The organism is Mycobacterium sp. NGS15 (genome assembly GCF_059813245.1).
The window spans coordinates 227,604-284,526 of record NZ_JCALEF010000003.1 but is presented as its reverse complement, the minus strand read 5'-3'; the positions used below and the strand labels follow the sequence as shown (position 1 = coordinate 284,526).

General features: G+C 64.6%; 52 protein-coding genes and 1 pseudogene (2 of these 53 only partly in view). 18 read left to right on the top strand and 35 right to left on the bottom strand.

What is annotated here, in order from left to right:
- The 4 genes in view from hisH to hisD are tightly spaced (each overlapping or abutting the next) and all read right to left on the bottom strand, a layout consistent with a single transcriptional unit that may run on beyond the window.
- Positions 1 to 396, bottom strand: partial view of an imidazole glycerol phosphate synthase subunit HisH gene (gene hisH, locus AC5Y5C_RS09045; RefSeq protein WP_499971091.1) — the 5' portion only. Its footprint begins 255 nt before the window's first position; the window shows 396 of its 651 coding nt (coding positions 1–396); its start codon is at positions 394 to 396; its stop codon lies beyond the left edge, outside the window.
- Positions 393 to 1,016, bottom strand: coding sequence for an imidazoleglycerol-phosphate dehydratase HisB (gene hisB, locus AC5Y5C_RS09040; RefSeq protein ID WP_499971089.1), 624 nt, complete (start codon positions 1,014 to 1,016; stop codon positions 393 to 395). Before hisB ends, hisH begins: the two co-directional genes overlap by 4 nt.
- Positions 1,013 to 2,146 carry a histidinol-phosphate transaminase gene (locus AC5Y5C_RS09035; protein WP_499971087.1) on the bottom strand — a complete coding sequence of 378 codons (1,134 nt, stop codon included), beginning with the start codon at positions 2,144 to 2,146 and terminating at the stop codon, positions 1,013 to 1,015. The genes hisB and AC5Y5C_RS09035 overlap by 4 nt, the downstream gene beginning before the upstream one ends.
- On the bottom strand, positions 2,143 to 3,462 hold the full coding sequence (gene hisD, locus AC5Y5C_RS09030; protein WP_499971825.1) for a histidinol dehydrogenase: 1,320 nt from the start codon (positions 3,460 to 3,462) through the stop codon (positions 2,143 to 2,145). The genes AC5Y5C_RS09035 and hisD overlap by 4 nt, the downstream gene beginning before the upstream one ends.
- Before the next feature lie 204 nt (positions 3,463 to 3,666).
- Between hisD and AC5Y5C_RS09025 the strand changes: the two genes are divergently transcribed.
- Positions 3,667 to 4,041, top strand: coding sequence for a nitroreductase family deazaflavin-dependent oxidoreductase (locus tag AC5Y5C_RS09025; protein WP_499971823.1), 375 nt, complete (start codon positions 3,667 to 3,669; stop codon positions 4,039 to 4,041).
- Positions 4,042 to 4,109: 68 nt separating this feature from the next.
- On the opposite strand, the gene nadC is transcribed toward AC5Y5C_RS09025, so the two are convergent.
- From nadC to nadA, 3 genes are read right to left on the bottom strand one after another with little or no spacing between them, the layout of a single operon-like run.
- The gene (gene nadC / locus AC5Y5C_RS09020) at positions 4,110 to 4,976 is read right to left on the bottom strand and encodes a carboxylating nicotinate-nucleotide diphosphorylase (protein WP_499971085.1); all 867 of its coding nucleotides are present in this window, start codon (positions 4,974 to 4,976) and stop codon (positions 4,110 to 4,112) included.
- Positions 4,970 to 6,529: an L-aspartate oxidase gene (locus AC5Y5C_RS09015; RefSeq protein WP_499971083.1), complete on the bottom strand. Its 1,560-nt coding sequence runs from the start codon at positions 6,527 to 6,529 to the stop codon at positions 4,970 to 4,972. Before AC5Y5C_RS09015 ends, nadC begins: the two co-directional genes overlap by 7 nt.
- A complete protein-coding gene (gene nadA, locus AC5Y5C_RS09010) occupies positions 6,526 to 7,554 on the bottom strand; it encodes a quinolinate synthase NadA (RefSeq protein ID WP_499971081.1) in 1,029 nt (342 codons plus the stop codon). Before nadA ends, AC5Y5C_RS09015 begins: the two co-directional genes overlap by 4 nt.
- An 83-nt stretch (positions 7,555 to 7,637) precedes the next feature.
- Between nadA and AC5Y5C_RS09005 the strand changes: the two genes are divergently transcribed.
- Together AC5Y5C_RS09005 and AC5Y5C_RS09000 are read left to right on the top strand one after the other, a co-directional pair.
- Positions 7,638 to 8,357 (top strand): NUDIX hydrolase, encoded by a 720-nt coding sequence (locus tag AC5Y5C_RS09005; RefSeq protein ID WP_499971080.1) that lies wholly within the window; start codon positions 7,638 to 7,640, stop codon positions 8,355 to 8,357.
- Positions 8,358 to 8,421: 64 nt separating this feature from the next.
- Positions 8,422 to 9,744 carry a lipase family protein gene (locus tag AC5Y5C_RS09000; RefSeq protein WP_499971079.1) on the top strand — a complete coding sequence of 441 codons (1,323 nt, stop codon included), beginning with the start codon at positions 8,422 to 8,424 and terminating at the stop codon, positions 9,742 to 9,744.
- A 6-nt stretch (positions 9,745 to 9,750) separates the two neighbouring features.
- On the opposite strand, the gene AC5Y5C_RS08995 is transcribed toward AC5Y5C_RS09000, so the two are convergent.
- Positions 9,751 to 10,287: a TetR/AcrR family transcriptional regulator gene (locus tag AC5Y5C_RS08995; protein WP_499971077.1), complete on the bottom strand. Its 537-nt coding sequence runs from the start codon at positions 10,285 to 10,287 to the stop codon at positions 9,751 to 9,753.
- Positions 10,288 to 10,367: 80 nt separating this feature from the next.
- Here AC5Y5C_RS08995 and AC5Y5C_RS08990 point away from each other — a divergent pair, with 80 nt between their 5' ends.
- Entirely contained in the window at positions 10,368 to 11,591 is a 1,224-nt protein-coding gene (locus AC5Y5C_RS08990) for an FAD-dependent monooxygenase (protein ID WP_499971075.1), read from the top strand.
- Between the two features lie 157 nt (positions 11,592 to 11,748).
- Entirely contained in the window at positions 11,749 to 13,416 is a 1,668-nt protein-coding gene (locus tag AC5Y5C_RS08985) for a hypothetical protein (RefSeq protein ID WP_499971074.1), read from the top strand.
- Here AC5Y5C_RS08985 and AC5Y5C_RS08980 read toward each other — a convergent pair.
- Positions 13,413 to 14,333, bottom strand: coding sequence for a LysR family transcriptional regulator (locus AC5Y5C_RS08980; protein WP_499971072.1), 921 nt, complete (start codon positions 14,331 to 14,333; stop codon positions 13,413 to 13,415). The genes AC5Y5C_RS08985 and AC5Y5C_RS08980 overlap by 4 nt on opposite strands.
- A gap of 66 nt (positions 14,334 to 14,399) precedes the next feature.
- Here AC5Y5C_RS08980 and AC5Y5C_RS08975 point away from each other — a divergent pair, with 66 nt between their 5' ends.
- A complete protein-coding gene (locus AC5Y5C_RS08975) occupies positions 14,400 to 15,899 on the top strand; it encodes a malate:quinone oxidoreductase (RefSeq protein WP_499971070.1) in 1,500 nt (499 codons plus the stop codon).
- Here the strand turns inward: AC5Y5C_RS08975 and AC5Y5C_RS08970 are convergent.
- Genes AC5Y5C_RS08970 through bioB form a run of 3 tightly spaced genes read right to left on the bottom strand, consistent with a single transcriptional unit; the run spans position 15,883 to position 17,968 of the window.
- On the bottom strand, positions 15,883 to 16,662 hold the full coding sequence (locus AC5Y5C_RS08970; protein WP_499971821.1) for a DUF2567 domain-containing protein: 780 nt from the start codon (positions 16,660 to 16,662) through the stop codon (positions 15,883 to 15,885). The two genes, AC5Y5C_RS08975 and AC5Y5C_RS08970, sit on opposite strands and share 17 nt — an antisense overlap.
- A gap of 26 nt (positions 16,663 to 16,688) precedes the next feature.
- Positions 16,689 to 16,916 carry a biotin synthase auxiliary protein BsaP gene (gene bsaP, locus AC5Y5C_RS08965; RefSeq protein WP_499971068.1) on the bottom strand — a complete coding sequence of 76 codons (228 nt, stop codon included), beginning with the start codon at positions 16,914 to 16,916 and terminating at the stop codon, positions 16,689 to 16,691.
- Positions 16,917 to 16,933: 17 nt separating this feature from the next.
- Positions 16,934 to 17,968, bottom strand: a complete 1,035-nt coding sequence (gene bioB / locus AC5Y5C_RS08960) for a biotin synthase BioB (RefSeq protein ID WP_078288089.1) — start codon at positions 17,966 to 17,968, stop codon at positions 16,934 to 16,936.
- 79 nt (positions 17,969 to 18,047) lie between these two features.
- Between bioB and AC5Y5C_RS08955 the strand changes: the two genes are divergently transcribed.
- On the top strand, positions 18,048 to 18,689 hold the full coding sequence (locus AC5Y5C_RS08955) for a TetR family transcriptional regulator (RefSeq protein WP_499971819.1): 642 nt from the start codon (positions 18,048 to 18,050) through the stop codon (positions 18,687 to 18,689).
- On the opposite strand, the gene bioD is transcribed toward AC5Y5C_RS08955, so the two are convergent.
- The 3 genes from bioD to AC5Y5C_RS08940 form a co-directional block, all read right to left on the bottom strand.
- Positions 18,682 to 19,365 carry a dethiobiotin synthase gene (bioD, locus tag AC5Y5C_RS08950; protein WP_499971066.1) on the bottom strand — a complete coding sequence of 228 codons (684 nt, stop codon included), beginning with the start codon at positions 19,363 to 19,365 and terminating at the stop codon, positions 18,682 to 18,684. The two genes, AC5Y5C_RS08955 and bioD, sit on opposite strands and share 8 nt — an antisense overlap.
- Complete coding sequence (locus tag AC5Y5C_RS08945) at positions 19,362 to 20,507, bottom strand: 8-amino-7-oxononanoate synthase (protein WP_499971817.1); 1,146 nt, start codon at positions 20,505 to 20,507, stop codon at positions 19,362 to 19,364. The genes bioD and AC5Y5C_RS08945 overlap by 4 nt, the downstream gene beginning before the upstream one ends.
- A gap of 63 nt (positions 20,508 to 20,570) precedes the next feature.
- Positions 20,571 to 21,887 carry an adenosylmethionine--8-amino-7-oxononanoate transaminase gene (locus AC5Y5C_RS08940; RefSeq protein ID WP_499971065.1) on the bottom strand — a complete coding sequence of 439 codons (1,317 nt, stop codon included), beginning with the start codon at positions 21,885 to 21,887 and terminating at the stop codon, positions 20,571 to 20,573.
- Positions 21,888 to 22,010: 123 nt separating this feature from the next.
- Here AC5Y5C_RS08940 and AC5Y5C_RS08935 point away from each other — a divergent pair, with 123 nt between their 5' ends.
- Entirely contained in the window at positions 22,011 to 24,191 is a 2,181-nt protein-coding gene (locus AC5Y5C_RS08935) for an acyltransferase family protein (RefSeq protein WP_499971063.1), read from the top strand.
- Between the two features lie 40 nt (positions 24,192 to 24,231).
- A complete protein-coding gene (gene glgX, locus AC5Y5C_RS08930) occupies positions 24,232 to 26,385 on the top strand; it encodes a glycogen debranching protein GlgX (protein WP_499971062.1) in 2,154 nt (717 codons plus the stop codon).
- 6 nt (positions 26,386 to 26,391) lie between these two features.
- Here the strand turns inward: glgX and ilvA are convergent, their stop codons facing one another.
- Positions 26,392 to 27,651, bottom strand: a complete 1,260-nt coding sequence (gene ilvA, locus AC5Y5C_RS08925) for a threonine ammonia-lyase IlvA (protein WP_499971060.1) — start codon at positions 27,649 to 27,651, stop codon at positions 26,392 to 26,394.
- Positions 27,648 to 28,085 carry a nitroreductase family deazaflavin-dependent oxidoreductase gene (locus AC5Y5C_RS08920; RefSeq protein WP_499971059.1) on the bottom strand — a complete coding sequence of 146 codons (438 nt, stop codon included), beginning with the start codon at positions 28,083 to 28,085 and terminating at the stop codon, positions 27,648 to 27,650. The genes ilvA and AC5Y5C_RS08920 overlap by 4 nt, the downstream gene beginning before the upstream one ends.
- 158 nt (positions 28,086 to 28,243) lie before the next feature.
- Here AC5Y5C_RS08920 and AC5Y5C_RS08915 point away from each other — a divergent pair, with 158 nt between their 5' ends.
- The 3 genes from AC5Y5C_RS08915 to AC5Y5C_RS08905 are packed head-to-tail and all read left to right on the top strand — an operon-like array spanning position 28,244 to position 30,054.
- Positions 28,244 to 28,441, top strand: coding sequence for a hypothetical protein (locus AC5Y5C_RS08915; protein ID WP_499971058.1), 198 nt, complete (start codon positions 28,244 to 28,246; stop codon positions 28,439 to 28,441).
- A 33-nt stretch (positions 28,442 to 28,474) separates the two neighbouring features.
- Positions 28,475 to 29,233 carry a hypothetical protein gene (locus tag AC5Y5C_RS08910; protein WP_499971056.1) on the top strand — a complete coding sequence of 253 codons (759 nt, stop codon included), beginning with the start codon at positions 28,475 to 28,477 and terminating at the stop codon, positions 29,231 to 29,233.
- 2 nt (positions 29,234 to 29,235) lie between these two features.
- Entirely contained in the window at positions 29,236 to 30,054 is an 819-nt protein-coding gene (locus AC5Y5C_RS08905) for a DUF6498-containing protein (protein WP_499971055.1), read from the top strand.
- Between the two features lie 7 nt (positions 30,055 to 30,061).
- Here the strand turns inward: AC5Y5C_RS08905 and AC5Y5C_RS08900 are convergent, their stop codons facing one another.
- The gene (locus AC5Y5C_RS08900) at positions 30,062 to 30,478 is read right to left on the bottom strand and encodes a DUF5313 domain-containing protein (protein WP_499971053.1); all 417 of its coding nucleotides are present in this window, start codon (positions 30,476 to 30,478) and stop codon (positions 30,062 to 30,064) included.
- A 171-nt stretch (positions 30,479 to 30,649) separates the two neighbouring features.
- Here AC5Y5C_RS08900 and AC5Y5C_RS08895 point away from each other — a divergent pair, with 171 nt between their 5' ends.
- Positions 30,650 to 31,009, top strand: coding sequence for an ArsR/SmtB family transcription factor (locus tag AC5Y5C_RS08895; protein ID WP_499971052.1), 360 nt, complete (start codon positions 30,650 to 30,652; stop codon positions 31,007 to 31,009).
- A 3-nt stretch (positions 31,010 to 31,012) separates the two neighbouring features.
- Here AC5Y5C_RS08895 and dnaE read toward each other — a convergent pair whose 3' ends face one another.
- The 6 genes and pseudogenes from dnaE to lspA all read right to left on the bottom strand — a co-directional run.
- Complete coding sequence (gene dnaE, locus AC5Y5C_RS08890; protein ID WP_499971050.1) at positions 31,013 to 34,570, bottom strand: DNA polymerase III subunit alpha; 3,558 nt, start codon at positions 34,568 to 34,570, stop codon at positions 31,013 to 31,015.
- Between the two features lie 227 nt (positions 34,571 to 34,797).
- Complete coding sequence (locus AC5Y5C_RS08885; RefSeq protein WP_499971049.1) at positions 34,798 to 35,154, bottom strand: FAD-dependent monooxygenase; 357 nt, start codon at positions 35,152 to 35,154, stop codon at positions 34,798 to 34,800.
- A complete protein-coding gene (locus tag AC5Y5C_RS08880) occupies positions 35,130 to 35,453 on the bottom strand; it encodes an FAD-dependent monooxygenase (protein WP_499971048.1) in 324 nt (107 codons plus the stop codon). The genes AC5Y5C_RS08885 and AC5Y5C_RS08880 overlap by 25 nt, the downstream gene beginning before the upstream one ends.
- A gap of 55 nt (positions 35,454 to 35,508) precedes the next feature.
- Entirely contained in the window at positions 35,509 to 36,423 is a 915-nt protein-coding gene (gene rarD / locus AC5Y5C_RS08875) for an EamA family transporter RarD (protein ID WP_499971047.1), read from the bottom strand.
- The gene (locus AC5Y5C_RS08870; protein WP_499971045.1) at positions 36,420 to 37,337 is read right to left on the bottom strand and encodes an RluA family pseudouridine synthase; all 918 of its coding nucleotides are present in this window, start codon (positions 37,335 to 37,337) and stop codon (positions 36,420 to 36,422) included. The genes rarD and AC5Y5C_RS08870 overlap by 4 nt, the downstream gene beginning before the upstream one ends.
- Before the next feature lie 173 nt (positions 37,338 to 37,510).
- A pseudogene (lspA, locus tag AC5Y5C_RS08865) lies at positions 37,511 to 38,083 on the bottom strand (signal peptidase II); the annotation flags it as partial.
- Positions 38,084 to 38,181: 98 nt separating this feature from the next.
- Here lspA and AC5Y5C_RS08860 point away from each other — a divergent pair.
- The gene (locus tag AC5Y5C_RS08860) at positions 38,182 to 39,099 is read left to right on the top strand and encodes an asparaginase (RefSeq protein WP_499971815.1); all 918 of its coding nucleotides are present in this window, start codon (positions 38,182 to 38,184) and stop codon (positions 39,097 to 39,099) included.
- On the opposite strand, the gene AC5Y5C_RS08855 is transcribed toward AC5Y5C_RS08860, so the two are convergent.
- Positions 39,064 to 40,431 (bottom strand): DNA polymerase IV, encoded by a 1,368-nt coding sequence (locus AC5Y5C_RS08855; RefSeq protein WP_499971813.1) that lies wholly within the window; start codon positions 40,429 to 40,431, stop codon positions 39,064 to 39,066. The two genes, AC5Y5C_RS08860 and AC5Y5C_RS08855, sit on opposite strands and share 36 nt — an antisense overlap.
- Positions 40,432 to 40,592: 161 nt before the next feature.
- On the opposite strand from AC5Y5C_RS08855, the gene AC5Y5C_RS08850 reads away from it, so the two are divergent.
- Positions 40,593 to 41,162, top strand: coding sequence for a class I SAM-dependent methyltransferase (locus AC5Y5C_RS08850; RefSeq protein WP_499971044.1), 570 nt, complete (start codon positions 40,593 to 40,595; stop codon positions 41,160 to 41,162).
- Between the two features lie 8 nt (positions 41,163 to 41,170).
- On the opposite strand, the gene ileS is transcribed toward AC5Y5C_RS08850, so the two are convergent.
- A complete protein-coding gene (gene ileS, locus AC5Y5C_RS08845; protein ID WP_499971042.1) occupies positions 41,171 to 44,383 on the bottom strand; it encodes an isoleucine--tRNA ligase in 3,213 nt (1,070 codons plus the stop codon).
- A gap of 239 nt (positions 44,384 to 44,622) precedes the next feature.
- A complete protein-coding gene (locus tag AC5Y5C_RS08840; protein ID WP_499971040.1) occupies positions 44,623 to 45,879 on the bottom strand; it encodes an MFS transporter in 1,257 nt (418 codons plus the stop codon).
- Positions 45,880 to 45,969: 90 nt separating this feature from the next.
- Here AC5Y5C_RS08840 and AC5Y5C_RS08835 point away from each other — a divergent pair, with 90 nt between their 5' ends.
- Complete coding sequence (locus AC5Y5C_RS08835) at positions 45,970 to 46,842, top strand: LysR family transcriptional regulator (RefSeq protein ID WP_499971039.1); 873 nt, start codon at positions 45,970 to 45,972, stop codon at positions 46,840 to 46,842.
- 15 nt (positions 46,843 to 46,857) lie between these two features.
- Positions 46,858 to 47,916, top strand: a complete 1,059-nt coding sequence (locus AC5Y5C_RS08830) for a putative nucleotidyltransferase substrate binding domain-containing protein (protein ID WP_499971037.1) — start codon at positions 46,858 to 46,860, stop codon at positions 47,914 to 47,916.
- On the opposite strand, the gene AC5Y5C_RS08825 is transcribed toward AC5Y5C_RS08830, so the two are convergent.
- From AC5Y5C_RS08825 to mutA, 4 genes are read right to left on the bottom strand one after another with little or no spacing between them, the layout of a single operon-like run.
- The gene (locus AC5Y5C_RS08825; protein WP_499971035.1) at positions 47,905 to 48,489 is read right to left on the bottom strand and encodes a hypothetical protein; all 585 of its coding nucleotides are present in this window, start codon (positions 48,487 to 48,489) and stop codon (positions 47,905 to 47,907) included. The genes AC5Y5C_RS08830 and AC5Y5C_RS08825 overlap by 12 nt on opposite strands.
- Before the next feature lie 10 nt (positions 48,490 to 48,499).
- Entirely contained in the window at positions 48,500 to 49,480 is a 981-nt protein-coding gene (gene meaB / locus AC5Y5C_RS08820) for a methylmalonyl Co-A mutase-associated GTPase MeaB (protein WP_499971033.1), read from the bottom strand.
- Complete coding sequence (gene scpA, locus AC5Y5C_RS08815; RefSeq protein ID WP_499971031.1) at positions 49,480 to 51,759, bottom strand: methylmalonyl-CoA mutase; 2,280 nt, start codon at positions 51,757 to 51,759, stop codon at positions 49,480 to 49,482. The genes meaB and scpA overlap by 1 nt, the downstream gene beginning before the upstream one ends.
- Before the next feature lies 1 nt (position 51,760).
- Positions 51,761 to 53,590 (bottom strand): methylmalonyl-CoA mutase small subunit, encoded by a 1,830-nt coding sequence (gene mutA, locus AC5Y5C_RS08810; RefSeq protein ID WP_499971029.1) that lies wholly within the window; start codon positions 53,588 to 53,590, stop codon positions 51,761 to 51,763.
- Positions 53,591 to 53,770: 180 nt separating this feature from the next.
- On the opposite strand from mutA, the gene AC5Y5C_RS08805 reads away from it, so the two are divergent.
- Positions 53,771 to 54,502 carry a TVP38/TMEM64 family protein gene (locus AC5Y5C_RS08805; protein ID WP_499971027.1) on the top strand — a complete coding sequence of 244 codons (732 nt, stop codon included), beginning with the start codon at positions 53,771 to 53,773 and terminating at the stop codon, positions 54,500 to 54,502.
- Here AC5Y5C_RS08805 and AC5Y5C_RS08800 read toward each other — a convergent pair.
- From AC5Y5C_RS08800 to AC5Y5C_RS08785, 4 genes are all read right to left on the bottom strand, one after another.
- Entirely contained in the window at positions 54,499 to 54,873 is a 375-nt protein-coding gene (locus AC5Y5C_RS08800; RefSeq protein WP_499971025.1) for a DoxX family protein, read from the bottom strand. The two genes, AC5Y5C_RS08805 and AC5Y5C_RS08800, sit on opposite strands and share 4 nt — an antisense overlap.
- The gene (locus AC5Y5C_RS08795; protein WP_499971023.1) at positions 54,870 to 55,238 is read right to left on the bottom strand and encodes a DoxX family protein; all 369 of its coding nucleotides are present in this window, start codon (positions 55,236 to 55,238) and stop codon (positions 54,870 to 54,872) included. The genes AC5Y5C_RS08800 and AC5Y5C_RS08795 overlap by 4 nt, the downstream gene beginning before the upstream one ends.
- Before the next feature lie 53 nt (positions 55,239 to 55,291).
- On the bottom strand, positions 55,292 to 55,423 hold the full coding sequence (locus AC5Y5C_RS08790; RefSeq protein WP_499971022.1) for a hypothetical protein: 132 nt from the start codon (positions 55,421 to 55,423) through the stop codon (positions 55,292 to 55,294).
- Between the two features lie 86 nt (positions 55,424 to 55,509).
- A protein-coding gene (locus AC5Y5C_RS08785) for an Nramp family divalent metal transporter (protein ID WP_499971811.1) crosses the window boundary here: on the bottom strand, positions 55,510 to 56,923 show its 3' portion. It continues 254 nt past the right edge of the window; only the last 1,414 of its 1,668 coding nucleotides appear in the window; the start codon falls outside the window, past its right edge — the gene reads right to left on this strand; its stop codon occupies positions 55,510 to 55,512.

The following is a 56,923-nucleotide window of genomic DNA, read 5'->3' as shown; positions in this document are numbered from 1 at the left end:
CGTCGCCGCATCAACGGTGTTCCAGCCCATATGCGGGATCACCGGTGCGTCCAGACGGCTGACCACTCCAGGCCACTGGCCGCATCCCTCGGTATCGACACCGAATTCAATGCCGTGACCGAACAGGATCTGCATGCCGACACAGATGCCCAGTACCGGGCGGCCGCCGGACAGCCGAACGTCGATAATGCGTTCGCCGTCGATGCCGCGCAGCCCCTCCATACACGCCGCGAAGGCGCCAACGCCGGGGACGACCAGACCGTCGGCATTGAGTGCCGTGTTGGCGTCGGCGGTCACCGTGACGTCGGCACCGACTCTTTCCAGTGCGCGCTGTGCGGATCTGAGATTGCCCGAACCGTAGTCGAGGACAACGACTTTGGGCCCAGCACCGGTCACAGGCTGCCCTTGGTCGACGGCACGCCGGTGACCCGCGGATCGGGCTCGACCGCCTGGCGCAGCGCTCTGGCCACGGCCTTGTACTGGGCCTCGGTAACGTGGTGCGGGTCGCGACCGTACAGGGTGCGCACATGCAGCGCGATCCGCGCGTTGAGCGCCAGCGACTCGAACACGTGCGCATTGATGACGGTGTGGTACGGAACCGACGAGCCCGCGATCGTGGTGTGCAGCAGGTGGTCCGGCTCGCCGGTGTGCACGCAGTACGGTCGGCCCGAGACGTCCACCGCGGCGTGGGCCAGGGTCTCGTCCATCGGGATGAAGGCATCCCCGAACCTGCGGATTCCCTTCTTGTCCCCCAGCGCCTCCGCAAGCGCCTGCCCGAGAGTGATGGCGGTGTCCTCCACGGTGTGGTGCGCCTCGATCTCGGTGTCCCCCTTGGCGGTGATCGTCAGATCGAAACTGGCGTGCGTCCCTAAGGCGGTGAGCATGTGGTCGAAGAACGGCACCCCGGTATCGATGTGCGCCTGACCGGTGCCATCCAGATTCAGTTCCACCACAATGTCCGACTCACGAGTCGCCCGTGCCACTCGTGCCAGCCGGTTCCACGCGGATGCTGTCATGAGCCCGCACCTTTCTCTAGGTCCGTCCCAGCCAGTGTGTCGCTGACCTTCAAGAACACGTCATTCTCGCTCGCCAACCCGACGGTGACGCGCAAATAGCCCGGAATGCCCACATCCCGGATGAGAACACCCGCATCGAGATAGCGCTGCCAGCTCGCCGCCGAATCGACAAACCTGCCGAACAGCACGAAGTTCGCGTCGCTGGGGATCACACGGAATCCACTGGCCGACAATGCCTCCGACACCCGGATGCGCTCGGCGACCAACGCCGCGACGCTGCCGAGGGTCTCGGCGCGGTGTTTCACCGCCGCGCGAGCGGCAGCCTGAGTGAGCACCGACAGGTGATACGGCAGTCGCACCAAGAGCAATGCGTCGATAACCGCCGGTGCCGCCACCAGGTATCCCAGCCGCCCGCCCGCAAAGGCGAACGCCTTGCTCATGGTGCGGCTCACTATCAGCTTGGTCGGGTACTCGTCCACGAGAGTGATTCCACTGGCAGCCGGCGAGAATTCGCCATATGCCTCATCCAGGATCACTACTCCCGGAGCCTCGTCAAGGATCTGACGCAGGTCCTCCAGCGAAACAGACTGCCCCGTCGGATTGTTGGGACTCGTCACGAAGACCACATCGGGCTGACGCTCCCGGATCGCCGCGACCGCCCTGCGGATATCCAGCGAGAAATCCTGCGAACGCTGGGCCTGCAACCATTCGGTCTGCGTTCCGTCGGAAATGATCGGGTGCATCGAGTAGGACGGCGTGAACCCTAACGCGGTGCGGCCCGGCCCACCGAAAGCCTGCAGCAGTTGCTGCAGTATCTCGTTGGAACCGTTTGCCGCCCATACATTCTCGGCGCCCACGGGCACTCCGGTCTGCTCCGTCAGATATGCCGCCAGATCGGTACGCAAAGCCACCGCATCCCGGTCCGGATAGCGGTGCAGTTCCGCGGCCACCCGTCGGACAGAGGCCGACACATCGTCGATGAGACCGGCAGACGGCTCATGCGGGTTCTCGTTGGTGTTCAGCCGCACCGGCACGGTCAATTGCGGTGCGCCATAAGGACTCTTGCCGCGCAGGCTATCCCGCAGCGGCAGGTCCTCCAGTCGGGCCGCGCCACCGATCAAACCGCTCATGATCGCTCGAACCTGCGCCGGACCGCCTCACCGTGCGCGGGCAGATTCTCGGCGTTGGCGAGCGTGATCACGTGCCCGGACACCTCTTTGAGAGCGGCCTCGGTGTAATCCACGATGTGGATACCGCGCAGGAAGGTCTGCACGGACAGCCCGCTGGAATGCCGTGCACATCCGGCGGTGGGCAATACATGATTGGATCCGGCGCAGTAGTCGCCGAGGCTGACCGGCGACCACGGCCCCAGGAAGATCGCGCCGGCATTGCGTATACGCGCGGCCACCGGCACCGGATCGACCGTCTGAATTTCTAAGTGCTCGGCCGCATAGGCATTCACGACCTTGACTCCCGCACTGATGTCGTCGACGAGGACGATTCCGGATTGAGCACCGGTCAGCGCGGCAGTGACACGTTCCGCATGCACCGTGGTCTCCAGCTGTGCGGCAGTCTCTTTCACCACCGCGTCGGCCAGCTTCTCACTCGTGGTGACGAGCACGCTCGCCGCCAGCACGTCATGTTCGGCCTGGCTAATCAGGTCGGCAGCCACATGTACCGGATCGGCGGTCTCATCGGCGAGGACGGCGATTTCCGTAGGACCGGCCTCCGCATCGATGCCCACCAGCGATCGGCACAACCGCTTGGCCGCGGTCACGTAGATATTGCCGGGCCCGGTGATCATGTCGACCGATGCGAGATCGGCGCCGTCGGTATCGGTACCACCGTGCGCCAGCAGCGCGACACCCTGCGCCCCGCCGACCGCCCAGATCTCCTCGACGCCGAGCAGCTGTGCCGCCGCGAGAATCGTCGGGTGCGGCAGCCCGCCGAACTGGGCCTGCGGCGGCGACGCGATGACGAGCGATCCCACCCCGGCCGTCTGTGCCGGGACGACATTCATCACCACGCTCGACGGGTACACGGCGTTACCGCCCGGAACGTACAAGCCGACGCGCTCGACAGGCACCCAACGCTCGGTGACGGTGGCGCCATCCGCGACGGTGGTCACCGTGTCCTGGCGGCGCTGATCGGCGTGCACCGCGCGCGCTCGCAGGATGGCCACCTCCAGCGCGTCGCGCACCGCGGGGTCCAACTCGGCGAGGGCACGCTCCCGCTCGGCCGCCGGAACGCGGACGGTCTCGGGGCGAACGCCATCGAACTGTGCGCAGAATTCCAATGCCGCCTCGGCGCCGCGGTCCCGGACCGCCTCTACGACGGGCCGCACCGTCGGCAGCACGGCGTCGACGTCCGTCCCGCCGCGAGGGAGGGCGGAGCGCAGATGAGACGGGGACAGGCTCGCACCACGCATGTCGATACGGCGAAGCAGCGATGAGCCGCTTGCGCGAAGAGCATCTGATGGGGTGGATCCGTCAGTCACATAAGCCATTGTCCCAGAGCTGCTCAACACTATTTACCGGGCAGTCACCGGTTGTGTGTGACGCACGTCTAACTACACTCATCCGCAGAAAGACCGCACCGGCCCACAACGATCGGATCATCGATGTCAGCAAACAATCAGCCCGGCGTGCCCATGCTCATGCCCGAGTGGCTTGAGCGAGCGCAGATCAAATTCATGAACCCGCTCATGGCTCCTATCGCGCGCTTTCTGCCATCATTCGCTACCGTGACGCACTTCGGCCGCACCTCAGGCACCAAGTATGAAACCACCGTGAACGCATTTCGCAAAGGTAATTCGGTCTCCATCGGGCTGATTCACGGTAAGACCAACTGGACCAAGAACGTGATTGCGGCCGGCGGCGCCGACATCACACTCTTCCGTGGCAAGCAGATCCATGTGATCAACCCGCGCATCATCGAGCAGGGCCAGGGAGATCCGGCACTGACCCGCTCGACCCGCCAGCTCAACAAGCGCGCCGGGGTCTTCGTCGCCGATATCGCAAAATAGCGCCCGTGGTGGATGCCCCGGCGTCGATGGTCTGGTCCGGGGGTGTACGCGCAGCAGCACGGTCTGGCCTACATATCCAAACCGATGTCGAGGACCCGGGCGGAATGCGTCAGTGCCCCGACCGCAAGGTAGTCGACGCCTGTCTTGGCGTACACCCCAGCCGTTTCCAGCGCAAGTCCCCCGGAGGACTCCAACTTGAGCCGCGGTGCCTGAGCATCGCGACGCTGCACGGCCACCTGGGTCTGCCAGACGGGGAAGTTGTCCAGAAGTACGAGCTCGGCACCCTCGGCCATAACCTCGTCGAGCTGTTCGAGCGAGTCGACCTCGACCTCACACTCGATGTTCGGTGCCGCCGCGCGGACCGCGCGCAGCGCAGCCACCACCGAACCGGCGGCCACCACGTGATTATCTTTGATAAGTGCGGCATCACCGAGGCCGAGGCGGTGGTTTACGCCGCCTCCGGCACGAACCGCGTACTTCTGTAGGAGCCGCAGTCCCGGAAGGGTTTTGCGGGTGTCGCGGATCTGCGCGCTAGTACCGTCGACCGCGTCCACCCAGGCGGCAGTCGTGGTCGCGATACCCGAGAGATGACACACCAGGTTCAGCATGGTCCGCTCGGCGGTCAGCAGGTCACGTGTGGGAGCGGTGACCGTGAGCAGCGCCGTTCCGGTGCCCACCCGAGTACCGTCGGTGAGGCGATCCTCCACGCGGTAATTCCCCGCGCCCACCACCGCGTCGAGAACGATGAGAGCGATATCAACCCCGGCGATCACACCGCCGGAACGCGTCACCATCGATGCGGTGCATTCGGCGTCGGCGGGCACGGTGGCCTGACTCGTGACATCGGGTCCATAGCGCAGGTCTTCTTCGAGAGCGCGCTGGACCACCGAACGTGCCTCGGCGAGTTCGGTTTCCGTCAGTGTCCCGGTCAACATGGCACCCCAGACGGTAGCGCAACCTCGCATCCGTCGGCGTCGCGGCGCACCGGAAGACTGATGGCGAAATTGGGATCCGTACTGGGCCAATCCGAGCGGGCATGACAGCCACGGGATTCGGTACGCGCCGAGGCCGCGGCGACCACTGCAGTGGCGGTGAGGGTGAGCGCGGCGTCCTCCACCTCGAGCGCCGTCGACGTCGGCACCGCGGCGCACGAACGCAATTCGTCATCAAGCTTGGTGAGCCCCTCGGCATCGCGCAGTACCGACGCCCAACGGCTCATCGCCGCCTGAAGTCGCCGACGGTCGAGACGCGGTTGCGCATCAGGATGCTCCCCGGCAACGGCCGGGCGATCGGCCACCTGTGCGGCGGCCTCCCCCGCACGCCTACCTACTACGAGACCTTCCAACAAGCTATTGGAGGCCAGCCGGTTCGCTCCGTGCATACCGGTGCGCGCGACCTCTCCTGCGGCGAACAATCCGGTGACTTCCGTGTGGCCGTAGGCATCGGTGACGACACCGCCACAGCTGTAATGCGCCCCCGGCACCACCGGGATGAGCTGGGTTCTCGGATCGATACCCGCCGCCACACACGCGGCCGTGATGGTGGGGAACCGGCCGGCGAAGTTATCGATCGTGCGTGCGTCGAGATAGACGCACTGATCTCCGGTCTCGCGGAGCCTGCGGGCTATCGCCCCGGCCACGACATCGCGCGGAGCCAGATCCCCCATGGGATGCACCCCGGAAGTCACCGAATCCCCTTGCGCATCAACAAGTGTGGCGCCCTCGCCGCGGACTGCCTCGCTGATGAGCGGTCGGCATCCGCTGGCCCGAGGGGCATGCAGCATGGTCGGATGAAACTGGATGAACTCAATATCGGCCACCGGCACACCCGCACGCAAGGCCAGTGCAATCCCGTCTCCGGTTGACCCCTCCGGATTGGTGGTCGCCGAATACAGATGCCCGAGACCGCCGGTGGCAAGAACCACGGCCCCGGTGCGGATCACGCCCAGGCCGTCACCGTTCCCGACCACCACACCGCCCACGCCGTCGGGCCCGACAAGGACGTTGTGCACGACATGACTCCGCCGGATATCTAGTGTCGCCGCGGCGTGATCGAGCGATCGCTGCACTTCCGCACCGGTCGCATCGCCGCCCGCATGGATGATCCGGCGGGTACTGTGCCCGCCTTCGCGCGTCAATGCCCATTGTCCGGAGCCTGTTTCGTCGAATCGGGCGCCGTCGGCCACCAGATCGCGCACCGCGCGGTAACCATCCGACACGATCGACTGCACCGCGTCGACATCACACAGACCGCCCCCGGCAATCAGCGTGTCGCGGACATGAGCCTGGACCGAATCGTCGGTGTCGGGCAGCACGACCGCGATACCACCCTGGGCGAAATGCGTGGCAGTAGCACCGACCTTGCTGAGCACCATGACCTTTCGGCCGCGGCGGTGCGCCGCGAGTGCAGCCGCCAATCCGGCTACACCCGCACCGACGACAACCACATCTGCATCAGCAGTCCAGGTGGTCCCCGCTGGCAGTGTCATTCTCCGCCGCCGGGCTGTCCGATCTCGATCATCCGCTGCACACTTCGTCGCGCGAGCTGCGCGGTTTCCTCGTCGACGTGTACCTCGTCGCGGCCCTCCACCAGGCAGCGCAGCATGGCCGCAGGGGTAATCATCTTCATGTACGCGCACGAGGCCCGATCATTGACGGCCAGGAAGTTCACGTCGGGCGCCGCCTTACGCAGCTGGTGCAGCATGCCGACCTCAGTGGCGACCAGCACCTCCCGTGCGCGCGTTTCGCGGGCCGCGTCGAGCATTCCGCCCGTCGAGAGAATCTTCACCCGATCGTCGGGTACGGCTCCCTCGCCGGCGAGGTACAGCGCCGATGTCGCGCAACCACATTCCGGGTGCACGAACAACTCAGCGTCCGGATGTGAACGCGCCTGTCCGGCAAGTTCGTCACCGTTGATCCCGGCGTGCACGTGGCATTCGCCCGCCCAGACCTGCAGGTTTTGACGACCCGTCACCCGCTTGACGTGTGCGCCGAGGAACTGGTCCGGGCAAAACAGCACCTCGCGGTCCGGGTCGATCGACGCGACGACCTCGACAGCATTCGACGACGTGCAGCAGATATCGGTGAGCGCCTTCACGGCGGCGGTGGTGTTGACGTACGAGACCACTACGGCATCGGGAAATTCGGCCTTCCATTCCCGCAAGTCCTCGGCGGTGATGGAGTCGGCCAGCGAGCACCCGGCGCGCTGATCCGGGATGAGCACCGTCTTGTCCGGGCTGAGGATCTTGGCCGTCTCGGCCATGAAGTGAACACCGCAGAACACGATGGTGTCCTCGGGCGCCTCTGCGGCGATGCGCGAGAGCGCCAAGGAGTCGCCGACATGGTCCGCCACGTCCTGGATCTCCGGACGCTGATAGTTGTGCGCGAGCAGTGTGGCGCCGCGCTGCTTGGCCAGTCGGCGCACCTGCTCGGCCCAGCGGGCATCGCCCTCCACGCCGGTGTATCCACCGGGGCCGTCGATCACGCCGTCAAGTACCACGTCAGCTGCCGTCATGGCCGCCTCCTCGCGCCCTCGGGTCTCGGCCGGCCTTCGGGCTGCGTTTGGCCAACCGAGGTTTTCGACTTATGATCGAAAACATGGTCCATACTAGCACCGAGCACGAGGTGTTAGCCGTGGTGTTCCAAGTACGTCACTTCGAAAACGCCACTACCGGTACCGGCGGTCCTGTCCGCGCTCCTGAGCTCGCCGTATTGCTGTGGCAGCGCGCACTCGAACCGCACCACGGCGCGTGGGCCCTGCCCGGCGGCCAGGTCCGCGCCGACGAGGACCTCCCTTCCTCCATCCGCCGGCAGCTCGCCGAGAAGGTGGACGTGCGTGAGTTGGCCCACCTTGAGCAGTTGGCCGTGTTTTCCGCACCGAACCGCGTGCCCGGCCCACGTACCATCGCCTCGACGTTTCTTGGGCTGGTCCCCTTTCCCGCCACCCCCGAACTTCCCGCCGATACTCAGTGGCATCGCGTGAGCAACCTGCCCGGGATGGCCTTCGATCACCACGTGATGGTCGCGCACGCACATACCCGCCTGGTCGCCAAGATGTCCTACACAAACATCGGGTTTGCCTTGGCACCACAGCAATTCACGCTCTCGACGCTCCGGGACATCTACTGCGCAACGTTGGGATATCCCGTCGACGCCACCAACCTGCAACGTGTGCTGGTCCGGCGCGGAGTGCTCACCCCGACCGGAACCACCGTGCGGTCAGGCCGCAGCGGGGGCCGCCCCGCCGCGCTCTACCGCTTCACCGATGACCGGTACCGGGTCACCGACGAGTTTGCTGCGCTACGCCCTCCCGGGTGACCCGACTAGTCTCTTAGAGTCTCCTTAGGGTATGAATGCCGGGGACCTTGAAGGGAGCGCAGGCATGGCACCCCACGACCTGGCGATATCCGATGACATCACCTGGATCGGCGAACCGCGTCATCAGAGGATCGAACGCGGGGACCGCCCGCTACTCCCCACCGAGGATCCGTTCTACCTCCCGCCACACGGATTCGAACACGCCGCACCGGGCACGGTGCTGCGCACCCGAGATGTCGAAACGGCCTTCCTGGGCGTGATCCCCCAGCGATTTACCGCGACGCAGCTGCTGTACCGCAGCAATGACCTCAATCGGCGTGCGGGTGCCGCGGTCACCACGGTTCTCACTCCCGCCGGCACCGACCCGGCGGCACCAATTCCGATCGTGTCGTATCAATGCGCCATCGACGCCGTCACCGACCGCTGCTTTCCCTCATACGCCTTGCGGCGGGGCGCACATGCGCTCGGCTCCTTCGCGCAGCTCGAGCTGCTGCTGATCGCTGCGCTCCTCGCCCAGGGCTGGGCGGTGTCCATACCGGATCACGAAGGCGTCGACGGGATCTGGGGAGCCCCGGAGGAGCCCGGGTACCGCACGCTCGACGGACTTCGGGCAGCCCTGAACTGCGAGAGGCTCGGGCTCTCCCGAGACGCACCCATCGGGCTATGGGGATACTCCGGCGGAGGCCTCGCCACTGCGTGGACGGCGGAAATCAGTGCGGACTACGCACCCGAACTCACTATCGCCGGCGCGGTGCTGGGGTCTCCGGTAGGCGACCTGGGACATACCTTCCGCCGACTCAACGGCGGACTGTTTGCCGCTCTGCCCGGGCTCGTGGTCGCCGCTCTATCGCATGTGTACCCCGGCCTTCAGCGCGTCATCGAGGAGCACGCGACACCCCAGGGCAAGGAATTTCTCGGACGGCTCGAAGACATGCCGACCTTGCGTGCCATCGTCGCCATGGCCTTCAAGGACATGGACGATCTGGTGGACCAGCCACTGGACCAGCTCCTCGAGACACCCGAGGTGCAGCATGTCTTCGACAGCATCAAACTCGGCAAGACGGTCCCCACGCCGCCCGTCCTGATCGTTCAGGCCGTGCACGACCAGATCATTTCGACCTCATGTATCGACGAACTGGCCGATAATTACCGTGGCGGCGGCGCCCACGTCACCTATCACCGCGATCTGCTCAACGAGCACCTGCTGCTGCATCCCATGTCCGCACCGATGTCGATGGCATGGCTGGGCGCACGATTCAGCGGCGAGGCACTGCCGGCGGCACCGCGCCGTACGAGCTGGCCGCTGGCGTTCAAGCCCTCGACCTACCTCGGCCTGCTCAAGCTCGGCTGGCTGAGCGCCAAGGTTATGGGCGGCCGTCCCCTCTAATGAGGCTCAGCTGTTCAGCGCGGCGACGGCGGCGTCCACCGCAGCCTTTTTGACCTGTCGATGCGACCGGTCCGCGTATTCGATGGTGCAGTCCGACAAGCCGCCAAGAGCCACGGTTGCCCGGATCATCTGCACCCCTGACGGTTTCGCGCCCGCGAGCAACGCGATCAGCTTGCGCCGCCATTCGATCATCCATTCACCCAGTTCGAGCTGCCCCATGGTGGCCAGATCGCGCACGATGATGCCCATGACAACACGGTGCGACCACAACACGTCGAAGTAATCCTCGAGTAGTTGGCGGGTATCCCGCGCGCCGCGGGTGGCCAGAAACGCCTCCAGATCGTCCACCATCGGCTGCACGATGCTGCGCACCAGATCATCCCGCGACGAAAAGTGGTAGTAGAGAGCGGGCTTGGTGATCTCCAGCTGGGCGGCGATGTCCCGCAGGCTGGTATTGCGCAACCCATGTTCGGCGAAGAGCTCTCGTGCGACCGTCTGGATGCGCTCCCTGGTGTTCGCCGCGCCGGGCGCCTCGGTGACCATCGGCCGATAATAGTCCCTGACTTTCCGGCCGGTAAGCAGTATGCTCGATCACTTACCGACCGTTAAGTAAGGATAGGGGCATGCGAGTGCTCGTTTCGGGGGCAAGCGTCGCGGGCCCCACGCTGGCCTATTGGCTCGCGCGGTATGGATTTGACGTCACAGTGGCCGAACGTTCACCGGCGCCGCGCAAATCGGGGGGCCATGCCGTCGACCTGTTCAAGCCCGCGATGGACATCGTCGAGAAGATGGGCGTTCTCGACCGGATCGAGGCACACAAGGTGAGCACCGACCTCCTCTCGATCCACCGCGAGGGTAAGCCCGGTCTGGTGGACCTCCCCGAGGCGCTTATCTTCTCGGCGTTGTCACAGCGCCACGTCGAGATCATGCGTGACGATCTCAGTGAGATCCTCTACGACGCCAGCGCCCCCACCGCGGAGTACATCTTCGGAGACTCGATCACGGCGCTCGCTGAAGACGGCACCGGGGTGCGCGTCACCTTCGAGAAGGGTCCGGAGCGCCGGTTCGACCTCGTTATCGGCGCCGACGGGTTGCACTCGAATGTCCGTGGTCTGGTGTTCGGCCCCGAGTCCGGCTATTCACATTGGCTGGGCGAGTACCTCGCCGTCGCATCGATACCCAACTACCTCGATCTGGCCGACCGCGCATTAATGTTCCCTCAAGTCGACCGGATGGCGGGCATTTACAGCGCCGCACAGCTCTCGGATGCACGGGCGTTCTTCCTTTTTCGCCCTCCCGAACCACTTGACTACCACCACCGAGACATACCGCGGCAAAAGGAACTGTTGCGAGACGCCTACGCCGACTTCGGCTGGGAGGTCCCTCGCATGCTCGCGGAGGTCGATGCGACCGATGCCTTCTACATGGACTCCATCACCCAGCTGCGGATGAACACCTGGTCGAAGGGCCGGATAACACTCGTCGGCGACGCTGGATACTGCCCCGGCCCGGCAGTGGGCGGAAGTACAAGCCTGGCGGTGGTCGGGGCATACGTGCTCGCCGGGGAAATCTGGACCGCCGCAGGTGATCACACCCGCGCCTACCCCGCCTGCGAAGCGGCCCTGGGCGACTACGTGCGCCGCAGCCGCCAACTGGCTCTCACCGCATCGGACACCCTGGTGCCCAAGAGTCGCGTGGGCCTATGGACTCTTGTTCACGGCGCACGAATCCTCGGTCATTTGCCACCGCCACTGGCACACCTTGCCTCGCGGCTGGTCGCGGCACGCACGCTGAATATCCACGACACCTTCGCCATCCGCGACTACCAGGGACTCGTCCGCCCCTAGCGCATTAGCCAGGGTCCGGATCGGAAAGCGCCAGAACAGCATTGGAGACAGCGATCGCCGCGTTGCTGGATCACACCACATCGTCGGAGCGGCCCAACCATGCGTGAGCACCCCGTACTCTGACGTCCGGGTCGCTTCGAATCGACAGAGGAGTGAGATGGACCGGACCGCCAATCCCTTGTTCAAGGCGGGCATGGCCGCTGTCACCGCGACCGCCCTGGTCGTCGCGCCGACGGTGGTTCCGCGCACGCCGCAAGCCATCTCATTGCCCGACGTACGATCCGCCTCAGTTCGTCTGAGCTCGTTCGCATTCACGCCGCAGGCCAACAAGGCCGCGCTGAGCACATTGGCCGCATTGCAGCCCCCGCTGCCGTTGACCGCCGCCGGGAGGTCAAGCGTGCCGATCGGCGCTCTCTCATTCGCGCCGCGCACCGATCCCAGCCTCTCGGTGCAGCCGCGTACGGCAGCCGTCCAGCCTCTCGCGCCCTCCACCGCGCCGTCTCTGTCCAGTGCTCCCGCCGCGGCGGCCGCGGGTCCGGCCGTCGCAAACTCCATCACCAACGGCATCGACCAGGCCTACCAGTTCATCCAGTACTGGGTGGATTACGGCGTGGACCTCGCGCAGTGGGGCGCCGGGTTTGTCCCTGTCATCGGCGGACTTGTCAGCGCGCAGATCGGCATCGTCTATGACAACCTCATTCGGCCCATCGCCAACAGCTTTGTCTATAACCTCGTCGACCCGATCATCAACGACCCCAGCTTCTCCAACATCGTCAACTCGTTCGGGCGATTCGGCGGTGACATTGTCAACTCCGTTATCAATTTCGCGTGGGCAGAGGCACGCTATTTCCTACCGCCGTTGCCGCCCCTTCCCGGTTTGGCCCTGCAAGCGACAGCGGACGCCGTCGGCACGACCCCCGCCTCCGTTCACGAGGCATTGGCACCCTTCACCAAGGCGTTCACGGACGCACAGGCACATTTTGCGGAGGCGCTGGGTCTGACGAAAATCGATCAGAGGCTGACAGGCCTCGAAAAGACCAGCACCGCAGAAGAAACCACTGGTGATGCCGCGAAGGACACCATCAAGGGCACCGCTGTCGATACCAGGGCGGCCAAGGACGTACAGGGCCCTGACGTACAGGGCCCTAGGGAAGCTGCCGAGAGCACGACGCCCGTCAAAGACAAAGCCGCCGCCTTCGATAAGGAAAAGGGAACGAACGAGAAGGCCACGACCGATCACCAGGAGACCGCGGCAGAAGGCGCCAAGGACTCTCCCAAGGATTCTCCGAAAGATCCCGCACCCACCGGTGCGGCGACAGGTACGTTGGGGGCTTCCGGCGAAGCGGTCACGGGCGCCAAGCAAGCGAAAGACACGGAAAATCGCAAGGATTCGACGAAGGAAGACAAGTCGCTTGCCGCCGCGGTGGCCAAAGACCAGACCGACAGGCCGGCGCAACCGGTCAAACCGAAGATTCCCACAACCAGCGCCAGCGAGCACGGCACGGTCAGTGCACAAGGCATCGTCCGCGGTCCCATTTCGCAGTCGACCACCGGACAGACCGGGGCTTCCACGTCGGGTTCAAAGAATCCGGACAGTAAGACGTCCGATACCAAAGCGGCAGAAACCAGGCCGTCCGACACCACGACAAAGAGTGCGGGGACCAAGGTTTCGGACACCAAATCATCCGAATCCAAGAGTTCCGGATCGAAGGCGCCGAGCACCTCCTCGACACACGACTCGGCGAGCAAGTCCTCGGGATCCGCGAGCAGCTCCTCCACATCCGGTGGCGGCAGTTCGAAATCGGGCGGCGGCAGCCACGACTAGGTGTTGCGCGTCTCGCCACCGTTGACGGCGGTCGGCGAGAAGTGGTGGAGCATGAAATCATTCAGGCGCCGGGTGGGCGCCGCGCGGGTGGTGGTGCCCCACGCCAGAGCAATGGAACGGTGGTGACCTCGGCCTGCGAGCGGAATTTCGCAGACACCGGGCGTAGTGCGGTCGTCATGAGGCAGAAGTGCAATGCCGAGGCCGCGGCTGATGAGTTCACGGATCGTGCCGAACTCGGTGACTTCGATGGCGATGTTTGGGGTGTATCCGACTTCACGACACCACGTCTCGGTGAGCTGCCGGAGGTTGTAGCTTGGCGGATTGGCGATGAACGTCTCGTCGGCCAGCTGGTCGAGACATAGTTCGGCTGCCGCGGCGAGCCGGTGGCCCGCAGGTACCGCGACCTGAATCTGTTGGATACCGATCGGGGTGTGATGCAGGCGCTCCGGTGCGGGAATCACGACGGCAAGGTCGAGATGCCCGGTCATCAACTCTGCGCTGAGTTGTGTTCCGTGCGCCTGCTTAAGGAGCACCCGGATGCCCGGGTGCCGATGCCGGAAGGCGGCAAGCAGATCAGGAATGTGACCCGATCCCATCGTCAATGGGAATCCGAAACGCACCGTGCCGTGCTCGGGGTCCGCGTCACCGGTGAGTTCGGCGAGAGTGCGGTCGAGCTCGCCGAGCGGTCCACGCGCGCAGGCAGCGAGACGGCGCGCCTCAGGAGTCAGCCGCACCGTTCTGCCGTCGTGAATGAGCAGTGGTATCCCCAGAGCCGTTTGCAGTGCGTGGATTCGCCGACTCATCGATGACTGTGGAATGTCCAACGCCAGCGCGGCCCGGGTCATGTGTCCGTCATGGGCGGACAGTTCCACCAGGGCCCTCAGTTGAGGAGCCAGCTGCGATGTCCATTGATCCATTATCGGATGCTACTCCCCCAATCATTCATTGGACGGAATGAATACTGGCGGCGGATGGTGGACGGTATGACCACATCCTCACGCGCGCCCGGCGCATCCCATGACAATGCCGACGTGGTGCTGATCGGGGGCGGCATCATGTCCGCGACCCTGGGCTCAATGCTGTCGGTCCTGGAACCCAAGTGGCGAATTGTACTGCTGGAGAGGGCCGATGCGGTGGCCACCGAGAGCAGCGACCCCTGGAACAATGCCGGTACCGGGCACACTGGGTTCTGCGAGCTCAACTACATGCCCGACCCCGGGGATGCCGCGAAGCCCGCCGCGATAGCCCGCCAGTTCCACCTCAGCCGTCAGTGGTGGTCCTACCTCGCAGACAACGGGCTGCTACCGCCCGATGCGTTCATTCACACCGCGGCGCACATGGACGTGGTGTTCGGCGAGCGTGACGTCGACTATCTACGGCGTCGATACAAAACGCTGTCCGCAGAGCCGATGTTCACCGGAATGCAGTTCAGCGATGTTCCCGGCACCATCGAACGCTGGGCACCGCTGGTGATGCGCGGCCGCACCCCCGGCGAGCCCGTCGCCGCCACCCTGCACCCCGACGGGACCGATATCGATTTCGGCGCCCTCACTCGTGCGCTGACGCGCATCATCACCGATCGAGGTGGCCAGGTCCGCCTCCGCCACGAGGTGGGCGCGCTTAGCCGAACCAGCGACGGATCATGGGTAACACGAGGGACAAATCCCGACGGCCACTTCACGATACGAGCGCGCAATGTGTTCGTCGGCGCCGGCGGACACGCACTGCGGATCCTGCAACGCGCACGCCTTCCCGAGGTGCGTGGTTACGCTGTCCTGCCCGTCGGCGCCGCCTTCCTGCGGTGCGGGGATTCTGCGGTGGCTGATCAGCACGCGACCAAGGTGTACGGGCAAGCGCCCGTGGGTGCGCCACCCATGTCCGTACCGCACCTGGACAAACGCATGGTTCGCGGTCGGCCGTACCTCATGTTCGGGCCGTATGCGACATTCAGCACCAAGCTGCTCAAACACGGTCGGTGGGTCGACTTCTTCACCACGGTGCGGTGGCACAACGTACACGTGATCGCGGCGGCGCTCATCCAGAACCGTGCACTGATCCGATACCTGATCACACAGGTGGTCGCCACTCCACGACAACGCTTTTCGCAGCTGCGCCGGTACTACCCCGCCGCCAGGCCCGATGATTGGGAGCTTGTCCCCGCAGGTCAACGGGCGCAGCTCATTACGCCCGACCGCCGACGTGTGGGAGTCCTCCAGCAAGGCACCGAGCTGGTGATCAGTGCCGATCGCACCATCGCGGGGTTACTCGGCGCCTCCCCGGGTGCCTCCACCGCAGTCCCGATCATGCTCGACGCCCTCCAACGCTGCTTCCCTGAGCGATGGCGCACCTCATGGCAAAGGACCATGATCGACGCAATTCCCGGCGCCGGGGATGTCGTCTGGGATACACCGACGGTCACCAACTCCGTGCGAGCGTCGGCACGCTCACTGAGCCTGGACGACGACTCTAGGCGGTCGAATTAGCACCTTCGACGGGCGGGACGGTCGCGGGCGCCCGGTACACCGGCGCCTTCACCGGCGGCCAGGCCTCGAGATCGTCACGGGCGCAGGCGACTACACAGAACATGTAGGCGACCGCCGCCAGACACGGTGCCAGCGCGAGCGTGACCGCGATCTGAGCCGGCGTGTGACCATAGAACACCGCGGGTGCCTCGACGACGTACTTGATGCGGTGCCCTTCGTCGAGCTGAGCCCCCGCGACATCCAATACGCCATAACGCAACCGGACCAGTGCGGCTCCAACACCCGCCGCCACTGCCGAGCCCGCCAGGGCGCCGAAGGTGAGCGCGCCCACCATCAGCGGGCCGCGGTGCGTCCGCCACTGCCAGGCTGCGACAGACGCGACCACCGCGACCACGGTAGCCATCCCCATCAGCATGGTGGTGGCGATGAAGAAGTTGTCGGCCTGATCGCCCAGGTGCACGAACACCCGACCGTTATCGCGCGTATCGGCGATGGCTCCGTGCACGCCGGGCGCGATGACGCTCCACAACGCTCCGACCAAAGCCCCGGCAGCAGTAAGCCCGCCGAACACGATGGCGGCCGCGCGACGATGCGAAAAACGTGGCGGAGCAACCTGCTCCAGAACGGATGACGCGGCACTCGCGGGAACCCGATGCTCTTCGCCGGCGCTCATCGGCGCCAACGGCTCTTCGCTGGCGCTCATCGGCGCCAACGGCTCTTCGCTGGCGCTCATCGGCGCCAACGGCTCTTCGCTGGCGCTCATCGGCGCCAACGGCTCTTCGCTGGCGCTCATCGCTGCTCGAGCTGCTTGGAGTCCGCCTCGCCGTGTCGCGAGCATTTCGCACGCCAGCCGTCCGGACGCACCTGCACGATCATCCGCCGCCCGCATGCCGCACAGAACCGAGGAGGCTCCAAGCCCAGCTGTGCCGCTGTCGGCACAAACAGTCCCGTCGACCCGTCCATGGACTCGCCGGTGTACACGTTGTACTTACCGGCGGCTACCGGTTCTGTACCCATCACGTACAGGCTATTGGTCACAGGCTGCTGTTGAGTGCCTTGATCGGCATCTGCAGATCTACGAGCAGTTCCAGGTCCGCCTCGGCCGGACGGCCCAGTGTCGTCAGGTAGTTGCCGACGATGACGGCATTGATACCGCCCAGAATGCCCTGCTTGGCGCCCAGATCACCCAGGGTGATCTCACGCCCGCCGGCGAAGCGCAGCATGGTGCGCGGCAGCGCGAGGCGGAATGCCGCGACGGCACGCAGCGCGTCCGCGGCCGGGAGCACCTCGAGGTCGCCGAAAGGCGTTCCGGGGCGCGGGTTCAGGAAATTCAGCGGAACCTCATCGGGTTCCAATTCGGCCAGGTTGGCCGCGAATTCGGCGCGCTGTTCCAGCGTCTCGCCCATGCCGAGGATGCCGCCGCAGCAGACCTCCATGCCCGCCTCGCGAACCATCCTCAGAGTGTCCCAGCGCTCTTCCCAGCTGTGCGTGGTCACCACATTCGGGAAGTGCGACTTGGCGGTTTCCAGATTGTGGTTGTAGCGGTGCACGCCCATGGCCGAGAGGCGGTCGACCTGCTCCTGCGTAAGCATGCCCAGTGAGCAGGCAATCTGAATGTCGACCTCGTTGCGGATGGCCTCGATACCGGCCGCAACCTGGGCAAGAAGCCGCTCGTCGGGTCCGCGAACGGCCGCCACGATGCAGAACTCGGTGGCGCCGGACTTCGCGGTCTGCTTGGCGGCCTCGACCAGGCTCGGGATATCGAGCCAGGCGCTGCGCACCGGGGAAGCGAACAGACCGGACTGCGAGCAGAAATGGCAGTCTTCGGGGCAGCCGCCCGTCTTGAGGCTGATGATGCCCTCGACCTCAACCTCGGGTCCGCACCACTGCATCCGGACCTCGTGCGCGAGGGCGAGCAGCTCCTCCAGGCGGTCATCGGGAAGCTGAAGTACCCGCAGCACCTGGTCCTGAGTCAGACCCACGCCCTGCTCAAGCACCTGCTCACGGGCAATGGCCAGTACGTCGCGATCCGTGTCGCCCGCGGTGGTTGCTTCGGCTGCCTGAGTCACGCAGCGCTCCTCACAGTGTCTTGTCTCTGACGGTCTTGTCTCTGACGGTCCCAATCCTGAACGGTGTTCAGGTTAGAGTATTGCCATCACCGAGCCAAACAAGGGGCGCTCCGCCCCGCTCAACAGACACGACCTGGTGCGCCGGGCCACCGCGATTCTCGACGACTATGGGATCGCGGATCTGACAATGCGCCGGCTCGCCCGCGAGCTCGATATCGCACCGAGCGCCCTGTACTGGCATTTCGCCAACAAGCAGCAGCTCCTCGGTGCGGTCGCCGATCACGTGCTGGCACCGCTGGCGGAAACGGATCGCCAGGACGCCGGGTGGCAACAGCGCATCGAGTTTCTGTGCACCGCGCTGCGTAATGCGCTGCTGTCGCACAAGGACGGCGCCGAGCTGGTGTCGGCGAGCTTCGCCTCCGGACAGACATCTCACATGGTCACGGTGCTCGATCATCTTGCCGCTGCCGCCGTCACCGCGGGACTGGAACCGGTCTCCGCTGGGCTCGCCGCTCGCAGCATCACGTACTACGTACTGGGTTACGTTGCCGACGAACAGTCGCGGCTGCAGTGGGACTCCGCCGGTGCGCTGGAAGACGGCCAGTCATTCCTCGCCGGCGGCGCGGGGCTGATGGATCCCACCGCTCAGTTCGGTTTCGGAGTCCGCCTGCTTGTGGACGGCATCGGCCAGTTAGCCCGCCAGTCCAGCCCGATCAGTTAGCGGCCACCAGCTCAGCCACCCACCCAGGGTCGAAGAGCGCCACGCTCATCTCGGCGAACACCGCGGGCATCAGCCGGGCCGCCCGCTCCGGAATCACCGCGCGCACCGGCGTCTTGAACTGATTCGCCAGGTCCTCACGGTTGAGTCGTTGCGGCAGGTCCGGCTCTGCCGGGAAACTTCCCACCACCAAGCCTGCGCAAGGAACCGACTGCGCCGCAAGTGCTTCCAGCGTCAGGGCGGTGTGATTCAGGGTGCCCAGGTCGGCCGTCGTCACCACCAGAACCGGCGCGTCGAGAACAATCGCCAGATCACGCAGAGTCTTACCCCCTGCGGCGAGCTCCACCAGGAGGCCGCCTGCGCCCTCGACCAGTGTTAACGCCCCGGGCCGATCGAGGGCGAATATCGTCGTGGCCATCTGAACATGGTCGAGCAAGGGCAGACCGGCCCGCGCCGCCGCCGACACCGGCGCCAGCGGCTCGGGATAGCGGGCCAAGGTCTCCACACGCGTCACCCCCGCCAGGCGCGCAACCTCGTCGGCGTCACGGTCCTCACCGGTTTGCACCGGTTTGCACACCGTCACCTCGATGCCTTGGCTCACGGCCGCGGCAGCCAGCGCCGCCGTTGCCACCGTCTTCCCCACCCCGGTCGATGTTCCCGTGATCAGGAGGACCGTCACCGGCGTGCCAGCGCCAGCACTCCGGCGAGCACCTCGCGCACGCGATCCATATCGGCCTCGGTGAGCGAGGCCCGGGCCGTCAGGCGCAGCAGTGACTGCCCCTCGGGAACCGACGGCGGGCGGAAACAGCCCACCCGTACGCCTTGCTCCAGGCATGCTTTGGCGGCGTTGAACGCGATCGTCGGGTCGCCGAGTACCACCGGCACCACCGCGGACTCGGGCCTGTCCGCCAGACCACACCACTGCCCTAGCGCGGCCGCGTGGTCGAGTACCGCGCGAACTCGTTCCGGTTCGACGGTCATCAGACGTAGCGCCGCCAACGCCGATCCGACCGCTGCCGGAGCGAGCCCGGTGTCGAAGATGAACGGCCGAGCGGCGTCGATGAGGTGCGCCCGGACCGCCTCGGGCCCCAGCACGGCTCCCCCCTGGCTGCCCAAGGCCTTGGACAGAGTGACCGTGACGACGAGATCGTCGAGACCGGCCAGACCGACCTCGGAGACCAGACCGCGGCCACCGTTTCCGCGTACGCCGAGCCCATGAGCCTCGTCGACCAACAACACCGCGCCGTGACGACGGCAGACCCGGTGCAGCTCGGTCAATGGCGCGAGCGCACCGTCGGCACTGAAGACCGCATCGGTGAGAACGAGTGCGCGTTCCTCGGGACGTTGCGCCAGGGCCGCCGCCACCGCGTGGGTATCGCGATACGGGGTCACGACCACGCGTGCCCGCGACAGCCGGCACGCGTCGATCAGCGAGGCATGGGTGCGCGCATCGGAGACGATGAGGGTTCCGGGACCGGAAAGTGCTACAACCGCTCCGAGATTGGCGGTGTAGCCCGAGGAGAACACCAGCGCCGACGGCGCTCCCATGAAAATCGCGAGCTCGCGCTCCAGTTCTTCATGAAGCTCGGTGTTGCCGGTGACCAGGCGGGAACCGGTGGATCCAGCACCCCAGACCCGCAGCGCCTCGACGCCTGCTTCGATGACCTGCGGGTGGCAGGCGAGGCCCAGATAGTCGTTCGACGCCAGATCGATCTCGGGCTCGGCGGCGCTGCGGGTGCGGAGCCGGCGGCGCAGTCCGTCGGCTTCGCGTTGACGCTCGACCTCACCCAACCAGGCAAGCGGTGATGATGCCTCGACCATCGATGAGCCGCTTGCGCGAAGATCATCAGACACCGGCGCCTCCTCTCCTGAACGGTGTTCAGGTTAACGCACCGCCGAAGCGGCTCCTACCGCCGTCGCCGCCCTGACCATCGCCTGAGTGATTCGGTGGATCTCATCCTGATCGCAGATGTACGGCGGCATGGTGTAAATCAAGTTTCGGAACGGCCGCAGCCACACTCCCTCGTCCAATGCCGAGTCGGTGGCGACGCGCATGCCCTGCTCGCCCAAAGGGTGCTCCATGTCGATGACGCCGATGGCGCCACACACGCGCACGTCGGCAACCCCGTCGAGATCGACGGCGGGCGCCAGGCCCTCCCGCAATCCCTTGGAGATCTCCGCGACCCGCGACTTCCAGTCCCCGGATCGCAGTAATTCGATCGAGGCGACCGCCACCGCACATGCCAACGGGTTGGCCATGAAGGTCGGACCGTGCATGAGTGCGCCCGCGGCGCCGTCACTGATAGTGCGCGCAATCTTGGCGGTGCACAGTGTGGCCGCCAAGGTGAGATAACCACCGGTCATCGCCTTGCCGACGCACATGATGTCGGGGCTGACATCGGCATGATTCGCAGCGAACAGCTCACCGGTGCGCCCGAAGCCCGTCGCGATCTCGTCGAAGATCAGCAGCACACCGTGCCTGTCACACATGGCGCGCAGCTCCGCCAGATAGCGCGGATCGTGAAATCGCATGCCTCCGGCGCCCTGAACCACCGGTTCCACGATGACTGCCGCAAGTTCGGCGGCATGCTCCGACAACTCCGCCTCAAAACGCTGGGTGTACTCGTCGTCGTACTCGCCGGGCACCCGCTCGGCGAAGATCTGTTTGGCCAGCACGTCATTCCATAGCGAGTGCATGCCGCCCTCTGGGTCGCACACACTCATCGGAGTGAAGGTGTCGCCGTGATAGCCCCCCCGCCAGGTCATCAGGCGATGCTTGGCAGGTAACCCCAGGCTGCGCCAGTACTGCAGGGCCATCTTGATCGCGACTTCCACCGACACGGATCCCGAGTCGGAGAAGAACACCGTTTCCAGTCCGGGCGGGGTCAGCTCCACCAGCAGCTGCGCCAGCCGCGCCGCCGGCTCGTGGGTAAGTCCGCCGAACATCACGTGGCTCATCGACGCCACCTGCTCGATCACCGCGCGGTCCAGCTCGGGGTGGCCGTGGCCGTGAATGCATGACCACCATGAGCTCATCCCGTCGAGCACCTCGACGGGATGGCCGTCGCGCACCACAGTGATATTCGGGCCTCTCGCACCGGTCACCACCAGCGGCCGCTGGGTTATGTCGGGACCACTGATCTTGCTGTACGGATGCCACACATGCGCAGCATCGACGGCTCCGACCTCATCGGGTGTCATCCTCGGCACAGTCGTCGAGCCTGTCACAGACCTTCAGCAGGTGGCCATTCGCCTCGCGCGCACACGCCGTCGGCGCGCAACTGCCAAGACTCTCGGCAACCATGGGTACATTGGGGGCCGAAAATGTTCTTCGTCTCAGCAACCAAGCCCATGACCGATCCCGAGGTGCCCCCCGCCCCGGCGGTCGACGCCACCCCAAAACCCAAGAGCAACAAGGAATTTTACCGCTACGACCTCGACGGCTTGCGTGGAATCGCGATTTTTCTGGTCGCGGTGTTTCACGTGTGGTTCGGCCGGGTGTCGGGCGGAGTTGACGTCTTCTTAACCCTTTCGGGCTTTTTCTACGGCAGCAAGCTACTTCGCACAGCGACCACACAGGGAGCGTCCCTCAATCCGGTACCCGTGTTGAAGCGACTGGTCCGGCGCTTGCTCCCCGCGCTGGTTCTGGTGCTGGCGGCCTGCGCCGTACTCACTGTTCTGGTGCAACCGGAGACGCGGTGGGAGACCTTCGCCGAGCAGAGCCTGGCCAGCTTGGGCTACTACCAGAACTGGGAGCTCGCCAATACCGCCGCCGACTATCTGGCGGCCAGCGAGTCGGTGAGCCCGCTGCAGCACCTCTGGTCGATGTCGGTGCAAGGGCAGTTCTATGTCGGCTTCCTGGCGTTGGTGTATCTGTTGGCGGTTCTGCTGCGCAAATCCCTCGGCCGGTACATGCGCCCCGTCCTGATCGCCGCCATCGCGAGCCTGACTGCCGCATCCTTCGGGTACGCGATCTACGCCCATATCGACTTCCAATCGATCGCCTACTACAACACGTTCGCGCGCGCCTGGGAGCTGCTACTCGGCGTGCTGGTGGGCGCGCTGGTGGCGGGGACACGCTGGCCGATGTGGCTCCGGCAGGTCCTCAGCATTACCGCCGTGGCAGCGATCCTGTCCTGTGGCGCGCTCATCAACGGTGTGCGCGAATTCCCGGGCCCGCTGGCACTGGTGCCGGTCGCCGCCACACTCGTCCTCATCTTGTCGGCGGCCAACCTGCCCACGGGCACCGCACAACCGGTCGCCCACCGATTCCTCGCCACCAGGCCGCTGGTCGAGCTGGGGTCGCTGGCCTACTCGCTGTATCTGTGGCACTGGCCGCTGCTGGTCTACTGGCTGGTCTACAGCGGTCAGCCCAAGGTCTCGTTGTGGGAAGGTGCCGCCATCCTCGGCATCTCGCTGGCGCTGGCCTACCTCACCAACAAGTACGTCGAGACCCCCCTGCGTTATCCACGGCTCATCCCGAAGTCATCTTCGCTGTGGACCAGATTGCGGCGCCCCACCCTGGCCCTGGGGACCGCCATCGTGTTGATGGCAGTCGCACTGACCGCCACCTCGTTCACCTGGCTCGAACACGTCACCGTGCAACGGTCCAACGGCAAGGAGCTCTCCGGCCTGCGTTCACGCGACTACCCGGGCGCGGGGGCCTTGCTGTATGGCGAGCGCGTGCCCGAACTGCCGATGCGGCCGACCACCCTGGAGGCAGCCGACGATCTGCCGATCACCACAGAGCAGGACTGCATCAGCGATTTCCGGAATCGCGCGGTAATCACCTGTACCTACGGCAATCCGCACGCCACGCGCACCATCGCGCTGGCCGGTGGGTCACACGCCGAGCATTGGATCACCGCGCTCGACATCCTGGGACGCCAACACAACTTCAAAATCACCACCTATCTCAAGATGGGTTGCCCGCTCAGTACCGAAGAGGTTCCACGTATCGCCGGGTCGAACGACCCCTACCCCGATTGCAAGAAGTGGGTCGACGAGGTGATGTCGCGGTTGGTCAAGGAACACCCCGACTACGTGTTCACCACCACCACCCGCCCCCGTTCGGCCCTAGGTACCGGAGATGTCATGCCCGATAGCTATCTGGGCATCTGGTCGGCATTCGACCAGGCCGGGATCTCTGTTCTCGGGATGCGTGACACTCCCTGGCTGATCGACAAGGACGGCACCACCTACACCGCGGCCGACTGCATCTCCGCAGGCGGAAACTCCGATTCGTGTGCCATGGATCGCAACCGCGCGCTCGACGACGTGAATCCCACGCTCGCCATCGCGAACCAGTTCCCGTTGCTGAAGATCCTCGACATGACCAAGGCGGTGTGCCGTCCCGACAAATGTCGCGTGGTGGAAGGAAACGTGTTGGTGTATCACGATTCTCATCACATCTCGGCGACCTATATGCGCACCATGGCCAAGGAGCTGGGACGGCAGATCGCGCTCGCCACCGGGTGGTGGCGGCCAGTGCAGCCCGGCCGATGAGGCGCGCGATCCCGACCTGGGACCGATAGGGTCTATCAGCATGACCCTGCCACCACTTCAGGTATGGCCGGGCAATCCCTATCCACTGGGTGCCACCTACGACGGAGCCGGTACCAACTTCTCATTGTTCTCCGAGGTAGCCACGGCCGTGGAGCTGTGCCTCATCGCCAAGGACGGCGCCGAGACCCGGGTGTCCCTCGACGAGGTCGACGGGTACGTGTGGCACTGCTATCTGCCGACCATCTCCCCCGGCCAGCGGTACGGGTTTCGGGTGCACGGGCCTTGGGATCCCGAGAACGGGCACCGATGCGACCCGGACAAGCTTCTGCTCGACCCCTACGGCAAGGCATTCCACGGCGAATTCGACTATGGCCCCGCTGCCGGCCCCGCTGCCGGCCCGCCGCTGCTGTCCTACCAGATCGACCCACTCAACACAGAGACACGCGTCGCGCGAGACTCGCTGAGCCACACCATGACCTCCGTTGTCATCAACCCCTATTTCGACTGGGGTTCGGATCGCCGCCCACGGACCCCGTACCACGAGACGGTCATCTACGAAGCTCATGTCAAGGGCATGACACAGACTCATCCCGGGGTTCCCGAGGAGCTCAGGGGTACCTACGCCGGTCTGGCTCATCCGGTCGTGATCGAGCACCTGCGTTCGCTGGGTGTCACCGCCATTGAACTGATGCCGGTGCACCAGTTCTTCCACGACAGCCGATTGATAGCCCTCGGATTGCGAAACTACTGGGGGTACAACACTTTCGGATATCTAGCCCCACACGCAGAGTATGCCGCGTCACCGCATGCCGGTGGCGCCGTCGCCGAGTTCAAGGCGATGGTGCGCGCTCTGCATGAGGCGGGTATCGAGGTCATCCTCGACGTCGTCTACAACCACACGGCCGAGGGTGACCACATCGGCCCGACCCTAAGTTTCCGCGGCATCGACAACCGCGCCTACTACAAACTCAACGACGACAATCTCGCCCGGTACACCGACTACACCGGCACGGGGAACAGTCTCAACGCCCGCAACCCCCACACGTTGCAACTCATCATGGACTCGCTGCGCTACTGGGTCACCGAGATGCATGTCGACGGGTTTCGCTTCGATTTGGCCTCAACCCTGGCCCGTGAGCTACACGACGTGGACCGGCTCTCGGCCTTCTTCGACCTGGTCCAACAGGACCCCGTCGTCAGCCAGGTCAAACTGATCGCCGAGCCGTGGGATATCGGCGAGGGCGGATACCAGGTCGGCAACTTCCCCGGGCTGTGGACCGAATGGAACGGCAAGTTCCGTGACACCGTGCGCGATTACTGGCGTGGACAGCCCGCCACTCTTGGGGAATTCGCCTCCCGGCTTACCGGTTCCTCCGACCTGTACGAGGCCACCGGGCGCCGACCCAGCGCGAGTATCAACTTCGTCACCGCGCACGACGGCTTCACACTGCGAGATCTGGTCTCGTACAACGAAAAACACAACGAGGCCAACGGCGAGAACAATAAGGACGGAGAAACCTACAACCGCTCGTGGAACTGCGGCGTGGAGGGGCCGACCGATGACGTGGCGGTTCTGGCGCTGCGCGCACGCCAGATGCGCAACATCTTCGCGACGCTGGTGCTGAGTCAGGGCACGCCGATGCTCTCGCATGGCGATGAGATCGGCCGGACCCAGCAGGGCAACAACAACGTGTACTGCCAGGATTCGACGTTGTCCTGGATGGACTGGGGATTGGCGGCGACAAACTCCGATTTGCTGCAATTCGCCAGAACCGTGATTGCGCTACGCAAGCAGCATCCGGTGTTCCGGCGCCGCCGGTTCTTCGCCGGACGTCCGATCCGGGAAGGTGAGGAAGTACGCGATATCGCCTGGCTGACACCCGCCGGCGAGGAAATGACCACCGCCGACTGGGACAGTGGTTTCGGCAAGAGCCTGGCCGTCTTCCTCAACGGCGATGCGATTCCCGAACCCAACGCGCGCGGCGAACGCGTCTCCGGAGACTCGTTCCTGTTGTGTTTCAACGCCTATGACGAGCCGCTGGATTTCGTGACGCCCGACGGCGACTATGCGGCGCAGTGGACCGCCGTACTCGACACTGGCGAACCGGACGGCCAGTGCTCGGCGGTGGTCGACGCAGGGAAGGCCGTGCGCGTGCAGGACCGCGCCCTTGTGGTGCTCCGCAAGACCGGATAGCCGGCGCTACGTCAGATAGCGAAACGCCGCCGAATCCGGTTCCAGTCGTTCGATATCCAGGTCGGACGCTTCCATCCGATCCAATAGGCCGGACAGGTCCTCAGCATTACTGAGCTCAATGCCCACCAGAGCGGCACCCATCTCGCGGTTGTTCCGCTTGACGTACTCGAACAGCGTGATGTCGTCGTTGGGGCCGAGTATTTCCCCGAGAAAGCGGCGCAGCGCGCCCGGCTCTTGCGGGAAGTCTACGAGGAAGTAATGCTTGAGCCCCAGGTGCACCAGCGAGCGCTCGAGGATCTCGCCGTATCGCGAAACATCGTTGTTGCCACCGGAAATCAGACAGACAACCGTTTCGCCCGGCGCCAGGTCCAGCTCTGACAACGCCGCAACCGACAGTGCCCCGGCGGGCTCGGCGATGATGCCCTCGTTCTGATAGAGCTCGAGCATCGCCGTGCAGGCCGCACCTTCGTCGACGGTCATCAAGGTGAGCGTTTCGCCCGCCGCGGCCAGCAGTCGGTACGGCACTGCCCCGGCGACCTTTACGGCACAGCCGTCCACAAAGGGGTCGACATGGTCGAGCGGGACCGGTCCACCCGCGCGCATGGCGGCCGCCATGCATGCCGCGCCTGCCGGCTCAACGCCTACAACCCGTACCTGTGGAGCCCTTTCCCGTAAGTACGTGACAATCCCGGAGATACACCCGCCTCCGCCCACCGGGACCACCACAACGTCCGGCTGGATGTCGAGCTGGTCGAGGATCTCGGCGGCAATGGTGCCCTGCCCAGCGATAGTCCGCGGATCGTCGAACGCCGGCACCAGGGTGGCGCCGGTACGTTCGGCGTCGGCCTTGGCCGCCGCGGCCGCTTCGTCGTAACCGTGCCCCACCGCAATGAGCTCCACGAAGCCGTTGCCGTGGTAAATGATTCGTTGCCGCTTCTGCTTCGGAGTCTTGCTCGGGATGTACACACGGCCATGCACGCTCATCGAATTGCACGCCAGCGCGAACCCTTGCGCGTGGTTACCCGCGCTGGAACACACCACGCCGGCGGCCTTCTCCTCGTCGCCGAGTTGCATCAGGAGGTTGAAGGCGCCGCGCAGTTTGTACGACCGCACCGACTGCAGATCCTCACGTTTGAGGTACACGTTGGCACCGGTGAGCGCGGAAAGCCGATCCGCATGCTGAACGGGAGTCGGGTGCACCACCTCGTCGATGCGTTTGGCCGCCGCATCGATATCGCTGGCAGTGACGGCCTGGGCGGTGCTCAAGAGACGGGTGTCAGCACGAAAACCGGGATCTGACGGTCGGTCTTAGTCTGGTATTCCGCATACGGCGGGTACGCCTCCACGGCACGGTCCCACCATGGCGCCTTCTCGTCGCCGAAGACCTCGCGGGCTTGGTAGTCCTTGGTGGTGCTGCCGTCCTGCAGCTCGACGAGTGGGTTCTCTTTCACGTTGTAGTACCACACGGGGTTTTTGGGCGCGCCGCCGAGTGAGGCGACGATGGCGTACTCGCCGTCGTGTTCCACCCGCATCAGGGCGATCTTGCGCAGCTTGCCGGACTTGGCGCCGAGTGTGGTCAACAGAATCACCGGCATGCCCTCAATGGTGGTGCCGTCGGTGGTCCCACTCTCGATAATCTTGGTCACCTGCTTCTGTGACCAATCGAGTCCGCTGGGTTCGTATTCACCGGTTAATGGCATGCCGACAACTGTATCGCTCCACGTATCGGGGAATCACGCCGATAACGCGGAACATCGGGGAGTCCCGTCTGCGCCGGACCCATCCATGACTTTGTTCTACGACCCGCGACCAGAGTGTTCGGTTGACCGAACTTCCCCGTTAGGCATATCCTCTATTCATGACGACCTTCGAGCGCGCGGCACATGGGGTGCGGCCGGTAGACGTCGCCTGGCCTGCATACAAGCTGCTCGCGCTGGGAGCCGGTGCGGCAGTGTTCGTCATCACGCTCGTGCTGATCGCGTCGATGTCGACCGCGGTGCTCTCCGCTGCCGCCGTGGCCAGCATGGCCTGGCTGGCGGGCTCGCTCATTCACTGAGCAGAGCCTTGCGCCGGGGTGTAATACATCCCCATGTCTTCGCCAAGCGAATCGGCTGCCGAATATCCGGGCGAGAACCGCATGGAGCGGCTTGCCCACGAGGTGACCGATGACGTGCTGGCCGCCGAAAAGCATCTGCCCTCCTGGCTGCGGCCGGGCGCCCCCGAGAGCCGCATACCGGTTCTCATCGCTCTCATCGTGGCGATCGGCCTGCAGCTGGCCATCCCCGCGCAGTTCAATCTGACGCCGCGCTGGCCGTTACCCGCCCTTGAGACCGCGCTGCTGCTCGTTCTCGTGATCCTCAACCCGATAAAATTCACGCGTTCAACGACCCTTGGGCGTTGGGCGACCTATCTGCTGATCGCTGCCATTACGGCCGATAACACCATCTCGGCAGCACTGCTGGACTACAAGATCGTGACGGGGCAGATGGGCGACAACCCGCGTGTGCTCCTCGGCAGTGGCCTGGCGATCTTCATCACCAATGTCATCGTATTCGGCATGTGGTACTGGGAGTTTGATCGTGGCGGACCCTTCGCCCGCCGCACGGCCGAACGGCCGCACCCGGACTTCATGTTTCCGCAGATGGCCAATCCCGAACTCGCGCCACCAGATTGGTGCCCCAAGTTCCCCGATTATCTGTACGTGAGTTTCACCAACGTCGTCGCGTTCTCCCCTACCGACACCATGCCGCTCTCGAGATGGGCCAAGATGCTGATGACGTTGCAATCCATCGTGGCGCTATCCACAGTGGCACTCGTGCTCGCCCGCGCCGTGAACATTCTGGGCTAGCCGTGATCTCACAGGACTCCGTCCCGGCATCGGACGCCCTCGGGACCCTTAATCGGGTCCTTCACCTGGCCACGATGGTCGCGGTGAACGCGATTCCCCTCACCGGCTGGTTCGTGGGCGGATGGTCGGCCGGCACGACGCTCGCGGTCTACTGGTTCGAGACCGTCGCAGCTTCCCTGTTCGTCGCGCTCCGGACTCTTCTTCACAAACGGTGGAGCCCGCGCCGCGGACACTTCCGATACGAGGCACCCGGACCGGACCGGAGTTACTCACGAACATCCTTCGTCAGGGGATTCCTGTTCACCACCCTCGTCTTCTCGGCGGCACATGGCTTCTTTCTCGCGGTCATCGTTTTCCTGCTCACCCACAATGGCAAGGCTGCACTGATCGGTATCGACTGGCACAGTGTGGGTTTCGGATGCCTCCAGGTACTCGTCGCGCTGGCCGTCGACTTCCTGGTGGATCTTCCCTCCCTCCGCCGATGGTCCTTCTGGCAGCTGGAGGTGATGGCGAGTCGCGGGTTCATGCGGGTTGCCGTCGTGCATCTCACCCTGATCTTCGGGATGTTCGCGGTCGCGGTCACGGATGCCCCCTCAGCACTGTTCGGGGTGTTCGTCATCCTGAAGACCATGTATTCGCTCAGCGTCACCTTCCCGCAATGGGAGCCCGCTGCCCCGCCGCGCTGGCTCAGCAGTGCGATGAACCGGATCCCGAGCGCACGTCCGGGACTGACGTTCGAGCAGCAATGGGTCAAGGACCGCAAGGCCGAGGCGGCACGGCGAAAGAAGAACGAAGATCCATGGACAGCGGCGCGACGCTGACCGATTGTCAGATGGGGTCGCTGCTGGAATAGGTGTCGTTCGACTCGGGACGCGCACCGTAGCGCTGCGCGTATGTCTCGTGCTTGCGCGCATGCTTTTCGCGGTTCCCGATGTCGGCGAGTTTCGGATCCAGATCGTGCTGGGCCAGCCGGTACCGCCGCCAAATCTTATTGAGAGCGTGCGTCATCAGGATCGCCCAGACGTAGATGGGCAGGGTGATCGCCACGTGCAAGAGCGTCCCACCTGGTAAGAGCCAGAATGGAGCCAGAATGAAATGGGGCGGGATCACGTAGCGGACCATGTGTCGCCGAATGGCCCCAGGGCCGGACAGATCGTTGGTCACCCAATCCCGCATCGAGTCGGGCAAGCGCTTTCCGTAGGCGTAGGTGATGTACTGCCCGATGGTGGGCCGATCGGTCGTCATACAAACTCCTGGGCGTTTAAGGCGGCTCTCACCGGAGTGGCGGCGGCCAGCCCTGCTGAATACGGATAAGGCCGCGGCGAGCGCCGTCGAAAACTATAGACGCGCCCCTGTCCTGCAGTGTTGTCGGGTTGCTAATCTTTGCAAGTTGTTGTGTGGTGAGGTGGACTTGATATGGATGCACGTCAACCGCTGTATCGGATGAAGGCGGATTTCTTCAAAACGTTGGGCCATCCCGTGCGGATACGCGTGCTGGAACTGCTCAGCGAACGCGATCGGGCCGTGTCGGAGATGCTGCCCGAAGTGGGAATCGAGGCAGCGAATCTGTCGCAGCAGCTGTCCGTGCTCCGGCGTGCCGGACTGGTGACGTCCCGTCGCGAAGGGTTGTCGGTGCTGTACACTCTGGCATCACCGCGCGTGGCTGAGCTGTTGGCCACTGCTCGCAAGATCTTGACCGGCGTGGTCGCCGATCAAGCCGAATGGCTCGATCCTCTCTCTGCGGAGCACGCCGAGGTCGCGCAGAGCCGCCGCTGAGAACTAGCCGCCCAGGCAGCCCGGCCCGAGTAGCGCCTTGAGATCTCCCATCAGGGCCGATGACGGCGTCACCCGAAGCGACTGATCGAGCTCCAGCGTGGTGACGCGCTCCCCACTGATCAAACGCAGATGAACCTGGTTGGTGCCGGGATGCCGCGCCAGTACCTGCTTGAGCGCGGTGACCTTGTCGATGGTGCACTGCCGCGTCGGCAGCGTCACGGCCACCGGACGGTCGTCGGATGCCTGCGAGAAGTCGGGCACCACAAGGTCATTGGCGATCAGGGAGATTCGGTCATCACGTATCGCCACCTTCGCGTTCACCAGGACCACCGCGTCGTCCGCGATCTCTGCGCCGTATACGGAATAGGCCTGCGGGAAGAAGAGCACCTCTATGCCACCCGTGAGGTCTTCGAGTTGCGCTGATGCCCAAGGCATCCCGTTCTTGTTGACGCGGCGATTCACCGAGGCCAGGATGCCACCCACTCGCACCTGGGTGTCGTTGGCGATATCGCCTTCAAGGATCGTGGGGATCTGGGTGTCCGTCTGACGGCCCAGCAGGTGCGCCACCCCGTTGAGCGGATGCCCGGATACGTACAGGCCCAGCATCTCTCGCTCGAGCGCGAGTTTGTGCTTCTCTTCCCACTCCTCGTCGGGCACCTTGATGGCGAAGACATTGGCGGCATCGGCGTCGTCATCCCCCGCGCCGCCGAAGAGGTCGAACTGCCCCATCGCTTCGGCCTTCTTGGTGCCCAACACCGAATCGACGGCGTCGGACTGAACCAGGAAAAGTCCCTTGCGAGAATGCCCCAGGGAGTCAAACGCTCCCGCCTTTACCAGCGACTCTGTGACCTTCTTATTACAGGCCGCGATATCGATTTTGTGTAGATAGTCCGAGAAGTCGGTGAAGGCGCCCTTAGACTCCCGGGTCGCGATGAGAGACTGCACCACGTTGGCGCCGACATTACGAACACCGCCGAGCCCGTACCGGATGTCCTCCCCCACCGACGCGAAGTTGTGGACGGATTCGTTGACGTCCGGCGGCAGCACCGTGATACCCAGACGCCGACAATCGGCGAGGTAGATGGCGGCCTTGTCCTTGTCGTCGCCCACGGAGGTGAGCAGGCCTGCCATGTATTCAGCCGGGTAATTGGCCTTGAGGTAGGCGGTCCAGAACGACACCAAACCGTACCCGGCGGCGTGCGACTTGTTGAACGCGTACCCGGCGAACGGAAGAATGGTGTCCCACAACGCCTTTACGGCCTTTTCGGAGAAGCCGTTGTTGGTCATGCCCTCGTAGAAGCCCTTGTACTCGGCTTCCAGCACTTCAAGCTTCTTCTTGCCCATGGCCTTACGGAGCGCGTCGGCCTTACCCATCGAGTACGAGGCGACCTTCTGGGCGATGAACATGATCTGCTCTTGGTAGACGATCAGGCCGTAGGTCTCCGAGAGGATGTCCTTGAGCGGCTCCTCCAGCTCGGGGTGAATCGGCTTGATCGGCTGGCGACCATTCTTGCGGTCGGCATAGTCGTTGTGCGCGTTCATGCCCATCGGGCCGGGGCGGTATAGCGCCAGCACGGCGACAATGTCGTTGAATCCGGTGGGCTGCATGCGGCGCAGCAGATCCCGCATGGGCCCGCCGTCGAGCTGGAACACGCCGAGTGTGTCACCACGGGAAAGCAGTTCGTAGGTGGCCGGATCTTCCAGCGGCAAATGATCCAGGTCGAGGTCGATACCCCGGTTCGCCTTGATGTTGTCCAACGCATCGCCGATGACAGTGAGGTTGCGCAACCCCAGGAAGTCCATCTTCAGCAGGCCGATGGCCTCACACGACGGGTAGTCCCAGCCGGTGATGATGGCGCCGTCCTGCGCGCGCCGCCACAGCGGAATGGCCTCGGTGAGCGGCTCCGAGCTCATGATGACGGCACACGCGTGCACACCGGCGTTGCGGATCAAGCCCTCCAGACCACGCGCGGTCTGGTAGATGGTCCGCACATCCGGATCGGTGTCGATCAGGGTGCGAACCTCGGCGGCCTCCTTGTACCGCTCATGCTCCGGGTCGGTGATACCCGACACCGAGATGTCCTTGGCCATGATCGGCGGCGGCAGCGCCTTGGTGATGCGGTCGGCAATGGCGAACCCGGGCTGGCCGTAGTGGATTCGGGCCGAATCCTTCAGTGCCGCCTTGGTTTTAATGGTACCGAAGGTGATGACCTGCGCCACCCGGTCGCTGCCCCACTTCTCGGTGGCGTACCGGACCATCTCGCCGCGGCGACGATCGTCGAAGTCGATATCGATATCGGGTGCGGACGGGCGCTCCGGATTGAGGAAACGTTCGAAGAGCAGGCCGTGCGGAATCGGGTCGATATTGGTGATACCGAGTGCGTAGGCGACCAGCGATCCGGCCGCCGAGCCACGGCCGGGGCCAACCCGGATGCCGACTTCCTTGGCATGGGTGACAAGGTCGCCGACCACGAGAAAGTACGCGGGGAAACCCTTTTGCTTGATGACGTCCAGCTCGAAGTGGGCCCGGGTGTAGTACTCGTCGGGCACTCCGCCAGCGATACCGTCGAACCGGCGCTCCAGCCCACGATCGACTTCCTTACGTAGCCAGGAGTCCTGGTCCTCCCCTTCCGGCACCGGGAAGACGGGCATCCTGTCCTTGAAGCTCCAGACCTCTTCGTAAGACTGGACCCGCTCGGCGATGAGCAGCGTGTTGTCGCACGCACCGGGCACCGAGTCGTCCCACAGGTCCCGCATCTCCGAGGCAGGCTTCAGGTAGTACCCGTCACCATCGAATTTGAACCGGGTGGGATCCGACATGGTCTTGCCGGTCTGCACGCACAGCAACGCCTCGTGGTTATGCGCGTGATCCTTGGTGACGTAGTGGCAGTCGTTCGTGGCCAAGGGTGGGATGCCGAGCTTCTTGCCCACCTCCAGCAGCCCCTCGCGCACCCGGCGTTCGATGGACAGTCCATGGTCCATCAGCTCCAGAAAGAAGTTGTCCTTCCCGAAGATCTCCTGCCATTTGCCGGCGGCCTCGAGCGCCTCGGCCTCCTGACCGAGACGAAGCCGGGTCTGTACCTCGCCCGATGGACATCCGGTGGTGGCGATGATGCCGCTGGCGTGTTCGGCGATGAGCTCGGCGTCCATGCGGGCCCATTTACCGAGCTGGCCCTCGAACGAGGCCAGCGAGGACAGCTTGAAGAGGTTGCGCAGGCCCGTCGCATTCTCGGCGACCATCGTCATGTGGGTGTACGAACCCGAACCGGACACGTCATCGGACTTCTGTCCCGGATCGCCCCAGAAGACGCGCTTGGTGTCGAACCGCGACGCGGGCGCTATGTACGCCTCGATGCCGATAATCGGCTTGACCCCGGTAGCGGTGGCGACGTTATAGAACTCGCTGGCGCCGTACATGTTCCCGTGGTCGGTCATCCCGGCCGCCGACATGCCCAGGCGCTCCACCTCCGCGAGCATCGGCTTGATCTTCGCGGCACCGTCGAGCATCGAGTACTCGGTGTGGTTGTGCAGGTGCACGAACGAAGAATTCGAGGAGCTCACACGTGCCTTTCGTGCCGACCCACGATTGGGGCGTCAATCGCTAGAGGGGTCAGTTTATTGCGAGGGTCCGACAGTCCCGGGCGTGTCGGGGGTGTGTCGCCTGGCTCATCCAGCTACCCCAATCACAGCCGTCACAAAAACCCCGCCGGCAACGCTCAGAACCCGCTCCCACACCATAGCTGGGACAGCACCGGCCCCGTCACCGCATCCGGGGCCCTCCCGTCATCTCACATCGAGGGACTCGTCGGCGGCACCGGAATCGGTGGCGGCGCCCACCGCAGCACCCGATCCATCTGTCGGAGGGACATACCCCGCGTGATCCGCATCGCCACATCACGCAGCGGAGTCAACAACGGATCCGACACGAGTCCCAGGGCGCCGAGCCGGCGGGAGTCGCGTGCGATCCGCTGCGTTCGGCGCCGGCGCAACCTGTCGTAGGCCCGCATATCCGGGCACACCCGGGCGACGGTGACGGCATCCTCCAGCGCCTGACAAGCTCCCTGCCCGATGTTCGGCGTCATCGCGTGCGCCGCGTCGCCGAGCAGTGCGACCTTGCCCTTCACGAAGGTCCTGAGATGTGGCAAGTCATAACTGTCTTGCTGCAGAACGCCTTCGGGCCCCACCGAATCGAGCAGGAGGGCCCCGGAGCCGCGGTTCGGGTCAGAAATGCTCCGCTGCAGTGATGCACCCCGTGCGCGCGCACTTCTGAGCCGAGGCCCAGCTCATCGAGCGCACGCATGGCGTTGGGCCACACACTGATACCGCAGCCGACCTCGGTGAACTGTTCGCGCTGCACGAAAAGCGTTACCTCGTGTCCCGCCTGGGTCAAGCTGATCGTCGCGGTCAATCCACCGAGCCCGCCACCGATGACCGCAATGCGCACCAGGCGACGGTAGCCCGCCACGCCGCAATGACGCCCCGACGATGTTCGGTGTGTGTCAGGTCGTGGCGAGTTGCACCCGGCGCGCTCTGCGCACGGTGTCGACCGTGAAGATCGCCAGCGCCGCCCAAATCAGGGCGAAGCCCGCCCAGCGTTCCGGAGGCATCGCCTCATGCTTGACCAACACACCCCACAGCATCTGCAGCGTTGGCGTCAAGTACTGCAGGAGCCCGAGAGTCACCAGTGGAATACGTTGTGCCGCAATGCCGAACAACAGCAGCGGCAGGGCCGTCACCACGCCGCTAAGCACCATCAGTGCAGTATGGCCGTGTGTGTAGCCGAGGAAATGCTGCTGACCGGTAACACCGAGGAACGCCAGGTATGCGATGGCGAAGGGCGCCGCGACAATTCCCTCGGCGGTCAGACTCACCCGCGGATCGACCGTCACCGTCTTCTTGATGGCTCCGTAACCGGCGAACGAGACGGCCAGTATCAGCGTGATGACGGGCAGCTGCCCATAGTTGACCGTGAGCATCGCTACCGCGGTGAACGCCAACATCAGGGCCAGCAGCTGCCATCTACTGAGCGGCTCCCGGAAGATCACGACACCCAATAGCACCGTCACCAACGGATTGATGAAGTATCCGAGTGCGGCGTCGAGCACGTGCCCGGAGTTGACGGCATAGATGTACACACCCCAGTTGAGGGCGATGAGAACCGAGGCGCCGACAAGTAGACCCCAGCTGTGCGGTCCCATGGTGACGAGATCACGTACCCGTCGGGAGATTACGACAACCGTCGTCATCAGCAACAGTGTCCAGATCATCCGGTGCGCCAGGATCTCTGCCGCGCTCGCCGGTTCCAACAGGGGGAAGAATGCCGGAAACAATCCCCACATCAAGTAGGCGGCCGCGCCGAACAGGTACCCGGACTTCAGGCGATTCTGTTCAGGAGTCGTGAGGACCCCACTCATCGCAAGACGTCGAGTGCGTGCGCCAGATCCTCCGGGTACTCGCTGGTGATTTCCATCCAGCGACCATCTCCCGGGTGGGCGAAGGCCAGCGATTTGGCATGCAGCCATTGACGTTCCAGCCCAAGCTTGTTGGCCAGCGTCGGGTCCGCGCCATAGGTCAGGTCGCCACAGCACGGGTGTTTGATGGCCGAGAAATGGACGCGGATTTGGTGGGTACGACCGGTTTCCAGGTGTACGTCCAGCAGACTGGCCGCCACGAACGCCTCAAGGGTGTCGTAGTGGGTGATGGAATGGCGTCCGTCTTCGACGACGGCGAATTTCCAGTCATGTCCCCGATGCCGCCCGATCGGGGCATCGATGGTTCCGCTGGACGGGTCCGGATGTCCTTGCACGAGAGCGTGATAACGCTTCTCGACGCGCCGGTACTTGAAGGCGCGTTTGAGCTCGGTGTAGGCCTTCTCCGACAGCGCCACGACCATGACCCCGGAAGTTCCGACGTCCAGGCGGTGCACGATTCCCTTGCGTTCCGGCACACCTGATGTGGTCATCCGGAATCCGGCGGCGGCGAGCCCGCCAAGCACGGTGGGACCGGTCCAGCCGACGGAAGCATGGGCCGCGACACCCGCCGGTTTGTCGACGGCGACCAAGTCGTCATCGGCGTACAGGATCTTCATGCCCTCGATCGCCTCGACCCGATTTTCCGGCGGGGCCTTGGGCTCAGGGAGCGTGACTTCCAGCCAGGTACCCGCGGTGAGTTTCTCGGATTTGGTGACCACCACGCCATCCAGAAGCACGGCGCCCTCTTCGGCGAGAGTTGCCGCAGCCGTGCGGGACAGACCGAGCAGACGTGCCAGCCCGGCATCCACACGCATACCGGACAGTCCGTCGGGTACCGGCAGGGAACGCGACGTCATGACGGCTTGATCTGGGAAGCCTGCACGTCGGCGCTCTGCGGGTCCGCTTTGCCGCCCTCGTGACCGTCCACTCTTTCGCTCGCCGACGATTCCGGCGATTCCCGATCGCCCCGATCCTCGGTCGGCGGCTTGCCCACCCCGCGCGATGCTCCTCGCGTCGAGCGCTCGTCGGTGCTCGATGCTCCTCGCGTCGAGCGCTCGTCGGTGCTCGATGCTCCTCGCGTCGAGCGCTCGTCGCTGTCGTAGTCGTATCCGAGCAGCGAGAGCGCCACCAGCAGGATCGCTCCACCCACTACCGCAGGGTCGGCGACGTTGAAGACAGGCCACCACCCCACCGACAGGAAGTCGACTACATGGCCACGCAGCGGTCCGGGCGCCCGGAAAAACCTGTCGATGAGATTGCCCAGCGCGCCGCCAAGAATCATGCCCAAACCGAGCGCCCACCACGTCGAGACCAACCGGCGACCGATGAGCAGGATTCCCACTACGACCGACATGGCGATGAGGGTCAGCACCCAGGTGTAACCGGTGGCAAAGGAGAACGCAGCACCGGAGTTGCGCACCAGCGTCCAGGTGACGGTGTCGCCAATGATCGGTACCGGCTTGCCCGGCTGCAGCAGCCTGACGGCCAGGACCTTGGTGACGACATCCACCGCAAGTACTACCGCCGCCACCGTGAGCAGCAGTTTTATCCGCCGCTTGGGCTTCGGGGTGGTATCGGGCTCGTCACTCACGTCACCCATCATCCCCTACTCTGCGAGGCGCTCTGCGCAGCCTGTCTGCGATGATCGCCGCTGTGCCCGATGTTCTTCACCCCACAGGCTCATCGCCAACCCTTGCGCTGTTGACCACCGGCGGAACCATCGCAACTGCTGTCGACGGCGATGGCATCGCCCGACACCGCAGTTCAGGGGACGACCTGCTCGCGGCGTCCGGATACGGCGATGTCGCAGTGCACGACCTCATGGCAATCGACAGCGCGGAAATGACCCCGCAACGCTGGCAACAGATCGCCGCTGCGGTCCGTGGACATATCGCGAGCGGGGCCACCGGGATCGTCCTCGCGCACGGTACGGACACCTTGGAGGAGACGGCGCTCTGGCTCGCACTGACGTGCGCGGCGCCGGTGCCCGTCGTACTCACCGGGGCACAACGCAGCGGCGACCACCCCGAATCCGATGGCCCGGGCAACCTGCGCGATGCGCTGACGGTGGCCGCAAGCGGTGAGGCCGTCGGCGTGGTGGTGTGCTTCGCCGGACACGTATACCCGGCGCTGGGCATCCGCAAGGTCGACCTTGCCGCGCCTGACGGATTCGCCGGTGTCGCCCCTATCGGTCAGGTGCGCGACGGTGTGTTCGTACGCAGCGGCGAGGAACCCTCGCCGTTCCTCGGCACCGTTACCCGCCCTGCGTTACCCCGCGTCGACATCGTGAGCCTCTACCCGGGCGCCGACGCCGTGGCACTCGATTCCTACGCGCGGGCCGGTGCGCAGGGACTCGTGCTGGAATCGATGGGCGCCGGAAACGCCAATGACGTTGTCATCGAATCAGTTTCGCGCCAGGTCGAGAACGGTATCCGGGTTCTAGTCACCACCCGGGTGCCGGGTGGTGCACTGGCGCCCGGTTACGCGCCGGGGCAAAAACTGATCGATGCCGGCGGCGTGACGGTGTCGCGGCTTCGTTCCGGACAAGCGCGCGTGCTGTTGATGGCGGCCCTGGCCACCGGCTCAGATCTCGTCTCCGTTGTCGAGCGGCTCGGCTGACTCCGTCGGCCAGTCCAGACTCGCCACCGGGTCGGCGCGGGTGACGCACGGGTCGTCGACGCCGAAGGTACGGGCGATGCCAGGCCCGCTGCTTCGTGTCTCAAACCTCACGGTCATGACGCCATGTCCCGTGCCCTGAATCCAGCCATGGCCAAACTCGGGATGGGCGACGTCATCACCGATTCCCCAGCTCGCGGCGCTCGGGGCAGGCGCTGCGGTAGATGGAGCCTCGTCGGTTTCGGCAACCGATTCGTTCTGGTCCAAATCAGGAAAGAGCGAGGTCTGCTGAACGTCGGAGAATCCTGAGAATCCCACGCCAACAAGGCGAATGGGGCCGATCTCGACGGGGTCCAGGAGCAGCCGGCGCGCGGCCGACATCAGCACGGCACGTTCGGTGGTGGCATAAGGCATGGTCGCCGACCTGGTCAGGATGCTCATGTCCGAGCGGCGCAGTTTCACGGTGACGGTACGTACACCACGACCGTGCTTGATGAGCCGGCGATGGGCGTGCACTCCGATGGGCTCGATGGCCTCGCGTAGTTGATCGAGAGTTGTCAGGTCCTGGGCGAAGGTGGATTCCGCGCTGATCTGTTTGGTTTCGGCGCGTTCGGCCACGGGGCGCTCATCGATGCCGCGCGCGAGTTGGTGCAGGGCGGGGCCGATCGTGCCGCCCAGCACCGAGGCCACCTCACTGGTCTGTAATGCTGCAAACTGACCAATGGTATTGATTCCCAGCCGATTCAGGCGCTCTTCCGCCACGGGCCCAATCCCCCACAACTTGCGCACCGGGAGATCATCGAGAAGCGTGCCTTGCTCCTCGGGCGCGACGATCCGCACCCCGTCGGGTTTAGCCAATCCGGATGCGATCTTGGCAAGCTGCTTCCCGGACCCCGCCCCGACCGATGCAGTGAGCCCGGTCTCGGCGAGCACCCGCGAACGAAGCTCGTCGATGTACTCAGCCACGGTTGCGGTTGTGGCCCCGGCGAGTTCAACGGGCTCACCGAAAGCCTCGTCGAAGGACAGCTGTTCGAGAACCGGGATCATCGAGCGCACCGTCGCGAACACCCGCCGACTGGCGACGCCGTACACCGCGCCGCGAGGCGGCAAGACGACGACATTGATGCCGACCAGACGCCGCGCCTGATGCATGGGCATGGCCGAGCGGGCACCGAAAACACGGGCCTCGTAGCTCGCACCGGCCACCACTCCCCGGCCTCCGGTACCGCCGACGAGGACCGGACGATCACGCAGGGTTGGCCGGGTCAGCTGCTCGACCGAGGCGAAGAAGGCGTCCATGTCGAGGTGCAGAACCCATCGACCGGCAGCACACACCCGATCATCGTATTGCGGAGGTCGGACGCCACCCGGCGCGGCGACTCCGGCCGCACACAGCACGCCGAATTCGCCGCGCAGCCTGAGGCAGTGGCCGAACCCCGATAGAAGATGGCCGAATGACGGTACTCGGACAGCCGTCACGTCCCTAGCCTGGTGCCATGGCAATGAATTTGGTGCACCGTTGGTGTTGTAGCTCGGACATGTGGGCACGTAAGACCGAGTCGCAGCTCCTCCCGTGGGCGCTGCAGGGGATTGAGCTCGGTGAGGACACCCTGGAAATCGGTCCCGGCTATGGCGCGAATCTGCGCGTGCTGACCGCGCGCACCCCGCGCCTCACCGCCGTGGAAATCGACGAGACCATGGCGTCCCGGTTACAGCGGCTGTACGGCGATCAGGCCACGGTGATCCAGGGTGACGGCACCAAGCTCGGCTTCGATAGCAACCGTTTCAGCTCCGTGGTGTGCTTCACCATGCTGCACCATGTCCCGACGCCCGATCTGCAGGATGAACTGTTCGCACAGGCACACAGGGTGCTGGCCCCGGGCGGGGTTTTCGCCGGCAGCGACGGCGTGCATTCCACCTTCTTCCGGCTGCTGCACATCGGTGACACCTATAACCCGGTGCCGGCCACGTCGCTACCGGATCGTCTGCAGGCGGCGGGTTTCACCGATATCGAACATCACCTCGACGGAGGCAACCAGCGCTGGCGAGCCGTGAAGGCCGCGTAAGGCTGGCGCTAACCCCCCGCCTTGTTCAGGGACACCCGGACCCCGTCGCCGAGATCGGCGGCGGGCGTCTGCACATTCTGGCCGACTTCGCCGATTTCCAGTGTCGTGGCCAGGATTTCGCCGGCGATGAGGTCGCGGTGACGTTCCGCCCAGGAGTGACGTTCCACGGGCACCTGGAGGATGACCTCGACACGGTCGGACACCTCCAGACCCGTGGACTTGCGAAGGTCCTGGAGCTCCCGGATGAGATCACGCGCCCATCCCTCGGCCTCCAACTCCTCGGTCACGGTGTCATCGAGGATGACCAGTCCCCCACCCTCGGGAAGTGCCGCCGTGGAATCCGGCTCCGCGGCCACCAGTTTCGAATCGAACTCACCCTCCTGCAGGGTGATCCCGGCGGCGATAACGGTTCCGTCGGCCTGCTGAGCCCAATCGCCGGCCTTGACGGCGCGGATGACCGTCTGCACCTCCTTGCCCAGCCGAGGGCCCGCGGCACGCGCGTTGACGGTCAATTCGAACTTGCCGAAGGCGGCGATATCATCGGTCAGTTCAACAGATTTCACGTTCAGCTCATCGGCGATCAGGGCCGCGTACGGCTCCAACCGCTGCGGGTCGGGCACAGCGACCGTCAGTTTGAGCAGCGGCAGCCGCACCCGCAGCTTCTTGGCCTTACGCAAGGACGAGCCCGTCGAGGCCACCTTTCGCACCTCGTCCATGGCGGCCACCAGATCGGGGTCGGCGGGCAGCGCCGATTCGGGCACCCAATCGGTGAGGTGCACAGACCGCTCCCCCGTCAACCCCTTCCACACCACCTCGGTAGTCATCGGCAACAGCGGTGCGGCCAGACGGCAGGTCGTCTCCAGGACCGTGTGCAGAGTGTCGATCGCATCCGCGTCCTCGTCCCAGAACCGCGAGCGTGACCGTCGCACATACCAGTTGGTCAGTGCGTCAGTGAACTGCCTCAGCTGTTCACATGCGCCCGAGACATCGCAGATATCCATGGCCGCGGTGAGGTCGTCGCGCAGCTGCGCGAGTTTGGCCAGGATGTACTTGTCGAGCACCTGAGTCGAATCGGTGCGCCACGTGCCGGGTTTGGGCGCATACAGCTGCAGGAAGCTCCATGCGTTCCACAGCGGCAGGATCACCTGTCGCACGCCCTCGCGAATACCCTGCTCGGTGACAATCAGATTGCCGCCGCGCAAGATTGGCGACGCCATGAGGAACCAGCGCATCGCATCGGAGCCGTCGCGGTCGAACACCTCGTTGACATCCGGGTAATTGCGCAGCGACTTGCTCATCTTCTGGCCGTCGTTGCCCAGCACGATGCCGTGCGATACGCAGGTTCTGAACGCGGGCCGATCGAAGATCGCGGTCGCTAACACGTGCATAACGTAGAACCAGCCGCGAGTCTGGCCGATGTACTCGACGATGAAGTCGGCCGGGAAGTGGTTCTCGAACCACTCGGCGTTCTCGAACGGATAGTGCACCTGGGCGTACGGCATGGAGCCCGAGTCGAACCAGACATCAAAGATGTCCGGGATGCGGCGCATGGTGGACTTGCCGGTCGGATCGTCCGGATTGGGCCGGGTCAGCTCATCAACGTACGGCCGGTGCAGATTTGTCGGACGGACTCCGAAGTCGCGTTCCAGCTCGTCGAGACTGCCGTACACGTCGATACGCGGATACGTCGGATCGTCAGACTTCCACACCGGAATCGGGCTGCCCCAGTAACGATTTCGAGAAACCGACCAGTCGCGCGCGCCTTCCAGCCACTTGCCGAACTGACCATGCTTGACGTGCTCGGGGTACCAGGTGATCTGCTCGTTGAGCTCCACCATCCGGTCCCGGAACTCGGTCACCTTGATGAACCAAGACGACACCGCACGGTAGATCAACGGATTTCGGCACCGCCAGCAGTGCGGGTACGAGTGGTCATAGGTCTCATGACGCAACAGAGCGGCGCCATTGGTACCCGCGGAACCGGTGCCGTTCTTGAGGTCCTTGATGATCTGCGCGTTGGCATCGAACACCTGTTGCCCCTGGTAATCGGGCACGGTGGCGTCGAATCGGCCCTTCGAGTCGACAGGGGTGACGGGCGTGATCCCCGCCTTGTCGGTGACGTTCTTGTCTTCTTCACCGTAGGCCGGGGCCATATGCACGATTCCGGTGCCGTCCTCGGTGGTGACGTAATCACCCGACAGCACCGTGAAAGCATTCGGTGACGCATCCTGCTGGAAATACGGGAACGGCGGGAGGTAGCGCATGCCCAGTAGCTCGGCCCCGGTGTAGGTGTCCAGCACCGTGGGCTCTTCACCAAGCTCACGGGCATAAGACCCGAGCCGCGCCTGTGCCAACAGGTAACGGTCTTCTGACCCCTCCGGCTTGACGACGGCATAGGTCACCTCGGGGTTGACCGCGACCGCCAGGTTCGAGGGCAACGTCCAGGGCGTTGTGGTCCAGATCAGCAGGCGTGCACCGTCGAGCACCGCCCATCGGCTGTCCTCGTTGCCGGCGATCCGGTACCCCACGGTGACCGCCGGATCCTGCCGGCTCTGGTACACGTCGTCGTCCATGCGCAGTTCGTGATTGGACAGCGGCGTCTCGTCGCGCCAGCAGTACGGCAGTACGCGGTATCCCTCGTACGCCAATCCCTTGTCCCACAATTGTTTGAACGCCCAGATGACCGATTCCATAAAGGTCGGGTCGAGTGTTTTGTAGTCGTTGTCGAAGTCCACCCAGCGCGCCTGCCGGGTGACGTAGTCGCGCCATTCCTTCGTGTAGCGCAGCACCGACTCGCGACAGGCGTCGTTGAACTCGGCGATACCCATATCGTCGATCTGCGATTTGTCGGTGATGCCCAGCTGGCGTTCCACCTCCAGCTCGGCGGGCAAACCATGTGTGTCCCAACCAAATCGGCGGTCCACCTGGTATCCGCGCATGGTCTGATAACGCGGCACGATGTCCTTGACGTACCCGGTGAGCAGATGCCCGTAGTGCGGCAGCCCGTTGGCGAAGGGAGGCCCGTCATAGAAGACGTACTCCGGGGAGCCTTCACGATGGGCGATGCTGGCGCGGAAGGTGTTGTCCGCGTCCCAGTAGCGCAGCACCTGCTTTTCCAGCGCGGGAAGGTTCGGCGATCCAGTGCGCAGATCGGCGCCAAGATCGGTGCGCGGGTACGCGTCGGTTCGCTGGCTCTGATGCTCTTCGCCCGAGGGGCTCATCGCGGTCTCCCTGTGCTCGCCGGCACGGGGACGATGGGACGCCGTCGGCGTACCTCCGCGGTACCACCCCGCTTGCCCTGCGGTGAACCGCTCGGCGAAGAGCGTGAGCACCGCGGGCCTCTCACAACGGCTGTGACGGGCCTGCCCGTCCGGTTCTACTGGGTTATCCGCGCTGAGCACGGAACTGTTCTTCCGGAGACTCCCCGGTGATGGCCGGATCGGTGTCTGTAGTGCTGATTCTATTCGGGTGCGTTGATATGGCCAAACCGGTTTCGAAGCACCATCACTGCCGCCAGGACCAGGGCAATCGTCAACAACGCGGCCACGAAGAGCACCGTCAATGCCCACCCGCCGGCTTGGTATGCCAGGCCCCCCGCGGCCCCCGCCACCGAACTGCCGAGGTAGTAGCTGAACAAGTACAGCGCAGAAGCCTCGGCACGATCGCGCTGCGCGACGGCGCCCACCCACCCGCTCGCGACGGTGTGAGCCGCGAAGAAGCCAGCGGTGAACACGCCCACACCGATGATCACCGCGACGAGTGAATCCGGGATGGTCAGTGCGAGTCCTACGACCGTGATGGCTACCGCCGCGATGAGGACCAGGCCCCGGCCTCGCCGGTCCGCCAGCCGTCCGGCCACCGCCGAGGACACCGTTCCCGCGAGGTACAGCAGAAATAACAGTCCGGCGATAGCCGTGGGAAGTCCAAACGGAGGCGCCACCAGGCGATAGCCCAAGTAGTTGTACACGGTGACGAACCCACCCATGAGCACGAAGGCAAGTGCGAACATGATGAGCAGAACCGGGTTACGCACATGTGTGCCGAGAATCCGCATCGTGGTGCCGACTCGGACCCGCTTCGGCACAAAGAATTGCGACCTAGGAAGCAGCATCGCAAAAAGCACCGTGCACACCAAGGTCATGGCACCACTCCCCAGTAACGCTGTCCGCCAATTACTGACGTCCAGCACCGAGGACGCAACCAGCCGGCCGGCAAGTCCACCGACCGTCGTTCCCGCGATGTATCTGCCCATCGCCGACCCCAGTGAGCCCGGATGCACCTCTTCGGCCAGGAATGCCATTGCTACTGCCGGAATTCCGGCCAGTGCAACACCTTCGGCGGCGCGGCCGATCAGCAGCACCGCGAAGGTGGGACTGGCCGGTAGCAGCAGCCCGATAATCGTCGTGGCGATCGCCGAGACCAGCATGACCCGGGTACGGCCGTACCGTTCCGAGAGCGCACTCGCCGGAATGATCGACAACGCGAGCATTCCGGTGGTCACCGAGACAGTCAGTGCGGCGGCTGCGGGACTTACCCCGAAATCCGTGGACAGCGCCGGGAGCACCGCCTGCGTCCCGTAGAGGGCAGCGAATGTCGCGAGCCCGGCGGCGAACAGCGCGCCGGTCAGCCGCCGATATCCGGCGGTGCCCGTCGCGTGGGGCACCGGATCCGCAGCGCAGAACGCCGGGCTGCTTTGGGTACTCGGGGCCACCGCCATGGATGTAGATGCTCCCTCGGCCAGGCATATCACGGAAATGAGCAATTCAGCGTTCTATAATTCATTTGGCGCATAAACGGAGGTAAAAGCATGGCGGATGGCGACTACGAGTGGTACATCACACTCGCTGAGCGGCAAAACGTCACCGCGGCCGCCGAGCAGCTCCAACTCGCCCAGCCCACGCTCACCCGAATGCTGGCCAGATTGGAACGCCGGCTCGGCGTTCGGCTGTTCGACCGGCACGGTAAGCGGCTCACCTTGAACCCGTCCGGGCGGATCTTCTATCAGCACGCCCGTCGCGCCCAGATGGAACTGGACTCTGCTCGTCGAACCATCAACGACCTCGCCAACCCCGCCGAGGGTGAGATCCGGCTCGGATTCCTGCACACTTTCGGCCCCACCCTCGTCGCCCGCCTGATTGCCGGCTTCGCCGCGACCTCACCGCACGTCCGATTCGTGCTGGAGCAGGGCGCCGCAGGAAGTCTCGATGACCTCGTCGCGAACGGCGATCTTGACGTCGCGATCGTCTCTCCCCGTCCTCGGCGCGCAAACCTTGGATGGCGCAACCTCTTCCGGCAACGTCTCGGTGTCGCCATACCCACGGATCATCGACTGGCGCAGTCAGAAGATGTGTCCATGATCGATCTTGCCGATGAGCCATTCATCGGGATGCATCCGGGATTCGGTATGCGCCGTCTCCTCGAAGAGCTGTGCGCCGCAGCACAATTCCAGCCACGTATCGTGCTCGAGTCGAGCAATCTGACGACGGTTGCGGGCCTGGTCGCGGCCGGCCTCGGCATCACGGTGCTCCCCGTCGACGCCACCGCCTACCCGCCTGATCTGAGGATGTTGCGCCTCGTGGATGCCGACGCTCACCGGGACGTCGGCATCATCTGGAGCTCCGGGCAGCCGCTCTCACGCCCGGTCCGAGATTTCATATCTCACGCCATCGCCTCGACGTAGGTCACAATCATCCCCATGTCTGCCGATGTGCCGCCCGAGAACGGGAACGGGATCGCTCATGCGATAGCGCAGATCGATACCGCCGACGACGAAGCCGGGTTCTGCACCGCAGTGGGCGCGGCGCGGATGATGATCGCCCTCGAGGTACGGGTACGCACACCGGAGGCGACCCTCGCCGCTGCCTGGTCGGAAACGTTGCGGCACAGCATCCACACGGCCGCACGACTGGTCACGAACGGGATGAATCCGGGCTGGAGCTGGTTTGTTTCGGGAAGTGTGGCCCGAGGCGAGGCGGCACCCGGTTCCGATATCGAGACGCTGCTCGCCATCGACGACGAGGTCGACGCTGACGGCAAGACTCACCTGATGGAACTGGCCGCCCGGGTCCACGCGATGCTCGAGTGCGGCGGCATCGGGAGCGATTCGAACGGCGTGCTTGCCAGTCGCGGTCGCTTCTGCCGCCGGACCTCCAACTGGTTCGAAGGAATCGAGCGCTGGTGCGCCAACCCGCCCGAAGACCGCGGCGTGGTGATGGCGGGGCTCATGGCCGACTCTCAAGGAGTGGGCGCGGGATCGTTGTTATCGGACAACGCCCTTCGCACCGAGAATGCCCGCTGCGCGCAACGCCACTACCCCATCCGGCTTGCCATGCTTCAGGACGCAGTGGCCGTACGCGCCGGATTCCCGTCACGGTTAAGGATATTCGCGACGCAGTCCGATACCGTCGATCTCAAGGTCGCGGCGATCGATCCGGTGGTCAAGATCGCACGCTGGGCGGCGCTATCCGCCGGATCCGAAGCACTCTCGACACCAGACCGTCTCAAGGCCGCCGCGACGGCCAACATCCTGGATGCCGGTGATGCCTCGACACTGCAGGATTGCTTCGGATGGCTGCTGCGATTCCGGTGGCAGTCTCGGGCCACGGCCTGGCAGGACGGACAACACATGTCCGACGCCGTGTCACTGTCTGTCCTTGCTCCGCAGGAACGTGCGGTGCTGCGCGCCGTCGCGCGCGAGATCGCCGGCATCCGGCGCAAGCTGATCTACCTGTCCTCGACATCCTCATTCAGATAATCGGTCGTACCAGCGCATGGCCCAGCGGGCATCTCCGAGGGCCGTATGCCGTTGGCCGGCGCTGGGGATCTTCACACCGAATTGCAAGGACAGATTGGAGTAATCGGCGTCCGGTACCAACCCGCGTTCGCGGATCCGTGCCGCCGTGACGGCGACAACGTCGACAAGATCTGGATTCCACGCCGGGGCCACTCCATGGGACAGGAACATCCGCGTCAGGCACTCCGCATCGAACTGCGGTATCACCCCAACGACGGTGGCTCCCGCCGTCCATTCCTTGACGAGCGAAACAGCTTCTGCGGCACGGAAGATGCGAGGAAACTGCAGCGGCCTCAAGCGCACTTGCGGATGCCGTTTATGGAAACCGCTGACCTCGAGGCCGGCCGGATCCGCCGACTCCAGGTCCAGGTCCTGGACGTCCACACAGAGGTGCAACTGCCGTTGCCCGGCATCGGTGCGGCGAATGATCGCCACTTCCCATGGTTGGCGCTCACGGTGAAGGCCAGTGGTCTCGGTATCGAGGAAGACCAGTGGGGTTGAAGATTGGCCTGATTCACCAACGTCACCAACCATCTGAGGCACCCTACGAACTCAGATTCAGCAGCCGCTCGGCAGCCAGTGCGGGTGTCAAGGTGCCATCCCGCACCTGTTGCTCGATTTCGGCACGCGCGGCCTTCACGTCCGGCGCCCTGAGCACCCGATCCAGGACCGCATCGCGCACCATCGCCCACATCCAGTCCACTTGCTGGCGGCGACGTTTAGCCTCGAACTCCCCCGCCTCCGTCAGCACCGCGCGGTGCCGCAGTACGGTGTCCCACATCTCGGAGACCCCGCTGTTCTCCAACGCGCTCATGGTGAGAACCGGTGGGCGCCATAGGGTGTCATGCGGATAGATCAGGCGCAACGCACCCGACAATTCCCGCGCGGCCTTCTGGGCCTCGATGGCGTGCACGCCATCGGCCTTGTTCACCACCACGATGTCGGCAAGCTCGAGTACACCCTTTTTGATGCCCTGCAGCTGATCTCCGGTGCGTGCCAGCGTCAGGAAGACAAAGGTGTCGACCATATTGGCGACGGTGACCTCGGACTGCCCGACGCCGACGGTCTCGATAAGGATGACGTCGAATCCGGCCGATTCCAGCAGCACCACCGTCTCCCGGGTCGCCTTGGCCACCCCGCCAAGCGTGCCCGAGGTCGGCGACGGCCGGATGTAGGCGTCGGGATGTACCGAGAGTCGGCCCATCCGGGTCTTGTCGCCCAGAATCGACCCACCGGTACGCGTCGATGACGGATCCACTGCCAGCACGGCCACCCGATGTCCCTGCGCAATGAGGTACATGCCGAGAGCCTCGATAGTGGTCGACTTCCCCACCCCGGGCACACCGGTAATGCCCACCCGCAGGGCGTTCCCACCATCGGGAGACAAGTCCAACAGCAGCTGCTGGGCCCGCCCCCGATGATCGCCGCGCGTCGACTCGACGAGTGTGATGGCGCGGGCGAGCGCCGAACGATCCCCAGACCGGATCAGAGCCGCCAGACTATCGGGTGACTGTTTTTCCGGCATCAGACGAGGTCGTAGCCGAGCCGCTCGGCCAGCTTGTGCAACAAGCCGATCGCGGCCTCGGCGATGACTGTTCCCGGGGGGAAGATGGCCGCCGCTCCCGCCTCGTACAGCTCGTCGAAATCACCGGGCGGAATGACACCGCCGACGACGATCATGATGTCGGGACGCCCCGCCGCTGCCAATGCCGCTCGCAGCGCCGGCACCAACGTCAGGTGACCCGCGGCCAGGGAGGAGACCCCGACCACATGCACATCGTTGTCGGCAGCTTGACGTGCGACTTCGTCCGGTGTCTGGAACAGCGGGCCCACGTCGACGTCGAAACCGATATCGGCGAAGGCCGTCGCAATCACCTTCTGCCCGCGGTCGTGCCCGTCCTGACCCATCTTGGCGACCAGCACCCGCGGCCGGCGGCCATCGGCGTCGGCGAACTTCTGTACCAGCTCGGTCGCTTGCGTCACGCTGCTAACGGCGCCGTCCCTTCCCACCTCGTCGCGATATACCCCGCTGATGGTACGGATTTCGGCCTGATGCCGGCCATAGACCTTCTCCAGCGCGTCGGAGATCTCCCCGACGGTTGCCTTGTGGCGAGCGGCATTGATGGCCAGCGCCATCAGGTTGTTGCCCAATCCGTCTTCGCCGACACGGCTGGAATCGGCTGCCGCCCTGGTCAGTTCATCGAGCGCACGCTGCGCCGCGTCGTTGTCGCGCTCGGCGCGCAACTGCCGCAACTTGGCAAGCTGTTCGGTTTGCACTCGCGAGTTCTCGACCTTGAGAACCTCGATCTGCTGATCCTGGGTCACCTGGTACTTGTTGACGCCGATCACCGGCTGACGGCCCGAGTCGATACGCGCCTGGGTGCGCGCGGCGGCTTCTTCGATGCGAAGCTTCGGGATGCCCTGATCGATGGCCTGCGCCATTCCGCCAGCCTCGGTGACCTCCCGAATATGCTCGCGTGCACGGGATGCGAGCTGATGTGTCAACCATTCGACGTAGTACGAGCCACCCCACGGGTCGATCGGCCGGCAGGTACCCGACTCCTGCTGAAGGAGCAGCTGGGTATTGCGCGCGATACGCGCCGAGAAATCGGTGGGCAGCGCCAGCGCCTCGTCCAGGGCGTTGGTGTGCAACGACTGGGTGTGTCCCTGGGTCGCGGCCATGGCCTCGATACAGGTGCGCGCCACATTGTTGAACGCATCCTGCGCGGTCAGCGACCAGCCGGAAGTCTGCGAATGCGTACGCAGGGACTGCGATTTCGCACTCTTCGGATCGAACTGAGCAACCAGCTCACTCCACAGCAAGCGCCCGGCCCGCAACTTGGCCACCTCCATGAAGAAATTCATGCCGATGGCCCAGAAGAAGGACAGACGCGGCGCGAACACGTCGATGTCCAGGCCGCCCTCCAGCCCCGCCTTGATGTACTCGACACCGTCGGCCAGGGTGTAGGCCAGCTCCAGATCGGCCGTAGCACCGGCTTCTTGGATGTGGTAGCCGGAGATCGAGATGGAGTTGAACTTCGGCATCTTGGCGCTGGTGTAGGAGAAGATGTCCGAGATGATCCGCATCGACGGCTTCGGCGGGTAGATGTAGGTGTTGCGGACCATGAACTCTTTGAGGATGTCGTTCTGAATGGTCCCGGCCAGTTGTTGGGGACTGACACCCTGCTCCTCCGCTGCCACCACGTACAGCGCCAAAATCGGCAGCACCGCGCCGTTCATGGTCATCGACACCGATACCGACCCCAGGTCGATTCCGTCGAACAGCTGACGCATATCCAGGATGGAATCGATGGCCACACCGGCCATTCCGACGTCGCCCTGTACCCGAGGATGATCGGAGTCGTATCCGCGGTGGGTGGCCAGGTCGAAGGCCACGGACAGGCCCTTCTGACCCGCGGCGAGGTTACGGCGATAGAACGCATTGGATTCGGCGGCCGTCGAGAAGCCGGCGTACTGGCGGATGGTCCACGGCTGATTGACGTACATCGTCGGGTAGGGCCCGCGCAGGAACGGCACCTGACCCGGAAAGGTATCCAGTGGGTACCCCTCGGCCCGCACGGCTTCTCGGTCTGCGGCGGTGTAGACCGGTTTGACTGTGATCGCCTCGGGGGTCTCCCAGTCAAGCTGCTCGCGCGTGTATCCGTGCGCACCCGCGGCCTCTGCCACGGCGGCCTCTACGGCGGAGGCGTCCGGTGCGACCGACACGCGGTCACCGTGCAGCGGCACGTCGGCAAAACTGCCCAGGGTTCCGGCGGATACCGAACGATCCGTGAGGTCAGTCATGTCACGCCCCCAACTTGGTCAGCATGGCCGAAAGAGCTTCGACAGCATTAATTTTCATGGTCAAGTAGCCATCAGGTCGCGATGCCTCAGCAACCTCCCCGACGGACTTCTCGGGCCCCGCGAGATAGACGTCGGTGGCCCCCGCAGCCCTGGCGGCATCGACGACCGCACCCGCCTCGGCGGCATACCGGGCATCCGTGCCACAAATGACGACGAGACGCGCTTCCGAATCCGCGACAGCACCGGCGACCTTTCCGGCATCGAGCAGGCCGGGGTTCACGGCCTCGATACCGCCGGAGGCCAACAGGTTCGAGGCGAATGTGGTGCGCACGTTGTGCTCGGCGAGCGGGCCCAGCGGAATCAGTAGTGCGGTCGGACGCGTACCCGATGCGGCCAGCGCGGCATCCGAGCGGTCCCGGAGGGCCTCGAAATCGGCCGCATACCGGTAGCCCCCGGCGGGATGCGGTGGCAACGGCACCTCTGCCAGGTTCGGGAACTCGTTCACCCCCGTTATGGAGGTACGCCGATGGGCAATGTCCTCGGCTCGCTGTGTGCGCGTCGCGGCGATACGTTCCTGGATCAAATCGGCGGACGCCTCGAATCCGCCCGCGCCCTCGATCTCGGTGAACAACGACCACGCCTGCTGGGCAAGGGTTTCCGTGAGATCCTCGATGTACCAAGAGCCGCCGCCCGGGTCGAGCACCCGACCGACATGAGACTCCTCGATGAGCAACAGCTGCGTGTTCCGGGCGATCCGCGCGGAGAACGCCGGGGATACCGAATCCAGCCCACCGGCGATCGCGTCGTCGAACCGACGCACCCGCACACTGTCCGCTCCACCGACTCCGGCACCGAATGCGGCCAGGGTGGTGCGCAGCATATTCACCCACGGATCACGTTGGGCCATCATCGGTTCGGAGGTCACCGCGTGCATGAGAGCGCCGCCGTCCTCCGGCACGCCGGCGACCTCGGCCACACGGGCCCAGAGCACCCTGGCGGCGCGGAACTTGGCGATCGACACAAACTGATCGTCGGTTGCGGCGAAGCGGAAACTGATCTGCCGCAATGCTTCCGCGATGCCCAGGCCCGCATTCTGCAACAGCCGTAGATACGCGACCCCAACAGCTATCGCGACCGCCAACTCTTGGCTATCGCTGGAACCCAGCTCGTGCGCGATCGTGCCGTCGACGGTAATGGCCCGGATCTGCTCGGTGCGGGCGCTCGCGCGCTCGGCCAAGGCCACCGTCTCCTCGATCGACACGCCCGACCGGTGACCGGTAAAGGCATCACCCAGCGGATCGGCACCGAGGTCGACGACCACCTTGGCGGTGATTCCCTCGTAGGTGTCCAGGACCGACAAGATCGCCTCGGTCACCCCGGTCAGCTCGGCGCCGGCCTCTACTTGGATGGGAGCCAAGTCGAGGTACACCCCCTGCAGCGCACGTCCGACCGCCTCGGGGGTAATACCGGCCAGCACGATGGCGCTGGCCCCCTGCCCCAGCGCGTCGAGAATGGCCTCGTTCACGAGGGCGGCGTCGGTGCCCGCGCCGTCGAAACGCTCGGCGACCTTCCACCCGCTGTTCACATCGCGCCGGGGGTCGCCACCGCGCACGAAGGGCCATTGTCCGGGCAGCGACGGCTCGGGAAGTTCATCGAGTGCCGTGTACAGCGGACGGATCGCTATCCCGTCATATGTCGGCGAATCGAGCAGTCGCTCGGGGTCGGCGGGCAGGTCCTCGACCGCCTTGCGTGTGGTCTTGGCCAACACCCCGGCGACGTTCTTCTGCCACCGCGCGAAGTCACGTCGAATCTCGGGTACCTCAACAGTCACAAAACTGCTCCCTGCTGCTCGTCGTCGAGCGACATATATGGCACTCCATGCCGAAATGCCTATCACACTTAGTCATCAGGCTAAATGACGCCGTCGGCTACTGCCCAGTATGGGGCCGCGGCCATCGCTACACCCGTGTCCTGTCCCCTCCGTTCATTCGGGCTCCGTAGGCTGACGACCATGGGATTCCGGCAGGTCTGGGGCGCAGGCGTCGTCGCAGCACGACGGATCCCGCGGCGTCAGCTGCTGTGGACCGGTGTGGCCGTTCTCATCGTGGCCGCCGCCCTGCTGTTTCTACCGCTGCCGACCGCCCTCCAGATGAGGGATTGGGCTGACGAGCTGGGCCCATGGTTCCCGCTCGCCTTCTTGGCGGCACACACGATCGTGACGGTGCTGCCCTTCCCGCGCACCGCGTTCACCCTGGCTGCCGGACTGCTCTTCGGAACGCAGCTTGGAGTCCTACTGGCTGTCGTCGCGAGCACCGCGAGCGCGGTCTTGGCACTGTGGGGAGTGCGGGCGCTGGGCTGGAAGCTCAGCACGCTGCATCACCGTGCCGCGGTGAGGAACGTCGACAACCAATTGCGCCGGCGCGGTTGGATCGCGGTGATGTCGATGCGGCTCATCCCGGCGGTACCGTTCTCGGTTCTCAACTACGCGGCCGGGGCCTCCGCAGTACGCGTGGTGCCCTACACGCTGGCCACCTCCGTCGGCCTACTTCCGGGCACCCTGGCAGTCGTCGTGCTCGGTGATGCGCTCACCGGACACATCAGTGGCACGCTCTTCGCCGTCTCGCTGGCCACCTCGGTGGTCGGCGTACTGGGAATCCTGTACGAGATCAGGCGCTACAAGCGCACACACACCGAGGTCGCCAGTCCCGAGACCTCCGATGAACCCGAACGGGTCGGCGGCTAGGGCGCAGATTTCCGGTCATCGAACCCCTTGCCCGCAAGGACGGCGAACCACAGCAGCAGGCTTGCCGCCGGCACCGCGTGGAGCGCGTTGTCACGCACCCGTATATGCGCACCGACCGCCAGGGTGAAGTAGACGGCAAGCATGAACGCCGTCAATCGGCCCAGTGCTGTCCACCGGATACCGCCGATGAGCCCCACTGCCGATGCCGACTTGACCACCGGTAGCACCCACCAGATCCGTTGTGGTAAACCCACTTTCTCCAGCGACTCTTTGATGGGTTTGATCGGACGGACGCATACCGCGGCATCGGCGGCCTGGATGGCTGCTAGTGCGGTCAGTACTTTCGGATTCGCCAAAAGCCGCTCTGTCATGACGATTTCGCCGCCATTCCCTTGGTGGCCAGGGTTCCGTATGTGGCTAGCAGCGTCGAGGCCGACATCGCGTTGAGCCCGATGTCGCGCACCCGCAGATGTGCGCCGACGGCCAGACTGAAATAGATGGTGAGCATAACCAGAGTCAGCTTGGCCAGCCACGGAAACCGAATTCCACCCACCAGCCCAAGCGCCGACACGGCCTTGATCGGTGCGAAAATCCACCGGTTTTGTCGCGGATAATGCACATCGTCAAGACATTTAGCCACATAGGGAATCGGCTGGATGCAGATGACGGCATCGACAGCCTGGAAAGAACCCAACAAAGCGAGGACCCGGGGAGATACGAAAGCGTCATTGCTCATCATCCCAGTGAACCACTACGACACCACGTCGTCGATAGGTCGGCCGATTCCCGCTAGTGGGGCGCGTGTGCGCCGAGGGACGCGGAAATTACCGCCAGCGGCGACCGGGCCAGCTGCATGTTGGCGCGCTCTTGCGCGGTCAACTGATGACGCTCCCAGAAACGGCGTAACGCGCGGATACTCATGCATCCATTGGAGGCGGTCGCGCCGCGATAGTCCAGCGCGACCGCCTGTTCCGAACGATTTCATTACGCCTTGCCGGGGGCGTCGTTCAACTCCCGTGCGCGAGTTGAATTGCCTTCACCACCAACAGGATGGCGCCGACAACCAGATATCCACGAAGTGCGAGCATGCCCAACTTGGTCCCAGGACTCCAGGTGACCGGCTCGAGCAATGCGAGCGGCGGCATACGCCAGGTCCGCGCGTCAACGCTCTCGAGGGCCTTGTTCATCGCCACGACCGCCGGATCCACGCGTTGTCTCCCCGACGCCCACCACAGTCCGATCCCGACCAGCGCAGCCAGTACCGCAACACCTACGGCCAGGTCTCCGGCGACCTGTACGACGTCCAGATCTGGGAACAGCGTCGTCGCCATCAAAATGCCGGAAAGAAACAGCAGCACACCGACGATGAGGCCGGCCACAATATTGAGCCACACCTTGTTGACCCACGGACCCAACACCGCCTTGTCATTGCACAACAACAGCAAGAACACACTTGCGCTGGGCAGAAGCAGGCCGGCTAGCGCCTGCACCGCGGTAGTCATGAGCCCGAGCGGGGCATTCGGGATCAGCACGATGGCAGCCCCCACGCCGACCATCACCGTGTACGACAGATAGAACGGTTTGGCGTCCTTGAAGCTGCGGTGCAGAGAGTGCTTGAGCCCAAAAGTGTCACCGAAGGCGTAACTGGTGGCCAGGGTGACAGCGGCCGCTCCGATGATGGACGCATCCAGCAGGACGATCGCAAAGATCTTGCCCAACAACGGCTGAACCTGCCCCAGCCAGTCGGCGATCATCCCCGCATCGCCGACGTCGCCCCATCTGTCCGGGCCCGAGTTGCCGGTCGCGCGGGCCGCGTAATCGGCCGTCATCACCAGGGCGGCGGCACCGATCACCACGACCAATGAGCCGATGACGGTGTCGGCGCGTTCGTACCCGATGAACCGTGGAGTGATGCGCTTGTCGACGATGTTGGACTGCTGGAAGAACAGCTGCCACGGCGCCACCGTGGTGCCCACCATGGCAATGATCAGCAACACCGCACCGGAACTGATACCGCCGTCGATACCCGGCACCACGAAACCGTGTGCAGCTCTTCCCCATTGCGGATCCGACATCATGAACATGGGAATCTGCAGCAGGGTAATCACAATGAACACGAACATGGCTCGCTCCCAGCTGCGGAAGCTACCGGTGGCCATGATGAGAATCAGTGCGATGGCGGCGAAAGGCACCGTGTAGTACTTCGAGGCCCCGAGATACTCGGAAGCCAGTGCCACGCCGATGAATTCGGTGACAAGAGTGAGAAAGTTCAGGATGAACAAGTCACCTACCGAGAACCAGCCCCAACCACGACCGAACCGTTCGTTGATCAACCGCGCGTGTCCGACCCCAGTGACCGCACCAAGGCGAACCACCATCTCCTGATTGACAACAAGAACCGGGATGAGCAGCAACAGTACC

What these genes read in the sequence shown, in the direction of transcription:
- AC5Y5C_RS09035 (WP_499971087.1), bottom strand. Translation starts at nt 2,146, where the DNA reads ATGAGCGGTTTGATCGGTGGCGCGGCCCGACTGGAGGACCTGCCGCTG.
- AC5Y5C_RS09005 (WP_499971080.1), top strand. Translation starts at nt 7,638, where the DNA reads ATGGTCCATACTAGCACCGAGCACGAGGTGTTAGCCGTGGTGTTCCAA.
- AC5Y5C_RS08985 (WP_499971074.1), top strand. Translation starts at nt 11,749, where the DNA reads ATGGACCGGACCGCCAATCCCTTGTTCAAGGCGGGCATGGCCGCTGTC.
- nadC (WP_499971085.1), bottom strand. Translation starts at nt 4,976, where the DNA reads ATGTTGACCGGGACACTGACGGAAACCGAACTCGCCGAGGCACGTTCG.
- AC5Y5C_RS08830 (WP_499971037.1), top strand. Translation starts at nt 46,858, where the DNA reads ATGTCTGCCGATGTGCCGCCCGAGAACGGGAACGGGATCGCTCATGCG.
- AC5Y5C_RS08895 (WP_499971052.1), top strand. Translation starts at nt 30,650, where the DNA reads ATGGATGCACGTCAACCGCTGTATCGGATGAAGGCGGATTTCTTCAAA.
- AC5Y5C_RS08990 (WP_499971075.1), top strand. Translation starts at nt 10,368, where the DNA reads ATGCGAGTGCTCGTTTCGGGGGCAAGCGTCGCGGGCCCCACGCTGGCC.
- AC5Y5C_RS08850 (WP_499971044.1), top strand. Translation starts at nt 40,593, where the DNA reads ATGGCAATGAATTTGGTGCACCGTTGGTGTTGTAGCTCGGACATGTGG.
- meaB (WP_499971033.1), bottom strand. Translation starts at nt 49,480, where the DNA reads ATGCCGGAAAAACAGTCACCCGATAGTCTGGCGGCTCTGATCCGGTCT.
- ileS (WP_499971042.1), bottom strand. Translation starts at nt 44,383, where the DNA reads ATGAGCCCCTCGGGCGAAGAGCATCAGAGCCAGCGAACCGACGCGTAC.
- AC5Y5C_RS08870 (WP_499971045.1), bottom strand. Translation starts at nt 37,337, where the DNA reads ATGACGTCGCGTTCCCTGCCGGTACCCGACGGACTGTCCGGTATGCGT.
- glgX (WP_499971062.1), top strand. Translation starts at nt 24,232, where the DNA reads ATGACCCTGCCACCACTTCAGGTATGGCCGGGCAATCCCTATCCACTG.
- AC5Y5C_RS08940 (WP_499971065.1), bottom strand. Translation starts at nt 21,887, where the DNA reads ATGACACCCGATGAGGTCGGAGCCGTCGATGCTGCGCATGTGTGGCAT.
- AC5Y5C_RS09025 (WP_499971823.1), top strand. Translation starts at nt 3,667, where the DNA reads ATGCTCATGCCCGAGTGGCTTGAGCGAGCGCAGATCAAATTCATGAAC.
- AC5Y5C_RS08995 (WP_499971077.1), bottom strand. Translation starts at nt 10,287, where the DNA reads ATGGTCACCGAGGCGCCCGGCGCGGCGAACACCAGGGAGCGCATCCAG.
- AC5Y5C_RS08805 (WP_499971027.1), top strand. Translation starts at nt 53,771, where the DNA reads ATGGGATTCCGGCAGGTCTGGGGCGCAGGCGTCGTCGCAGCACGACGG.
- AC5Y5C_RS08935 (WP_499971063.1), top strand. Translation starts at nt 22,011, where the DNA reads ATGTTCTTCGTCTCAGCAACCAAGCCCATGACCGATCCCGAGGTGCCC.
- nadA (WP_499971081.1), bottom strand. Translation starts at nt 7,554, where the DNA reads ATGACGGCAGCTGACGTGGTACTTGACGGCGTGATCGACGGCCCCGGT.
- AC5Y5C_RS08800 (WP_499971025.1), bottom strand. Translation starts at nt 54,873, where the DNA reads ATGACAGAGCGGCTTTTGGCGAATCCGAAAGTACTGACCGCACTAGCA.
- AC5Y5C_RS08920 (WP_499971059.1), bottom strand. Translation starts at nt 28,085, where the DNA reads ATGCCATTAACCGGTGAATACGAACCCAGCGGACTCGATTGGTCACAG.
- hisB (WP_499971089.1), bottom strand. Translation starts at nt 1,016, where the DNA reads ATGACAGCATCCGCGTGGAACCGGCTGGCACGAGTGGCACGGGCGACT.
- bsaP (WP_499971068.1), bottom strand. Translation starts at nt 16,916, where the DNA reads ATGGGTACAGAACCGGTAGCCGCCGGTAAGTACAACGTGTACACCGGC.
- AC5Y5C_RS09015 (WP_499971083.1), bottom strand. Translation starts at nt 6,529, where the DNA reads ATGACACTGCCAGCGGGGACCACCTGGACTGCTGATGCAGATGTGGTT.
- AC5Y5C_RS08825 (WP_499971035.1), bottom strand. Translation starts at nt 48,489, where the DNA reads ATGGTTGGTGACGTTGGTGAATCAGGCCAATCTTCAACCCCACTGGTC.
- AC5Y5C_RS08975 (WP_499971070.1), top strand. Translation starts at nt 14,400, where the DNA reads ATGACCACATCCTCACGCGCGCCCGGCGCATCCCATGACAATGCCGAC.
- AC5Y5C_RS08910 (WP_499971056.1), top strand. Translation starts at nt 28,475, where the DNA reads ATGTCTTCGCCAAGCGAATCGGCTGCCGAATATCCGGGCGAGAACCGC.
- AC5Y5C_RS08970 (WP_499971821.1), bottom strand. Translation starts at nt 16,662, where the DNA reads ATGAGCGCCAGCGAAGAGCCGTTGGCGCCGATGAGCGCCAGCGAAGAG.
- rarD (WP_499971047.1), bottom strand. Translation starts at nt 36,423, where the DNA reads ATGAGTGGGGTCCTCACGACTCCTGAACAGAATCGCCTGAAGTCCGGG.
- AC5Y5C_RS08900 (WP_499971053.1), bottom strand. Translation starts at nt 30,478, where the DNA reads ATGACGACCGATCGGCCCACCATCGGGCAGTACATCACCTACGCCTAC.
- AC5Y5C_RS08945 (WP_499971817.1), bottom strand. Translation starts at nt 20,507, where the DNA reads ATGGTCGAGGCATCATCACCGCTTGCCTGGTTGGGTGAGGTCGAGCGT.
- AC5Y5C_RS09000 (WP_499971079.1), top strand. Translation starts at nt 8,422, where the DNA reads ATGGCACCCCACGACCTGGCGATATCCGATGACATCACCTGGATCGGC.
- AC5Y5C_RS08790 (WP_499971022.1), bottom strand. Translation starts at nt 55,423, where the DNA reads ATGAGTATCCGCGCGTTACGCCGTTTCTGGGAGCGTCATCAGTTGACC.
- AC5Y5C_RS08980 (WP_499971072.1), bottom strand. Translation starts at nt 14,333, where the DNA reads ATGGATCAATGGACATCGCAGCTGGCTCCTCAACTGAGGGCCCTGGTG.
- AC5Y5C_RS08840 (WP_499971040.1), bottom strand. Translation starts at nt 45,879, where the DNA reads ATGGCGGTGGCCCCGAGTACCCAAAGCAGCCCGGCGTTCTGCGCTGCG.
- AC5Y5C_RS08795 (WP_499971023.1), bottom strand. Translation starts at nt 55,238, where the DNA reads ATGAGCAATGACGCTTTCGTATCTCCCCGGGTCCTCGCTTTGTTGGGT.
- AC5Y5C_RS08835 (WP_499971039.1), top strand. Translation starts at nt 45,970, where the DNA reads ATGGCGGATGGCGACTACGAGTGGTACATCACACTCGCTGAGCGGCAA.
- scpA (WP_499971031.1), bottom strand. Translation starts at nt 51,759, where the DNA reads ATGACTGACCTCACGGATCGTTCGGTATCCGCCGGAACCCTGGGCAGT.
- AC5Y5C_RS08915 (WP_499971058.1), top strand. Translation starts at nt 28,244, where the DNA reads ATGACGACCTTCGAGCGCGCGGCACATGGGGTGCGGCCGGTAGACGTC.